We start from the raw sequence: 56399 nt of genomic DNA on the forward strand, positions 1-56399 counted from the left end.
CCAACCGCATCCGCTCCGACGCGGCCACCCAGGCCGACACCCTCATCACCGAGGCCCGCAACGAGGCCGAACGGCTCCAGAACGAGACCGCCGCCGAAGCCGACCGGGTGCGCACGGAGGCGCTCACGGAGGCGGAGCGGCTCCAGGCGGAGACGGCCGCCGAGGCGGAGCGGATCCGCACGGAGGCGTCGGAGACGCTCACCGAGGCCAACGAGGCGGCGACGCGTGCCCGCGCGGAGGCCCGCGAGGACGCCAACCGCATCCGCTCCGACGCGGCCACCCAGGCCGACACCCTCATCACCGAGGCCCGCAACGAGGCCGAACGGCTCCAGAACGAGACCGCCGCCGAGGCCGAGCGCGTGCGCGCCGAGGCGCTGGCGGGTGCCGAGCAGCTGCTCGCGGAGGCCACCGACGAGGCCGAGCGGCTGCGCGCGGAGGCCGCGGAGACGGTCGGTTCCGCCCAGGCGCACGCCGAGCGGCTGCGGGCCGAGGCGGCGCGCGTGAAGGCGGACGCGGAGGCGGAGGCCGAGCGGCTCGTCGGCTCCGCGCGCGAGGAGGCCGAGCGGACCCTGGACGAGGCCCGCAAGGACGCCAACAAGCGGCGTTCGGAGGCGGCCGAGCAGGTCGACAAGCTCATCACGGAGACCACGGCGGAGGCCGACAAGCTGCTCACGGAGGCGCAGCAGCAGGCGCTGAAGACCACCGCGGACGCCGAGTCGCAGGCCGACACGATGGTCGGCGCGGCCCGCAGCGAGGCCGAGCGGATCGTCTCCGAGGCGACCATCGAGGGCAACTCGCTGGTGGAGAAGGCCCGGACGGACGCGGACGAGCTGCTGGTCGGCGCCCGCCGGGACGCCACCGCGATAAGGCAGCGCGCGGAGGAGCTGCGGGACCGCATCACCAGCGAGATCGAGGAGCTGCACGAGCGGGCCCGCCGCGAGGCCGCCGAGACGATGAAGTCCACCGGCGACCGCTGCGACGCGCTCATCAAGGCCGCCGAGGAGCAGCTGGCGAAGGCCGAGGCGAAGGCCAAGGAGCTGGTCTCGGACGCCAGCTCCGAGGCGGGCAAGGTGCGGATCGCCGCGGTGAAGAAGGCGGAGGGGCTGCTCAAGGAGGCCGAGCAGAAGAAGGCCAGCCTGATCAAGGAGGCCGAGGAGCTGAAGGCGGAGGCGATCCGCGAGGCCCGGCGCACCGTCGAGGAGGGCAAGCGGGAGCTGGAGATCCTGATGCGCCGGCGCGAGGACATCAACGCCGAGATCTCCCGGGTCCAGGACGTCCTGGAGGCGCTGGAGTCCTTCGAGGCGCCCGCGTCCGGCAAGGACGGCGGGGTCAAGGCGGGCGCCACGGTGGGCGCCCCCCGTTCGGGTGGCAAGTCGTCAGACAGCTAGCCTGAGGGGTAGGTTCCGGTGTCTTCTGGGGGCTTTGCCCGACTCCTTGGCAAGCCGTCCGACGGTCAGCCACTCAAAAGGGGTGCCATTCTCCAGATCAAAACCGTATCTGCTCGATGACACACCGCTTCGGCCCCTAGGATTCCCCTTATCACCTCACTCACCGGTCTCATTCGACAGGAACCCCATGAGCGACACTTCCCCCTACGGCTTCGAGCTTGTGCGGCGTGGATACGACCGCGCTCAGGTGGACGAACGTATCTCCAAGCTCGTCTCCGACCGTGACAGCGCTCTCGCCCGCATCACCGCCCTGGAGAAGCGCATCGAGGAGCTCCACCTCGAAACGCAGAACGCGCAGGCCCAGATCACGGACGCCGAGCCGTCGTACGCGGGTCTCGGCGCGCGGGTCGAGAAGATCCTGCGGCTGGCCGAGGAAGAGGCCAAGGAGCTGCGTGAGGAGGCCCGGCGGGCGGCCGAGCAGCACCGGGACCTCGCCGAGTCGGCGGCCCAGCAGGTCCGCAACGACGCCGAGGCGTACGCGGCCGAGCGCAAGGCCAAGGCCGAGGACGAGGGCGTCCGGATCGTCGAGAAGGCCAAGTCGGACGCGGCCCAGCTGCGCGCCGAGGCGCAGAAGGACGCGCAGTCCAAGCGCGAGGAGGCGGACGCCCTCTTCGAGGAGACCCGCGCCAAGGCCGCGCAGGCCGCCGCCGACTTCGAGACCAACCTGGCCAAGCGCCGCGAGCAGTCCGAGCGTGACCTGGCCTCGCGTCAGCAGAAGGCCGAGAAGCGGCTCGCCGAGATCGAGCACCGGGCCGAGCAGCTGCGCCTGGAGGCGGAGAAGCTGCGCACCGACGCCGAGCGCCGCGCCCGCCAGACGGTGGAGACCGCCCAGCGCCAGGCCGAGGACATCGTGGCCGACGCCAACGCCAAGGCCGACCGCATCCGCTCGGAATCCGAGCGTGAGCTGGCGGCGCTCACCAACCGCCGCGACTCCATCAACGCCCAGCTGACGAACGTCCGCGAGATGCTGGCCACGCTGACCGGCGCCGCTGTGGCCGCCGCCGGCACCACGAGCGACGACGAGCCCATCTCTCGTGGGGTGCCGGCGCAGCAGTCCCGGTAACCGCGGGTCGTGGTGAACCGCGCGCCCGTTGTGGTGGTCGCGCAGTTCCGCGCCCCTTCGGGGGCGCTATGGAGCCCCCTGCCTTCAAGTGGCGGGGGGCTTTGCCCCGTTTTAGCGTGGCCGCATGATCGAGCTGGAGGGGCTGACCAAGCGGTACGGCGACAAGGTGGCGGTCGACCATCTGACCTTCACCGTCAGACCGGGCGTCGTGACGGGGTTTCTCGGGCCCAACGGCGCCGGGAAGTCCACCACCATGCGGATGATCCTCGGGCTCGACCACCCCACCGCCGGTGATGTCCGCATCGACGGCACGCACTACAACCGGCTCAAGGACCCGCTGACGTACATCGGCGCGCTGCTGGACGCCAAGGCCGTGCACGGCGGCCGGAGCGCCTGGAACCATCTGCTCTGTCTCGCGCAGAGCAACGGCATCCCGAGCAGCCGGGTCGCCGAGGTACTGGATACCGTCGGGCTCACCGCCGTGGCGCGGAAGAAGGCCAAGGGCTTCTCGTACGGCATGGGACAGCGGCTCGGGATCGCGGCCGCGCTGCTCGGGGATCCGCGGATCGTGATGTTCGACGAGCCGGTGAACGGGCTGGACCCCGAGGGCATCCACTGGATCCGGAACCTGATGAAATCGCTGGCCGCGCAGGGCCGGACCGTGTTCGTGTCGAGCCACTTGATGAGCGAGATGGCGCTGACGGCCGATCACCTGGTGGTCATCGGGCAGGGGCGGCTGCTCGCGGACACCTCGATGGCCGACTTCATCCGGGCGAACTCGCGGTCGTACGTGCGGATCCGCTCCCCGCAGCGTGAGCGGCTGCTCGACGTGCTGCACCAGGCGGGGATCACCGTCGTGGAGGCGGGCGGCGAGGCGCTCGAGGTGGAGGGCGGCAAGGCCGGGCAGATCGGTGAGCTGGCCGCGCGGTACGGGCTCGTGCTGCACGAGCTGAGTCCCCAGCAGGCCTCGCTGGAGGAGGCGTTCATGCAGCTGACGGCCGAGGCCGTGGAGTACCACGCGCACGCCGGACCCGCCGCCGTCCCGCAGGGCTGGGGCGCCGGCTGGAAGGGGGCCTGAGAACCATGGCGGCCGTACAGGTCATCCGGTCCGAGTGGACCAAGATCCGGTCGGTGGCGTCCACGGTGTGGACGCTGTCGCTGGCCGCGGTGGTCACCATCGCCCTGGGGATGCTGATCTCCGCGCTCTCCAACAGTCAGTACGAGAACATGCCCGTGCGGGAACGGCTCTCCTTCGATCCCACGGTGATCAGTTTCGCGGGCATGACCCTCGGCCAGCTCGCGATGATCGTGTTCGGGGTGCTGGTCGTCTCCAACGAGTACAGCACCGGCATGATCCGGGTCTCCCTGGCCGCCGTACCGCAGCGCGGCACCTTCCTGTTCGGCAAGGTCGCGGTGGCCACGGCGCTCGCGCTCGCCGTCGGCATGGTGACGAGCTTCGCCGCGTTCTTCCTCGGCCAGGCGATGCTCGGCTCCCACCGCGCCGCCATCGGCGACCCCGGGGTGCTGCGGGCGGTCGTCGGCGGCGGGCTGTACATGGCCCTCATCGCGGTGTTCTCCATGGGCGTCGCGGTGATGCTGCGCTCGCCGATGCTCTCGCTCGGCATCCTGATGCCGTTCTTCTTCCTCGTCTCGAACATTCTCGGCAACGTCGACGCCACGAAGAAGATCGGCCGGTATCTTCCGGACCAGGCCGGCCGGCGGATCATGCAGGTGCTGCCGAGAGCCGGCGACGACACGCCCTACGGCCCCTGGGGCGGACTCGGGATCATGGCGCTGTGGGTGACCGCGGTGCTCGTCGGGGGTTACGCGCTGCTCAAGAAGCGCGACGCATAGCTTTACTTTCTCTTGGGCGGAACCGTCAGCGCCTCGATATCCTCCTAACCCTTACGGGGGCGTGTGCCCCGCTGTCCTGAACCTTTCGATGGGTGCGGAGCATGATCGAGGCTGTCGGCCTGACCAAGCGCTACGGCGACAAGACCGCCGTGTACAACCTTTCCTTCCAGGTGCGGCCAGGGGCCGTGACCGGCTTCCTCGGGCCGAACGGCTCGGGCAAGTCCACGACGATGCGGATGATCCTCGGGCTGGACAACCCCACGTCCGGGTCGGTCACCATCGGCGGCTACCCGTACCGCAAGCTGCCCAACGCCCCCCGGCAGGTCGGCGCGCTGCTGGACGCCAAGGCCGTGCACGGCGGCCGGACCGCCCGCAACCACCTGCTGAGCCTCGCCCAGCTGTCGGGCATCCCGGCCCGGCGCGTGGACGAGGTGCTCGGCGTCGTCGGCCTCCAGGGTGTGGCCAGAAAGCGCTCCAAGGGCTTCTCCCTCGGCATGGGCCAGCGGCTCGGCATCGCCGCCGCGCTGCTCGGCGACCCGCAGGTGCTGCTCTTCGACGAACCGGTCAACGGCCTCGACCCCGAGGGCATCCTCTGGGTCCGCAACCTGATGAAGGCCCTCGCGGCCGAGGGCCGTACGGTCTTCGTCTCGTCCCACCTGATGAGCGAGATGGCGCTGACCGCCGACCACCTCATCGTCATCGGGCGCGGACAGCTGCTCGCCGACATGAGCGTGAAGGACTTCATCTCGGCCAACTCGGCCGACTTCGCGCGCGTGCGCACCCCCGACACCGAGCCGCAGCTGCGCGAGAAGCTGACCTCCGCGCTCACCGAGGCCGGCGGGCACGTGCTGCCCGAGCAGGACGGCGCGCTCCGGGTCACCGGGCTGCCGCTGCCCCGCATCAGCGACCTCGCGCACGAGGCGGACGTCCGGCTGTGGGAGCTGTCCCCGCACCAGGCCTCGCTGGAGGAGGCGTACATGCGGATGACGCAGGGCGCCGTGGACTACCGCTCGACGGTCGACCAGAAGGCGGGCCTCCAGCAGCCGCTGCCGCCCGGCGCCCAGCCGCCCATGCCGGTCCCCGGCCAGGGCCAGCCCGGCTGGTACGCCCCGCCGCCGCCCCAGCAGGGCGGCCAGCCCTTCACTCCGCCCGCGGGGCCGTACGGCGGCGCTCCGGGCACGGCCCCGGGTACGGCACCCGCTGGACCGGCGGGTACGGCCAACCCGTACGCACAGCCCGGCCCCGAGGGCCGGCCGACGGCACCGGCCCAGCCCGCGCAGGCCCCCTCCGCCGCCCCGGCGCCGCAGGACCAGCCGCCGGCCCTGACCAAGGAGACCCCGGCCGCCCCGCAGGCCCCGGCGGCCCCGCCCGCGCCGGCCGCCGCCCCCGCCGCCCCCGCCTCCTCCCCTGCCGACCCGACGACCCAGCCCGAGGACGCCCGATGAGCACCCACCAGCCCCCCATGCCGCAGGCCCCGGCAGCCGCGCCCGGTGGGCCGTACCCCGGCTACACCTCGCCCATCCCGGTCGTGCGCACCCATCTCGGGCACGCGCTGGCCTCCGAGTGGACGAAGATCAAGTCGGTGCGCTCCACGATGTGGACGCTCGGCGTGTTCGTGCTGCTCGTCGTCGGCATCGGCCTGCTGGCCGGTGCCCTGGTCGAGGCCAACGCCGGCTCCGAGGGCCTGTCCGGCGAGAACCCGCTGTCGTTCGGCTTCTTCGGTCTGCTCCTCGGCAGCATCTGCATCATCACGCTCGGCGTGCTGACCACGGCCTCGGAGTACGGCACCGGCATGATCCGTACGACGATGACCGCGTGCCCCAGCCGGGCCCGGGTGCTCGCCGCCAAGTCGATCGTGTTCTTCACCGTCGCCTTCGTCTTCACCCTGGTCACGTCCGGCTTCGTGGCCATGGTCCAGGCGTCGATGCTGGAGAGCACCGGCGCCCGTACGCCGACCGGTGAGGACTGGCTGAAGGCCACCGTCGGCATCAGCCTCTACATCGCGCTGCTCGGCCTGCTCTCGCTGCTCGTCGGCTCGGTCATCCGGCACTCCGCGGGCGCCATCACCATCATGATCGGCGTGCTCCTCGCGCCGCTGGTGCTCGCGCTGTTCATGGTGTCGGAGTCGCTGAACAAGCTCCGTGAGTGGCTGTTCGAATACTCGATCCCGAACCAGCTGAGCGTCTTCTACACCAACTCCCTGACCCAGTCCGGCCCCTCCGGCTGGGACCCGCTGTGGATCATGGCCGGTGTGACGGCGGCGGTGTACGCGGGCGCGTACGCGCTGCTGCAGAGCCGGGACGTGTAGCCGTACGGCCCCAAAGCTCAGAACCTCGGCGCGTTACGGGACCGCTGCACCCGCGTGGTGCGGCGGTCCTTCGCGTTCCAGCAGGCCTTGTGCCAGTGCCGGCGGTCGTCGACGCCCGCGTGCTCCGGCCACGCCACCACGTGCGGGACGCCGGACGCGATCAGCTGGTCGCAGCCCGGGCAGCGGTAGGTCTTGCCCTCCGCGCTGGCCCCGGCGACATGGCGTACGCTCCAGTCCTCGCCCTGCCAGCTCTCCGTGGACTGCCAGCCGCCGTACCGGCCGGCGCGGTCGTCCTCGGCGCTGCGGCCCGATGATCCGGCTGCCTTCGGTCGGTTGCGACGCGGGGACACGGGACACCTCTCGGGGCTGTACAGGGAGCACGGGCTCCATCCAGCCTACGCGCCGCCGTGAGGGGTACGCGTCGGGTACGCGTAAGGAACCAACCCGCCCAAGTCCCCCTCCACGGCGATCCATTCGGCAGACAATCCGCAAATCTTTCCGGCCAGGCCGTGTCCTGGGCACGTGTCAGGCGGTTATGCCGGGTGGGGGAGCTCCGGGTCGGAGCCAAGGAAGCAGGAAATGCGATGCACGTAGGAAGTTTTGTGCTGGCGGCCCAGTTCCCGGGCCAGGGCCCCGGGGAGGCCCTGCACCGGGCGGTCCGCTCGGCGGAGGTCGCCGAGCAGTCCGGGCTGGACGCCGTCTGGCTCGCCGAGCACCACTTCGTGCCGTACGGCACATGCCCGTCCGCGGTGACCCTGGCCGCGCTGCTGCTCGGCCGCACCCGCCGCATCCGGGTGGGTACGGCGGTCAGCGTACTGCCCACGGCCCATCCGGTGGCCCTCGGCGAGCAGGCCGCACTGCTCCACATCACCAGCGGCGGCCGGTTCACGCTGGGCGTCGGGCGGGGCGGCCCCTGGGTGGACCTGGAGGTGTTCGGCGCGGGACTGGAGGCGTACGAACACGGGTTCCCCGAGTCACTCGATCTGCTGCTGCGCTGGCTCGGCGAGCCGTCGGTGGCGGCCTCCGGCGAGCGGTTCTCCTTCCGCGAGGTGCCGGTCGTCCCCCGCCCCTCGGAGGCCCTGACGGAGACCCCCGGGCCCGAGGTCGTCCTCGCCTGCACCTCACCGGCGAGCGTACGGCTGGCGGCCGAGCGCGGGCTGCCGATGCTGCTCGGCATGCACGTCGGGGACGAGGAGAAGGCCGAGATGGTCGCCATGTGGCGGCAGTGCGCGCGGGCGGCGGGCCGGCCGGCCGAGGAGATCGAGGGCGCGGCCCATGTCTCGGCCGGGGTCTGCCAGCTCGCCGACCGGCGCACGGACGCGGTGGAGACACTGACGAAGGCGATGCCGGGCTGGCTGCGGCAGGGACTCGGGGCCCATGTGACGGTGGACGGACGGGCGCGCTCGATGCGCGACCCGTACGCCTACACCGAACTGCTCTGCGGACTGCACCCGGTGGGCACCCCGCGGCTGGCCGCCGACCGGCTCGCGGCCACCTCGGAGCGCACCGGCATCACCCGCTTCGCCCTCCTCACGGAGGGCTCGGGCGACCTCGCGGCCACGGAGGAGAACCTGCGGCGACTGGGCGCCGAGGTGCTGCCCCAGCTACGCTGACCGGCCTGTCACGCAAGCCACCTGGGGGGCTTGCCGCCCCGGTCCTGAATGCACCTCCCCCACGGTGGAGCGGCAAGCCGGCGGCTGTCCGTCCCGGCCGTACTCGGCCGTGCCCGGCCGTACCGGAACCGCGCGTCAGCAGTCCCGAAGCTCCGGCGACTGGTTCAGCAACTGGCTGCGCACCGAGGTGAAGCGGGCCAACGTCTCGTCCACCGAGGCGTCCAGCGGGAACACCGCCACGCGGTGGCAGTTCTGGAAGGCCAGCCGCACACCGAAGTGCCGCTGCAGCGCGCCGCGAATGGCGTCGCTCGCGAGCGCACGCAGCAGCTGACCGCGCGCCTGCTCGTCCGGCGGGGGCGTCTGGTTGTCGGCGAAGGGTCCGCCGTCCACCTTCAGCTGGGCCACCAGGGAGCTGATCATCTCCCATGCGTAGGGCAGGGAGGTCCGGACGCAGTCGACGAAGTCTGCTTCGTCGACCTCGCCTCGCTCGGCCTGTTCGAGTAGGGCCGGTGAGACGTCGAGCGACATGGGTTCTCCTCTCGCACCCCCGAGGCGCAGGGGTTGCCGGACAGGTAAGGGAGTTCGCGATTTCGAACACGCTCGGTACAGGAGCCGCAACCTCCCGTTCTCTACGGTAGGCAACGGTCGGTGACCACACCAGCAGAATGCGTATATGGAACGGTCCCGTTACGCCCACAATCGGCCAGGGATGAACAAGAGTTTCAAGGGACAAATGGGGCGATCCACAGGCAGCGGGGCGGGCGGATCGCGAGCACCGGGGGGTGTCGAGTAGCGTTGCCGACCATGCGTCTCGTCATTGCCCGCTGCTCGGTCGACTACGCCGGCCGGCTCACCGCCCACCTGCCCTCGGCGCCGCGACTGATCCTGGTCAAGGCGGACGGCAGCGTCTCCATCCACGCCGACGACAGGGCCTACAAGCCGCTCAACTGGATGTCGCCGCCCTGCACGCTGAAGGAGGGGACGGGCGAGGACGAGGGGGTCTGGACCGTCGTCAACAAGGCGGGCGAGAAACTGATCATCACGATGGAGGAGATCCTCCACGACTCCTCGCACGAACTGGGCGTGGACCCGGGTCTGATCAAGGACGGCGTGGAGGCGCACCTCCAGGAACTCCTGGCCGACCGCATCGAGACCCTGGGCGAGGGGTACACCCTCATCCGCCGCGAGTACATGACCGCGATCGGCCCCGTGGACATCCTGTGCCGGGACGCCGAGGGGCAGACGGTCGCGGTGGAGATCAAGCGCCGGGGTGAGATCGACGGCGTCGAGCAACTCACCCGCTACCTCGATCTGTTGAACCGCGACCCCCATCTGGCGCCGGTCCGCGGCATCTTCGCCGCCCAGGAGATCAAGCCCCAGGCCCGCGTCCTCGCCACCGACCGCGGCATCAACTGCCAGATCCTGGACTACGACGCCCTGCGCGGCATCGAGGACGACAAGCTCCGCCTGTTCTAGCCGACGGTCCCGGCCGGACCGGCGGTGCCGGACCGACCCGAGGCCGGCCGGGCACCGTCGCGCATCACGCCGACGCGCTGCTCGACGTTCCCCCGGCGGAGCCGTCCGTGCCGCCGGTCGTCGTGCCGTCGGTGGTACCGCCCGTGGTTCCGTCCGTCGTGCCGCCGCTCGTCGTGCCGTCCGTGGAGCCGCCGGTCGCCGTGCCGCCGCTGGTCGTACCGTCGCTGGTGCCGCCCGTCGTCGTGGTGGAGCCGCCGCTGGTGCTTCCACCCGTCGTCGTGGTGGAGCCACCGGCGCCCCCGCCGTCCGTGGAACCGCCGGTGCTGGTACCCCCGGTCGAGCCACCCGTCGTACCGCCCGTACTGCCGCCCGTGCTGCCGCCCGTCGAACCGCCCGGAGACGTCGGTGACTTCGACGGTGAGCCGGAGGGCGTGGTGGGGTCGGAGGGCTTGACGCTCTCCGAGGGGCGGGAGGGGACGGCGGGCGGCAGCGGGTCGTCCGCCGTGCCGTACGTACCGTCGGGGCCCGGTGAGGTGGGACGGCTGTCGGCCGAGCCGGTGTCGCCCGTGTCGGTCGGGTCCGAGGTCAGGCCGCCGTCGTCCAGTCCCTGGGTCGCCGACGGGTTCACCTCGACCTTGCCCGCCGGGTTGCGGTCGCCGTTCGGGTCGGACGTCATGCCGAGCGTGACGACCGTGCCGAGCACCGCGGCGAGCAGCGCGCCGGAGCCGGCCGCCACCAGGTTGCGCCGGGCCAGCCGCCGGATGCCGGCACCGCGCACCGTCGGCTGCGGAACCTGCTGGGTGACCAGGGTGCCCTCGTGCGGCACCGGCGCCGGCACCGGCTCCTCGGACCGTGTCTCCAGCGGCACCGGCAGCCCTGGCGCCTCGCCCGCCCGGTCGGTGAGCAGGGCCAGCGCGCGGCGGCCGGCGACCGTGCCGCGCTTGTCGGCGAGGGCGCCGCGCAGCGCGCCCGAGGCCTCCAGTTCGGCCCGGGCCCGGTCGAGCTGTCCGGAGCAGAGCGCGAGGATTCCCAACTCGTGGTGGAAATAGGCTTGTTCAGGCACATCGCCGGCCAGCCGCGAGGCTTCCGCACCGGACCGCAGGGCCCGTTCCCAGGCGCTCCAGTGGAGTCCGGCGGCGAAGGCGGGCGCGGCCGTGCGGGCGAGCCGTACGGCGCTGCTCTCCTCGCCGTCGGGGGCCGGGGCCGTCCGCGGCACGACGGCGGCGAGCGCGGCCAGGACCGCGTCGGCCTCCGCGCACACCCGTTCGGGGGTGACCGAGGGATGTCCGGCCCACCAGGCGTAGTGCTGAGCGACGGTACGGGCCCTGTCGTCGGCGTCATCGGCGTATCCGGCCGCCTCCAGCTGGGTCTGCACGCCGGCCGCGAGCCGGTAGCGGGGGCCGACCGGGGAGACCAGGCCGCAGCCGGCCAGCTCGCCGAGGGCGGCGTCCGCGTGGGTGTCGCCGACCAGCGCGGGCAGGTGGGCCTGGTGGGGCAGCTCGCCGCCGAGGGCGACCGCGAAGCGGAGGGCGGCCCGGGCGGAGGCGCTGAGCCGGGAGGCGAGCAGCGGCGCGGGGGCCGCGGCCTCGCCGAGCGAGGGCAGCGGGACGTCGTCCGCCGGCTCCACGGGCGGATCCGCCGGCGGGCGTACGTCCTCGAAGACGCCGTACTCGTCCACCGCGCCCGCGCCGGCCCGCAGCTCGTCGCGCTGCCGGAGCAGGGCGCCGGCCTGGACGAACCGCAGGGGCAGCCCCTCGGACTCGAACCAGAGGTCGCCGGCCCAGTTGGCCTCCTCCTCGGTGAGCACCCGGCCGACGGTCCGCTCCAGGATCTCCACGCCGGCGGCTCGGTCGAGGCCGGCCAGGAAGACCTCCTCCACCTCCGCTCCGACGGAGGGCGCGGGCACGTCGGGGGTGGCGGCGAACAGGAACGCGCACTCGGGGGTGGCGTCGCGCAGTTCGTCCAGGGCGGCGCCGCCGAACTCCAGGTCGTCCAGGACGACGACCGCGCCGATCTCCCGGACCCAGGCGAGCAGTTCGTCCCGGTCGGGGCGGTGGTGGGAGGCGTCGTAGACGGCGTGGAACAGATCGTGCAGGAGGTCGCCGGCCGTGCGGTGGTGGCCGCTGAGGCGGACCACGCCGTCGGGGGCGAGGTCCAGGCAGTCCTCGGCGACCAGGTCGAGCAGGGCGGTGCGGCCGGAGCCGGCCGGGCCGGTGAGGCGGACCGAGCGGCCCTGGGCGAGGAGGCGGACCAGGCGTTCGCGTTCGTCCTGGCGTTCCAGCAGGGAGAGCGTCGGCTGGGCGGGGCCGGGCGGGACGGGCGGCCGGGCGGCGCGTTCGGTCTCGGCGCGCTCGGCGGCGGTGCGCTTGCGGGGCCTGCCGGGGCGTTCGGCCGGCGGGCAGGGTTCTATCTCGCTGCCGTCGACGGGGTTGACGGTCAGCTGGAGGTCGCCGACGACGAGCTGGGCCATGCGGGCGGGCGCGGCCGTGCCCGGGGCGAAGTCGGAGGTGAGGGAGTCCCGGGGCGGGCGGCGGCCGTGCGGCGTGCCGTGCTCCTCGGGTCCCGTGTTGATCGGGTCGATCGGCTCGATCGGATCCATGGGTTCAAGCCCCCCAAAAGCGTCGTGTGCCCGTGTTCCGGCCCCTCCCGGCCTTGTCGCACACCGCGCTGTCGCTTCTGGTCCGGGCCCGCTCGGTCGAGGGTTGCGAGGCAGCGGGCGACCGCACCCTAAACCGTGGCTCAGTATCTCCGACAGGGCGGGGTGCCGTACGGTCCGAGACGTCACGGTCTTGTGAGGATTTCGGCCGGTTCACCTGCGTACACGAGCCTCAGGGCCGTACCCGGCGCACCGCTGTCGCACGCGTCTCACACCCGGGGCAGCGACTCCACCCCGATGCCGCCCTCGATGGCGAGGATGCGGTGCAGCCGGGTGGCGACCAGCAGGCGCTGCATCTGCGGGGGCACGCCCCGCAGCACCAGGCGGCGCCCGCAGCGGCCGGCCCGCCGGTGGGCACCCATGATCACCCCGAGTCCGGTGGCATCCCAGGAGTCCAGTTCGGACAGGTCGAGCACCAGGTCGCCGACTCCGGTGTCGACGGCCGAGTGCAGGGCCGTACGGGCGTCCGCCGCGCTGCGGACGTCGAGGCGGCCCCCGACGACCAGCTCGGCGTGGTCGCCCCTGATGTACATATGCGCTCCCCGTTGAGTGCGGTTGGCGTACTCGGTGACGGTGCTGTGCAACGTCTGACTGTGCGGGTGGCGGTCCGGTTGCTGCTTGTAAGCGAACCGATACCGAATTCACCCCCGGGAGTGATACTCCCGGGGTGTTCGTGCCTGGACAGGTGACCTAGTACTTGTAGAAGCCCTGCCCGCTCTTGCGGCCGATGTCACCGGCGTCCACCATCCGGCGCATCAGCTCCGGCGGGGCGAACTTCTCGTCCTGGGACTCGGTGTAGATGTTGCTCGTGGCGTGCAGCAGGATGTCCACGCCGGTGAGGTCGGCGGTGGCGAGCGGGCCCATGGCGTGGCCGAAGCCCAGCTTGCAGGCGAGGTCGATGTCCTCGGCGGTCGCCACGCCGGACTCGTAGAGCTTGGTCGCCTCGACCACGAGGGCGGAGATGAGCCGGGTGGTGACGAAGCCGGCGACGTCCCGGTTGACGACGATGCAGGTCTTGCCGACGGACTCGGCGAACTCCCGGGCGGTGGCGAGGGTTTCGTCGCTGGTCTTGTAGCCGCGGACCAGCTCGACGAGCTGCATCATCGGCACCGGCGAGAAGAAGTGCACGCCGACGACCCGCTCGGGGTGCTCGGTGGCCGCCGCGATCTTGGTGATCGGGATGGCGGAGGTGTTGGAGGCGAGCACGGTGTCCTCGCGCACGATCTTGTCGAGCGCGCGGAAGATCTCGTGCTTGACCTCCAGCTTCTCGAAGACGGCCTCCACCACGACGTCCGCGTCGGCGGCGGCGTCCAGGTCGGTGGTCGGGGTGATGCGCGCGAGGGCGGCCTCCGCGTCCTCGGCCGCCAGCTTGCCCTTGCCGACGAACTTGTCGTACGAGGCCTTGATGCCGTCGGTGCCGCGCTTCAGTGCCTCGTCGGTGACGTCCCGCAGGACGACGTCCCAGCCCGCCTGCGCGGCGACCTGAGCGATACCGGATCCCATGAGACCGGCCCCGATGACGGCGAGCTTCCGTGCCACTCCGACTCCCTATGAACGCGGTGAAAGGTCTGCCTCTCGGCGGACCATAGCGCTCCGGCGCCGCTGTGTGACCGGTAAGTAACGCGCGTCACGTCTCATTTGACGGACATCACACCGCCAGGGGTCAGGGCGCGCCCCGGACGGCGTAGTTGAGCACCTTTTCGCTCAACAGGTCCTCGATGTCGTCCAGGAGGACGAGTACCTCTCGTGACACTTCGGCCGGTTTGCGCCCGGCGAGCATCTCGCGGCCGATGGTGACGAAGACGGCCTGGTGGATCCAGCAGATCTGACCGGCCATCAGGTCGGGCAGCGGGTCGTCGGCGGCGGCGCCGGTCTCCTCGCGCAGGGTCGTCTCCAGGGCGTCGTGGATCTCCTGCTGGAGACTCCACAGCCGGGAGCGCAGCGGCGGCGCCTCGTGGATGACCCGCATGAAGCGGTCGTAGCCCTCCATCAGGCCGATGCGGGGCGAGACGGCCTCGACCTCTGCGCGCAGCTCGCGCAGGACGGCGCGGGCGGCGGACTCCCCGCTGTCCCGGCCCCGGACCCACCGGGCGAGCCGGTCGGCCACGCCGGCCGAGCGGTCGAAGAAGAGGTCCTCCTTGGCGGGGAAGTAGTTGTAGACGGTGTTGACCGAGACGTTCGCCGCCTCGGCGATCTCCGCGACGGTCACCGCCTCGAACCCGCGCTCCAGGAACAGCCCCGTGGCGACGTCCGAGATGTACTGCCGGGTCTGCCTCTTCTTCCGCTCCCTGAGTCCCTCAGCCATGCCCGCATCCTAGCTTCGCTGGGCCTTCTGAAAACTTGGGGTCATTGCAAAATTTCAGGGACTCTGTTTTTCTGGGGGCATGTCAGCAGTCATCAGTACGGCGGGCCTCGCCCGCACCTTCCGGACGAAGGCCGGCCCCGTGGACGCCGTCCGGGGCGTCGACCTCACCGTCCGCGAGGGGGAGATCCTCGGCTTCCTCGGCCCCAACGGCGCCGGCAAGACGACCACCCTGCGGATGCTCACCACCCTGCTGAAGCCGACCGGAGGCGCGGCCACCGTCGCGGGGTGCGATCTCGCGACCGATCCGGCCGGGGTGCGCCGGGCCAGCGGCTACGTCGCCCAGTCCGGCGGTGTCGATCCGCAGATCACCGTGCGGGAGGAGCTGGTCACCCAGGGCCGGCTGTACCGCCTGCCGAAGGCGGAGGCGGCCGACCGCGCCGCGGAACTGGCCGAGGAGCTGGACCTCACCGGGTTCCTGGACCGGAGGACCGGGGCGCTCTCGGGGGGCCAGCGCCGGCGCCTGGACATCGCGATGGCGCTCACCCACCGCCCGAAGGTGCTGTTCCTGGACGAGCCCACGACCGGCCTGGACCCCGCCAGCCGCGCCGACCTGTGGGAACTGGTCCGCCGGCTGCGGGACGAGAACGGTACGACCGTCTTCCTGACCACCCACTACCTGGACGAGGCCGACGCCCTCGCCGACCGTCTGGTGATCGTCGACCGGGGCACGGTCGCCGCCGAGGGCACCCCGAGCGCGCTCAGGCTCCGCTACGGCGGCTCGCTCGACGCCACCCTCCAGGACACCTTCCTCGCCATCACCGGCCGCGGCCCCGCCCCGGCCGACCCCGCCCCCGTCGCCGTATAAGGCCTACCGACCTTCAGGATCCGCCCGATGCTGCTTCACGACACGGCCCTCATCTACGGCCGCTACCTCCGCCAGTCCCTGCGCTCCCGCTTCGCCCTGCTCTTCGGCGTGCTGACGCCCCTGCTCTACCTGCTCTTCTTCGGCCCGCTGCTCACGGATCTGCCGCTGGGCGGGCAGGGCAGTTCCTGGCAGGTGCTGGTGCCCGGGCTGCTGCTCCAGCTCGGCCTGTTCGGGGCGCTGTTCGCCGGGTTCACGGTCATCATCGAGAAGGGGCAGGGGGTGGTGGAGCGGATGCGGGTGACCCCGGTCAGCCGGCTCGCCCTGCTGCTCGGCCGGGTGCTGCGGGACGCCACGGTGTTCGTCTTCCAGGCGGTGCTGCTGGTGCTGGCCGCGCTGGTGATGGGCCTGCGCGCGCCGCTGGCCGGCGTCCTGATCGGCTTCGCCTTCGTCGCGCTGCTCACGCTGTCGCTGGCCTCGCTGTCGTACGCCCTCGGCATGAAGGTCCGCACCCCGCAGGAGTTCGGTCCGCTGATCAACATGGTGTCGATGCCGTCGATGCTGCTGTCCGGCCTGATGCTCCCGATGACCCTCGCCCCCGCCTGGCTGGACGTACTGTCCCACTTCGTGCCGTTCCGCTACCTGGTGGACGCCGTCCGGGACGCGTACGTCGGCCACTACACGACCACCCACATGCTCTACGGCGCCCTGGTCGCCCTCGCCTTCACCGCGCTGTCCGTGACGGTGGGCACACGGGTGTTCCGGACGGCCGGGGCGTGACGCCTGGCCGGCGGATCAGGACGACGGAAGGCACACGGCAGCCGGCGGCCGACACCGGTCGGCCACCCCGGACGGCGCCGAGCGTGCGAGACAGGGACGGCGACGCCGCGGACACACGTGCTCGCCGTCACCGCGCTGTCCGTGACGGTGGGCACACGGGTGTTCCGGACGGCCGGGGCGTAACTACGCTGGCCGTATGGTCAATCTGACGCGTATCTACACCAGGACCGGCGACCAGGGCACCACGAGTCTCGGCGACATGAGCCGGGTGCCCAAGACGGATCTCAGGATCTCCGCCTACGCGGATGCCAACGAGGCCAACGCGGTGATCGGCACCGCCATCGCGCTGGGCGGTCTGGAGGAGGAGATCGTCGCGGTCCTCACCCGCGTCCAGAACGACCTGTTCGACGTGGGTGCGGACCTGTCGACGCCCGTGGTGGAGAACCCTGAGTTCCCGCCGCTCAGGGTGGAGCAGTTCTACATCGACCGGCTGGAGGCGGACTGCGACCGCTTCAACGAGCGGCTGGAGAAACTGCGCTCCTTCATCCTGCCCGGCGGCACCCCGGGCGCCGCCCTGCTGCACCAGGCGTGCACGGTCGTACGCCGGGCCGAGCGCTCCACCTGGGCGGCGCTGGAGGTGCACGGCGAGACGATGAACCCGCTCACCGCGACCTACCTCAACCGCCTCTCCGACCTGTTGTTCATCCTGGCCCGCAGCGCCAACCGGGAGACCGGCGACGTGCTGTGGGTGCCGGGCGGGGAACGCTAGGCCCGCGGCGGACCGGTCAGGCGCCGGTCCGGCCGTCGGTCAGCTCGCGCAGGATGTCGAGGTGTCCGTTGTGCCGGGCCGTCTCCTCGATGAGGTGGAGCAGGATCCAGCGCAGGTCGACCGGGCTGCCGTCCTTCCGCTTCCGCTGCGCCCTGGTGTCCAGGTCGTGCGCGGCGATCAGCTCGTCGTACCGGGCGCAGTCCGCGGCGTACTCCTCCAGCAGCCGGGACAGCGGGATGTCGAGCGCGATCCGCATCTCGCGGTCGGGGTCCTCCTCCGTCCACGGGCCCTCGTCCTCCTCCCCCAGGAAGACGACCCGGAACCACCAGTACTCGACCCAGCGCAGATGGTTGATCAGCCCGCTCGGGGTCATCAGCGGCGAACCGGGCAGGTGCGCCTTACGGGCGTCCTCGTCGGACAGGCCCTCGCACTTGGCGCGCGCGGTGGCGCGGACGTAGCCGAGGAAGGTGGTCAGCTGAGTGCGCTCGTCCCAGGCGGGAGGCGTGTCGGTACGTGTCATCGCCGTGATGATGTCCCCGTGCCCGCCCCGCTGTCGACAGACTTTTCGACAGACTCTTCGACGGACTTTCCGGCCGACGTCTCGTCCGGCTTCTCGCCGGACCGCTGCTCCTGCTTGGGGAACAGCGTGTAACTCGCCGCGATCACCACGTTGATGCCGATCACCCAGAGCATGCGCACCTGCCACGCCCGCAGCGAGCCGGTGTCCCCCGCGTCGCCGACGTACCAGACCGCGCCCTGGAGCAGCGCGAGGGAGACGACCGAGGCCAGGATCCAGCGGCCGGCGACCCTCCACTCGTGCACGGCGCGGGCGGTGCCGTACGTGGGCGGTTTCACGGGAGGCGGGCCGCCGGCGAAGCGGTGGGCCACCCGGGCGTCCGCCCACCTGATGGTGGAGTGGCCGAGGCCGACCGTGAAGCCGATGTAGACCGCGGCGAGTCCGTGCCGCCAGTCGGGTTCGGCGCCGTTCCTCAGGTCGACCGCGGTGACGGCGAACAGCACGATCTCCAGGAGCGGCTCGCACAGCAGCAGGGCCAGGCCGGTACGCGGCATCCGGAACGCGTACCGGAAGGCCAGCCCGGCCGCCAGCAGCACCCAGAACGCCACCTCACAGGCGATGATCAGTCCGACGATCACGCTTCGCTCCCCTCGTTCACCCTTCAAGGCTCCCGGCCCGGGCCGGACGTGTCGTCGTCGGCGCAGAGGAAACCGGCGTAAACGAAAGTCGCAGTACGGCACCCTTCCCGGGGTGCAGGAAAGCCGCCCCGGCGCCGTGTTGGATAGGGGCATGGCCCGCACGACAGGGAGCACGGCCCGCCCGCTCCTCCGCCCGCACCGCGACGACTGGTACATCGCCGTGGGCGGACTGCTCGGCGGGGTGCTGCTGTGGGTGCCCGGCATCCACGCGCGCGTGTCGTCGGACGAACTGGTGCTGTGGCACGCGGTCTGGGCGCCGCTGGTGCCCCTCGTGGTGATCGCGGCCTGTGAGCCGCTGCGCCGCATCCGGCCCCGCCTCGGCCTGCTGATCGGCACGGCCGCGCTGACCCTGGACACGGTGACCCTCGGCAGCCTGGCCACCGTCGTGCTGTACACCGACCTGGTGTACGCGGCGGTGCTGTACGGCACCCCCGCCTCGGCCCGCCGCATCCCCTGGATCGCCGGATTCCTGACCGTGCTCGGCGGGGTCGTACCGGCCGCCCTGTGGCGGGATCCGCGGGGTCTGCTGATCGGGGTCGGGGTCGGTGTGGTGGCGCTGGCCCCCGCCGCCACCGGCGCGCTGGTGCGCGACCACCGTGACGCCGCCGAGGCCGCCCGGCTGCGTGCCGAACAGACGGCGCTGCTGGCCGAGATGGACCGCACGCAGGCGGTGACGGCCGAACGGGCGCGGGTGGCACGGGAGTTGCACGACATGGTCGCCAACCACCTGTCCGCGATCGCCATCCACTCCACGGCCGCGCTCTCCCTGGACGATCCGAAGACGTCCCGGGACGCACTGGCCGTCATCCGGGAGAACAGCGTCGAGGGACTGGCCGAGATGCGCCGGCTGATCGGGATCCTGCGCAGCAGCGGCGGTGACCGGGAGCCCTCCGCCACCCCCACCCTGGACGGGCTCACCGCCCTGGTCGAGGGCGCCCGCGTCAACGGTCTGGACGTCACCCTGGACGCCGACCACGGCCGCGTGCCCGCGCCGGTCGAGCTGGCCGCGTACCGGATCGTGCAGGAGTCGCTGACCAACGCGCTCAAACACGGGGCGGACGGGCCCGTCCGGGTCAGTCTGCGGCAGGCCGACGGCTCGCTGCGGGTGCGGGTGACCAGCCCGTACCGGCCCGGTGACCGGCCGCGTGCCCCGGGTTCGGGTGCCGGGCTCGCCGGGATGCGGGAGCGGGCCGCGCTGCTCGGCGGACGGTTCGAGGCCGGTCCCGAGGCCGGCCTGTGGTCCGTACGTGCCGAACTTCCGCTCACCGAAGGAGACTGAAGAGCATGATCCGGGTCCTGGTCGCCGAGGACCAGTCCGCCGTCCGCGCCGGTCTGGTGCTGATCCTGGGCAGCGCGCCCGACATCGAGGTGGCCGGGGAGGCCGCGGACGGGCAGCGGGCGGTGGAGCTGGCCCGGGAGCTGCGGCCCGACGTGGTGCTGATGGACGTGCAGATGCCGCTGCTGGACGGGGTGTCGGCGACCCGGCGGATCGTCACCGAGCGGCTCGCGGACGTGCTGGTGCTGACCACCTTCGACCTGGACGAGTACGTGTTCGGGGCGCTCCGGGCGGGCGCGGCCGGGTTCCTGCTGAAGAACACCGAGGCACGGGATCTGCTGGACGCGGTGCGGACGGTGGCGCGCGGGGAGGGGATCGTCGCGCCGGCCGTGACCCGGCGGCTGATCGCCGAGTTCGCCGCGGCCCCGGCGCGGGGCGCGGAGGCCGATCCGGCCGTACTGGAGGGCCTGACCCGGCGGGAGCGGGAGGTGCTGGGCTGTATCGGCGAGGGCCTGTCGAACGCGCAGATCGCGGCCCGGCTGGACATGGCGGAGGGCACGGTGAAGACGCACGTCAGCCGGTTGCTGGCCAAGCTGGAGCTGCGCAGCCGAGTGCAAGCGGCGGTCCTCGCCCGGGAGTTGGGGCTCTAGCGCCGGACACCCCACCGCTCGCCCCAGAGTGGTCCAGACCTATTGACCTGTGGTCCAGACCTTTCTACCCTCGCAGCACCGTGGGCATGAAGGCTCAGTCATGCCCCTGACACCCCCGATGACGAGGGAGGCGCAGCATGCGCTTCAGACACAGAGCCGCGGCAGGGTTCGCGACCCTGTTGCTCCCCCTGGCCGGCCTGGTCGGTCTCGCGAGCCCCGCCCAGGCGGCGGCGAACACGACGGCGAGCTTCACCAAGACGAGCGACTGGGGCACCGGCTTCGGCGGCCAGTGGACCATCAAGAACACCGGCACCAGCAGCATCAGCTCCTGGACCGTCGAGTGGGACTTCCCCTCCGGTACGTCCGTCACCTCCGCCTGGGACGCGGACGTCACCAGCTCCGGCACCCACTGGACGGCGAAGAACAAGTCCTACAACGGCACCATCGCCCCCGGCGCCTCCGTCTCCTTCGGCTTCAACGGCTCGGGCTCCGGCTCCCCGTCCAACTGCAAGCTCAACGGCGACAGCTGCGACGGTACGACGGTCCCCGGTGACGCGGCCCCCTCCGCCCCCGGCACCCCCACCGCCTCCTCGATCACCGACACCTCGGTGAAGCTCGGCTGGAGCGCGGCCACCGACGACAAGGGCATCAAGAACTACGACGTGCTGCGCGACGGCACCAAGGTCGCCACGGTCACCACCACGTCGTACACCGACACCGGCCTCACCGCCGGCACCGACTACTCCTACACCGTGCAGGCCCGCGACACCGCCGACCAGACCGGACCGGTCAGCGGCGCGGTCAAGGTGCACACCACCGGCGGCGGCACCACTCCCCCGCCCACCGGCGACAAGGTCAAGCTCGGCTACTTCACCGAGTGGGGCATCTACGGCCGGAACTACAACGTCAAGAACCTGGTGACGTCCGGCTCCGCCGCCAAGATCACGCACATCAACTACGCCTTCGGCAACGTCACCGGCGGCAAGTGCGCGATCGGCGACTCCTACGCCGACTACGACAAGGCCTTCACCGCCGACCAGTCCGTCAGCGGCGTCGCCGACACCTGGGACCAGCCGCTGCGCGGCAACTTCAACCAGCTGCGCCAGCTGAAGGCCAAGTACCCGCACATCAAGGTGCTGTGGTCCTTCGGCGGCTGGACCTGGTCCGGCGGCTTCGCGGACGCGGCGAAGAACCCGGCCGCCTTCGCCCAGTCCTGCTACGACCTGGTCGAGGACCCGCGCTGGGCCGACGTCTTCGACGGCATCGACATCGACTGGGAGTACCCGAACGCCTGCGGTCTGACCTGTGACACCTCCGGCGCCGCGGCCTACAAGAACCTGATGTCCGCGCTGCGCGCCAAGTTCGGCTCGAACAACCTGGTCACCGCCGCCGTCACCGCCGACGGCTCGGCCGGGGGCAAGATCGAGGCCGCGGACTACGCGGGCGCCGCCGCCTCCGTCGACTGGTACAACGTGATGACGTACGACTTCTTCGGCGCCTGGGACGCCAAGGGCCCGACCGCCCCGCACTCCCCGCTCACCTCGTACACCGGCATCCCGAAGGCGGGCTTCACCACCGCCGACGCGATGGCCAAGTTCAAGGCGATCGGCGTGCCCGCGAAGAAGCTCCTCATCGGCATCGGCTTCTACGGCCGCGGCTGGACCGGCGTCACCCAGGACGCCCCGGGCGGCACGGCCACGGGCCCGGCGGCCGGCACCTACGAGCAGGGCATCGAGGACTACAAGGTCCTGAAGTCGTCCTGTCCGGCCACCGGCACCGTCGCGGGCACGGCGTACGCGCACTGCGGCAGCAACTGGTGGTCGTACGACACTCCCGCCACCATCAAGTCGAAGATGGCCTGGGCCAACACCCAGGGCCTCGGCGGCGCCTTCTTCTGGGAGTTCAGCGGCGACACCAGCAACGGCGAGCTGGTGAGCGCGATCAGCGACAACCTGTAAGAACCTGCGGGAGAACGCCTAAGCGACGTTGACGCGCTGACCGGGCGGGGCTGCTTCCAGCCACGCGAGGAATCCGGTCAGCGCGTCTTCGCTCATGGCGAGTTCGAGGCGGATGCCCCGATGGGTACAGGCGAGGACCACCGCGTCGGACAGCAGCGCCAGCTCCTCCTCGCCCTCGGGCAACCGGCGGCCGGCCACCTCGATCTGCGCCCGTTCCAGGGTGCGGCGGGGGCGGGGGGCGTAGGAGAAGACCCGGTACCACTCGATGCGGTCGCCGTTGTAGCGGGCGACGCCGTAGGACCAGCCCTTGCCGCCCGTGTCCGGTTTCTCGGGCAGGTCCCAGCGCAGCGAGCAGTCGAAGGTACCGCCGGAACGCTGGATCAGCCTGCGGCGCAGACCGAACAGGAAAAGCCCCACCACTACGAGCGCCACCACGATCCCGCACACAGTCAGAGCGAGGACCATCGGCACCGACCTCCTCGTCTCCTAGGTAACGGAACGTAAAAAACACCCACATTTGCCTCAGCCGCGGCTGGGTCCGGATGGCTCCGGTCCCAGCCGCGGCTGAGGATTGTCAACGCACGGCGCGCAGTGTCTAGCGCGCCGCCGCGGCACGCAGTCGAACGTCCGCGCGACGCTCGGCGGCGGCGTCGCCCTCCGCCTTCGCGCGCTCCAGCTCCCGCTCCGTGCGCTGGACATCGATCTCGTCCGACAGCTCGGCGATCTCGGCCAGCAGCGAGAGCTTGTTGTCCGCGAACGAGATGAAACCGCCGTGCACCGCGGCGACGACCGTTCCACCTTCACTCGTACGGATGGTCACCGGGCCCGACTCCAGCACACCGAGCAGCGGCTGGTGACCGGGCATGACGCCGATGTCGCCGGACGTGGTGCGCGCGACGACCAGGGTGGCCTCGCCGGACCAGACCTGGCGGTCGGCGGCGACCAGCTCGACGTGCAGCTCAGCAGCCAAGGGTGGCTCCTCGGGTCACCACCCGGCGGGGGTGCCGGGTGTTGGGGTCAATTCTAGTGGGCGTGAGTGAGGGGGCGGGACGCACCCGCCCCCTCACACGAGCACGGGGCTCAGGAGACGCCCAGCTCCTTCGCGTTCTTCTTGAGGTCCTCGAGACCACCGCACATGAAGAACGCCTGCTCCGGGAAGTGGTCGTACTCACCGTCGCAGATCGCGTTGAACGCGGCGATCGACTCGTCCAGCGGCACGTCCGAACCGTCCACGCCGGTGAACTGCTTGGCGACGTGGGTGTTCTGGGACAGGAAGCGCTCCACACGACGGGCACGGTGGACGACGAGCTTGTCCTCCTCGCCCAGCTCGTCGATACCGAGGATCGCGATGATGTCCTGGAGGTCCTTGTACTTCTGCAGGATCGTCTTCACGCGCATGGCCGCGTTGTAGTGGTCCTGCGAGATGTAGCGCGGGTCCAGGATCCGGGACGTGGAGTCCAGCGGGTCCACGGCCGGGTAGATGCCCTTCTCGGAGATCGGACGGGACAGAACCGTCGTCGCGTCGAGGTGGGCGAAGGTGGTGGCCGGGGCCGGGTCGGTCAGGTCGTCGGCGGGGACGTAGATCGCCTGCATCGAGGTGATCGAGTGACCGCGGGTCGACGTGATGCGCTCCTGGAGGAGGCCCATCTCGTCGGCCAGGTTCGGCTGGTAACCCACCGCGGACGGCATACGGCCGAGCAGGGTGGAGACCTCGGAACCGGCCTGGGTGAAGCGGAAGATGTTGTCGATGAAGAACAGCACGTCCTGCTTCTGGACGTCACGGAAGTACTCGGCCATGGTCAGGCCGGCCAGCGCGACGCGCAGACGGGTGCCCGGGGGCTCGTCCATCTGACCGAAGACCAGCGCGGTCTTGTCGATGACGCCCGAGTCGGACATCTCCTCGATCAGGTCGTTGCCCTCACGGGTGCGCTCACCGACACCGGCGAACACGGAGACACCGTCGTGGTTGTTGGCGACACGGTAGATCATCTCCTGGATGAGCACCGTCTTGCCGACGCCGGCGCCGCCGAACAGACCGATCTTGCCGCCCTTGACGTACGGGGTCAGCAGGTCGATGACCTTGACACCGGTCTCGAACATCTCGGTCTTCGACTCGAGCTCGTCGAAGTTCGGGGCCTTGCGGTGGATGGACCAGCGCTCGCCCTCGTAACGCTCGTCGACGTTGAGCACCTCACCGAGGGTGTTGAACACCTTGCCCTTGGTGAAGTCGCCGACCGGGACGGTGATGCCGTCGCCGGTGTCGACGACCGGGGCCTGGCGGACCAGACCGTCGGTCGGCTGCATGGAGATGGTGCGGACCAGGCCGTCACCCAGGTGCTGGGCGACCTCCAGGGTCAGCGTCTTCTTCTCGCCCGCGTTGGCCGGGTCGGCGACCTCGACGTGGAGGGCGTTGTAGATGTCCGGCATCGCGTCGACGGGGAACTCCACGTCGACGACCGGGCCGATGACCCGGGCGACGCGGCCCGTAGCCGTCGCGGTCTCAACAGTGGTGGTCATTATCGGTCACTCCCCGCGGTCGCGTCGGCCAGGGCGCTCGCGCCACCGACGATCTCGCTGATTTCCTGGGTGATTTCGGCCTGGCGGGCCGCGTTGGCAAGACGGGAGAGCGTGTTGATCAGCTCGCCCGCGTTGTCGGTGGCCGACTTCATCGCGCGCCGCGTGGCGGCGTGCTTCGAAGCGGCCGACTGGAGCAGCGCGTTGTAGATACGGCTCTCCACGTAGCGCGGCAGCAGGGCGTCGAGGACGTCCTCCGCCGAGGGCTCGAAGTCGTACAGCGGGAGGATCTCGCCCTTCGGGTGAGCCTCCTCGGCGACCTCTTCGAGGCGCAGCGGCAGCAGCCGGGCGTCGAGCGCCGTCTGCGTCATCATCGAGACGAACTCGGTGAAGACGATGTGCAGCTCGTCCACGCCGCCGTCGGCGGTGTCCTTCTCGATCGCCTCGATCAGCGGCGCCGCCACCTTCTTGGCGTCCGCGTACGTCGGCTCGTCGGTGAAGCCGGTCCACGACTCCGCGATCTTGCGCTCACGGAAGTTGTAGTGGGCGACACCGCGCCGGCCGACGATGTACGTGTCGACCTGCTTGCCCTCGCGCTCCAGGCGCTCGGTCAGCTGCTCCGCCGCCTTGATGGCGTTGGAGTTGAAGGCGCCGGCCAGACCGCGGTCGCTCGTGAGGAGCAGGACCGCGGCACGGGTCGGGTTCTCCGCCTCGGTGGTGAGCGGGTGCTTGGTGTTCGAACCCGTGCCCACCGCCGTGACCGCGCGCGTCAGCTCGGTCGCGTACGGCGTGGAGGCCGCCACCTTGCGCTGCGCCTTGACGACGCGCGAGGCGGCGATCATCTCCATCGCCTTGGTGATCTTCTTGGTCGCGCTGACGGATCGGATGCGACGCTTGTAGACCCGGAGCTGGGCTCCCATGAGTCAGGTCCCTTCCTTACGTCACTTGGAAGCAGCGGCAGGAGTGTCCTCGCCGAGCAGCTTGCCGTCCGAGGTCTCGAACTGCTTCTTGAACTCCGCCACCGCGTCGTCGATCGCCTGGATCGTGTCGTCCGACATCTTGGCGCCCTCGCGGATGGAGGTCATGAGGCCCTGCTCCTTGCGGTGCAGGTAGTCCAGCAGCTCCTTCTCGAAGCGGCGGATGTCGGCGACCGGGACGTCGTCCATGCGGCCGTTGGTGCCGGCCCACACGGAGACGACCTGGTCCTCGGTGGCCATCGGCTGGTACTGGTCCTGCTTCAGCAGCTCGACCATGCGCTGACCGCGCTCCAGCTGGGCCTTGGAGGCCGCGTCCAGGTCGGAACCGAAGGCGGCGAACGCCTCCAGCTCACGGAACTGGGCGAGGTCCACACGGAGGCGGCCGGAGACCTGGCGCATCGCCTTGTGCTGGGCGGAACCACCGACTCGGGAGACGGAGATACCGACGTTCAGCGCGGGACGCTGACCGGCGTTGAACAGGTCCGACTCCAGGAAGCACTGGCCGTCGGTGATGGAGATGACGTTGGTCGGGATGAACGCCGAGACGTCGTTGGCCTTGGTCTCCACGATCGGCAGACCGGTCATCGAGCCGGCACCCATGTCGTCGGAGAGCTTGGCGCAGCGCTCCAGCAGCCGGGAGTGCAGGTAGAAGACGTCACCCGGGTAGGCCTCACGGCCCGGCGGGCGGCGCAGCAGCAGCGACACGGCGCGGTAGGCGTCGGCCTGCTTCGACAGGTCGTCGAAGATGATCAGGACGTGCTTGCCCTGGTACATCCAGTGCTGGCCGATGGCAGAACCGGTGTACGGCGCCAGGTACTTGAAGCCGGCCGGGTCGGACGCCGGGGCGGCGACGATGGTCGTGTACTCCAGCGCGCCGTTCTCCTCCAGCGCGCGGCGCACGCCGGCGATGGTGGAGCCCTTCTGGCCGATGGCGACGTAGATGCAGCGGACCTGCTTCTTCGGGTCGCCCGAGCGCCAGTTGTCGCGCTGGTTGATGATCGTGTCGACGGCCAGGGCGGTCTTGCCGGTCTGGCGGTCACCGATGATCAGCTGACGCTGACCACGGCCGATCGGGGTCATCGCGTCGACGGCCTTGTAGCCCGTCTCCATCGGCTCGTGCACCGACTTGCGCTGCATGACCGTGGGGGCCTGCAGCTCGAGGGCGCGGCGGCCGTCGGTCTCGATCTCGCCGAGGCCGTCGATCGGGTTGCCGAGCGGGTCGACGACACGGCCGAGGTAGCCCTCGCCGACCGCGACGGAGAGGACCTCACCGGTGCGGGTGACCGGCTGACCCTCCTCGATGCCGCTGAACTCACCGAGGACGATGGCACCGATCTCGCGCTCTTCCAGGTTCAGCGCGAGGCCGAGGGTGCCGTCCTCGAACTTCAGCAGTTCGTTGGCCATGGCCGAGGGCAGGCCCTCGACCTTCGCGATGCCGTCGCCGGCAAGGGTGACCGTACCGACCTCCTCGCGCGAGGCCGCGTCCGGCTTGTACGACTGGACGAAGTTCTCCAGCGCGTCCCGGATCTCCTCCGGCCGGATCGTGAGCTCCGCCATCTGGGTTCCCTGCTCTCCTTGTTGGGCCCGAAGTTTCACTTTGGGGGTCTGGGGGCGACCCCCAGGAATCCTCTGCACGGCCCAACCAGGGCCGTAAGTACGTACTGCGTCTCCCGGGGTTTCCCGGAAGACCGATCTATCGAGTTGCTGCTAGCTCGCCATGCGGCGGGCGGCCTCGTCCAGCCGGTCCGCGAGGGAGCCGTTGATGACCTCGTCACCGACCTGCACCCGGATGCCGCCGACGACCTCGGGGTCGACGTCGAGGTTGAGGTGCATCCGACGCCCGTAGAGCTTGGTCAGGGCGGCGCCGAGGCGCTGCTTCTGGCCGTCGCTCAGCGGCACCGCCGAGGTGACGACGGCGACCATGCGGTCCCGGCGCTCGGCGGCGAGCTTGGACAGGGACTCCAGTCCCGTCTCCAGGCTACGTCCACGCGGCGCGGTGGCGAGGCGCGTCACCAGACGCTCGGTGGTCGGCTTGGCCCGCCCGCCGAGGAGCCGGTTCAGCAGCTCGGTCTTGGCCGAGGTGCCGGCGGCACGGTCGGTGAGCGCGGCGCGCAGCTCGGTGCTGGAGGAGACGATCCGGCCGAACCGGAACAGCTCGTCCTCGACGTCGTCCAGGGTGCCGGTCTTCTCCGCCGCCGTCAGGTCGGCGATGTCCGCCAGCACCTCCAGCGCGTCCACCAGGTCGCGGGGCTGCGACCAGCGGGACCGGGCCAGCCCGGACACCAGGTCGGCGGTGGTCCCGCTGACCTGGCCGCCGATCAGGCGCTGCACCAGCTGGGCCTTCGCCTCTCCGGGCTGCGCCGGGTCGGTGAGGACCCGGCGCAGGCCGACCTCGCGGTCGAGCAGCGCGGTGACGGCCGCCAGCTCGTCGGCGAGCTGCGCGGCGTCCACGGACGTGGAGTCCGTCAGCGCGTCGAGACGCTCACGTGCGGCTGCCAGGGCCTCGCGGCTCGCTCCGTTCATCGCGTGGCCTCGGCCTTCTCCTCAAGCTCGTCGAGGAAGCGGTCGATCACACGGCTCTGCCGGGCGTGGTCCTCGAGGGACTCGCCGACGAGCTTGCCGGCCAGTTCCGTGGCGAGCCTGCCGACGTCCTGGCGCAGCGCCGCCGCGGCGACCTTGCGGTCGGCCTCGATCTGGGCGTGACCGGCGGCCACGATCTCCTCGCGCTGACGCTGGCCCTCGGCCCGCATCTCCGCGATGAGCGCGGCGCCCTGCTCCTGAGCCTCCTGGCGCAGGCGCGCGGCCTCGTGCCGGGCCTCGGCGAGCTGGGCCTTGTACTGCTCAAGGACGCTCTGGGCCTCGGTCCGCGCGGCCTCGGCCTCCTCGATGCCTCCCTCGATGGCCTCGCGACGCTGCTCCAGAACCTTGTTGATGTTCGGAAGGAGCTTCTTGCCCAGGACGAAGAAGACGATCGCGAAGGCGATCAGGCCGATGACAAGCTCGGGGATCTCGGGGATGAGAGGGTTCTGCGCCTCTTCCTCGGCCGCCAGCTGTACCAGGGGCGAGATCACATCAGTTCCTTCCGTCGAAGTTTCTCGTCGGCCAGGACCGGATCAGGAAGGAACCGGGTAGACGAAGCCCATGACCAGACCGATCAGGGCGAGCGCCTCACAGAGCACGAAGCCGAGGATCTGGTTCTGGCGGATGAGGCCGGCGGCCTCGGGCTGCCGGGCCAGGGCCTGCGTACCGTTACCGAAGATGACGCCCACGCCGATGCCCGGGCCGATGGCGGCCAGGCCGTAGCCGATCGCGGCGAAGTTGCCCTGGATGTTGGTCGCAGCGAGGGTCTGGAGAGCGGACATGCCGTTTCTTCCTTCTTATATTCACGGGCCGGTGGGGGTTGGCCACCGGGCGTACGGGGGATGGTTCGTGTGGCTCAGTGGTGCTCGGCGAGCGCGCCCTGGATGTAAGCACAGGACAGGAGGATGAAGACGTAGGCCTGGAGCGCCTGGATGAAGAGCTCGAAGACCGTCATCACGAGGACCATGATGAACGAGACCGCCGAGTACGCGATGCCGATGCCGTTGAGCAGGTACCAGGTACCGACCGTGAAGATCAGCAGCAGCACGTGGCCCGCGAACATGTTGGCGAACAGTCGCACCGCGTGCGTGAACGGGCGGATGAAAACGTTCGACAGGAACTCGAAGAACATGACCATCGGGAACACCGGGCCGAGCGACTTGTCGTAGCCCGTGATGTTCTTGAAGCCGCCGACGAAGCCGTGACGCTTGAAGGTCAGGCTCACCCAGAGGATGTACACCATGGCGGCGAGGCCGGCCGGGAAGGCGATGACCGCGGTGGCCGGGAACTGGGCGACCGGGATGATCGACCAGAGGTTCATGATCCAGATGAAGAAGAACATCGAGACCATGAGCGGGACGTACTTCTCGCCCTCCCGCTTGCCGATCATCTCGTAGACGACGCCGCGCCGTACGAAGTCGTAGCCGGCCTCACCGATCATCTGGAGCTTGCCGGGCACGATCTTCGGGTTACGGAAGGCCGCCCAGAAGAAGCCGATGACGACCACCGTGCTCAGCAGCGACAGCAGGATCGGCTTGTTGAACTCGATGCCGCCGACGGTGAACATCGGCTCGAAGAGGAAGGAGTGCAGTCCGGGGGTCGGGAAACCGCACCCTGAGAAAATATGACAATCTGTCTCGAAGGCGAGCGTCTTGGCGTTACTCACCGCGAGCTCCTTCTGCGTGGCGCATGGGTACGGCAACCTCGATGTGTCGGCGCGGCGGGCAGCCGCGGGACGGCACTGGACTGGACTTGCGGATATGGGGGCGGCGACTGGGCTCCGAGCCGTGAGGCTTCACAGGCACGACTGCCGCCCGCGCCAGCTCTGCCGCAGTAGTGGCGAGACCATAGCAAATGAGCGGAAGCCTCTTTACACCGGCCCTACAGGTCACGACGGTGTCCGGCTCGGATCCGGCTCCACGTACAGGACCTTGGCCTTCATATGGGAACGCACCTGGGCCGCGATCCAGACGAGCGTGGCGGCGAGCAGCGTGAAGGCGAAGCACTTCGGGTTGAACGCGGACGTGTTCCGCAGCACGGTCAGAACGACCATCAGCAGCAGGATCTGCGTCGTATAGACCAGCAGGCCCATCATCTGGAACAGATGGGGCAGTGAGCGGGCGGTCCGCTGGAGCACCACCAGCCCGCTGGTCATGAACAGCACGACGAGCAGAGAGCCGAAGGCGGCGCCCAGCGCACCCTTGCCGCCGGCCACGGCGGCACTGACTGCGACGCCCACGACGCCCGCGGCGACGGTGGGCACTGAGCAGTGCAGGAGCGTTCGAACGTCGTGGGACTGCATGGTGGCAGCTCCTCCGGCGAAGTCTGAGGGGGATGGTGCGGTCATCGAAGGACGACCCTAGCCCGAGAATCACAGGGTGCTTCCCACCCGGGCGACCTGTCGATCCCGGCCGCCCAACTGTGTCCCCGGGGTTCTCGTGAACCGTATCACAAACTATTTGATGCGGTCTTTACCAAGTGGGTGTGCCTGCTGTCACACATGAGAGTGACAGTGCGCGTCTGCGCAAAAACCGAGCCCACTTGTCTGCTATAGGGCGCTTTGCTCCCCCACGACTTGGCAATGCTCTAGTCAGATTCTTACCCTGACGTCGAAGCGATCTTCGCCCGGTTCGTCGTATGTGCGCCGTATGTACGAAAGGTCCCTGAGGAGGTCGGCCGAGGTGAACCGCCGGCCGCGGGGCCGCCGCGGTGCGTCGATGGGCAGCGCGCCCGTCGCCTCCCAGCACAGGCGTCCCTCGGCGTCGATGTAGCTGCGGGTCTGTCCCCTGTTGTCCGGGTGCAGGCAGTAGGGGATGTCGAGGTACCCCTTGCGGAACGCCAGCAGCAGGGCGCGCCCGACGTCCGGGTCGAGCTCCAGCACGGCGCCGACCAGGGCCGCGGCCTCGGCGTAGACCGCGGAACCGGTGACGGTGCCGGTGTCGGTGTCGGTGCGAGGGACGGCGGCGGGGACCCGCGGTGTCCGCCGGGCCGCCCAGGCCGCGTACTCCAGGGCACGGACGTTGACGTCGATGCTGGGGATGCGCTGTGACTCCGCGGCCGTCTTGACGATCAGCCGCTGCGCGCCGCCGTCGACGGCGAGTTCGGCCGCCTGTCCGAGCAGGCGGTAGGCGCCGTCGTGCGTCTGCGGGTACAGACCCATGTACGCGTAGACGACGACGTGCCAGTCGGACACCGGCAGCAGCTCCCGGCACAGCCGCCGCAGCGCCGCGAGCGCCTCGCGGTCCTGCCCCGGATGGGTCTGCTGGGCGTAGCTGACGGAGATGCTGCGGATGCCGTGCTGGGCGAAGAAGAGGGCCTCCAGCACGCTGATGGCCACGAGCTGGCCGGGCGGGCACAACTGCCCCAGCATGCAGCCGCCGAAGGTCTCCAGGTGCGGCTCCAGCCCCTGGTCGCGGAGCCGGGTGAGCAGTTCGCAGCCGCGTGCCCAGTTGTCGACGGACTCCGCGAGCGGCGTACGGCCGTAGGGCAGGCAGTAGGAGACCGGCCCGCCCTCGGTGGCGCCCAGGCCCACGGCGAGCATGGCGCGGAAGATGCCGAGGGGGTCCGCCGAACCGTGGCGCACCTGGACGGGGAAGTCCGGGCCGTGGAGGCCGGCCAGCACCTCGGCGGTCGTCGCCGCGGGGTGGGTGACCAGGGGATAGCCGTTGAGGGCGACGCCGTCGCGCAGCGCGCTCTCGACGGCGGCCAGGTGCCCCACCCGGGTGTGGGCGTCGACCGTGATCGTGCCGACCGTACGGGCGGCCGCGGCCCGGGTGGCCGCGAGCCCGGCGCGCATGGTCCCCGGATCCCCGAACCCCATCCGCGGCTGGACGACGAGCCGGCCGGCCTCGGCCTCCGCCCTGACGTACGCGCCGAAGTCGGCGGTCTGCCCCTCGCTCATCGGGCGGCGGGGAGCGTGACCGGGAGCCGGCCCGGCGCCTCGGCCCGGGGAAGCGAGGCGGCGAAGGCCGCCAGGGCGGTGGCCGGGTCCGTCTCCTCCTCGAAGACCTCGTCGAAGCCGGCCGCCCTCAGCTCCCGCGCGCGGGCGGAGTCCTGGCCGGCGACGCCGAGCTTGCCGCCGATGACCACGGGGGTGGCGGCCAGGTCCGGGTGGGCGCGGAACGTGCCGATGACGCGCAGCCCGTCCTGGTGGCCGTGGCCGTTGACGCTGCTGACCACGACGAACGCCGGGCGCAGCTCGGCACAGCGGGAGACCAGCAGATCGTCGGGGACACAGGGGCCGAGGTTGACGACGTCGTAGCCGAGTTCCTCCAGGAGCAGCTGGAGGAACACCAGGTTCCAGGTGTGGGAGTCGGAGGCCATCGAGGTGACGACGACGGTCTGCCGCACCGTGCCGTGCGCGTCAGTCATGTTCCCGTTCCACCTTCCGGTAGGTCCGTACGTGTTCGATACGGGAGACGGAAACCACGTCGCCGGCGCGGACCACGGCCTCGGCCGGGGCGGGCCTGCCCAGGAACATCAGGAGGCTGGCGGTGGGGCCGTAGGCTCCGGTGTTCGGGATGGCGACGAGGTCGCCGGGGCCGAGGCCGGCGGGCACCTCGACGTCCCGGCCGAGGGTGTCGCCGGGGGTGCACAGCGGACCGGCGAGGGTCACCCGCTGCGTCTGCCCGGCGTCGGGGTCCGCGTCGGGTGCCGGGGCCGCGTCGAGGCGGACGGACACCGGGAGGATGCGGCCGAGGCCGGACAGTCCGCCGAAGGTGTTGATGCCCGCGTCGAGGACGACGAAGGTCCGGCCGCGGCCGGTCTTGACGTTGCTGACGGACGCCAGCAGGGTTCCGCAGTCGCCCACGAGGTAGCGACCCGACTCGACGGCGAGCCGGGGGGCGCCCTGCCGCCAGCGCGGGAAGTGCGCGTCGAGGGCGGTTTCGAGCGCGGCGCGCAGGGCGGGGTAGGCCGTGCGCTCGCCGTGCTGTCCGTACGGCGACGCGAAGCCGCCGCCGATGTCGAGCAGGCGCAGCGGCACGCCGAGTTCCCGCTCGATGCGGGCGGCGGTGTCGATGGTGTGCCGGAACTCGGCGATCAGGGCGTCCTCGTCGGCGGCGTTGCTCTGCGTGAAGAGGTGCAGACCGGCCAGGGAGGTGCCCGGCACCGCGCGCAGCCGGGGCGCGAGTCCGGCGATGGTCTCGCTGTCGAAGCCGAACTGGGTGGGCCGGCCGGTCATCCGGACACCGGTGGCCGCCCGGGCGGTCTCGTCGTTGATGCGCAGCAGGCAGTCGGCGACCGTGTCATGGGCCAGCGCGGCCTCGCCGATGTGTTCGAGGTCGGTGAGCGACTCGGCGGAGAAGAGCCGGACGCCCTGCCCGATCGCCTCGTGCAGTTCGCCGGGGGTCTTGCCGGGCCCGGTGTAGAGGATGTCCGCGGGGTCGTGGCCGGCCTGGAGGGCCGCGGCGAGTTCGCCGGTGGAGCTGATCTCGGCGCGGCAGCCGGGGCCGTCGCCCTCGCGCAGGGCCTGGACGAGATCGACGTGCGGGTTGGCCTTCAGGGCGTAGAAGACGTCGAACTCCTCGGGCAGCCAGGCGAACAGGTCGCGCCGGGCGGCGTCGAGGCGGTCGAGGTCGTAGACGTACAGCGGGGTGCCGTACGCGTCGGCCAGTGCGCGCAGTCGGGTGCGGTCGGTCATGCGTCGTTCCCCTCCAGCAGGGCCGCGAGCTCGCGGCGGGCGTTCTTGCCGTGCAGGGTGAGCGGGAACTCCTTCAGGACCCGGCAGACGGTGGGCACCTTCGGCAGTTCGAGGCGCTTGGTGAGTTCGGTGATGACCTGGTGGGCGTCGAGGTCGCTCTCCACGAACAGGGCGAGCCCGTGTCCGTCACCGGGCGGCAGCGCGGCGGCGGCCCGCACGCCGGGGATGTCCATGGCCGCGCTCTCGATCTCGAGGGTGCTCATGCGGAAGCCCTTGTGCTTGAACATGTCGTCGCGGCGGCCCTGGAAGTAGAGGTATCCGTCCTCGTCCAGCCAGCCGTAGTCGCCGGTGTGCAGCAGGGGCTCCCCGGTGTGCGGGTCGCGGCGGAAGGCGCGGGCGGTGTCCTCGGGGTTGCGCCAGTAGCCGGCCATCACATGGGGGCCGGCGGCGACGATCTCGCCCACCTCGCCGGCGGGCAGCGGGCTGCCGTCGTCGTCCAGGATCAGCACGCGGGTGCCGGGCAGCGGCAGGCCGACGGAGTCGGGGCGTTCCCGGTCGGCCTCGGGCGGCATGACCGTGATGCGCTTGGCCTCGGTCTGGCCGTACTGCCGGACCACGCGGGCGCCGGGGAAACGGGCGCGCAGGGCGTCGATGGTGCTCTGGGGCAGCGCGGCGCCGGTGTTGGTGAACATGCGCACGGGCGGCACGGGCCCGGTGTCCCGGCCGGCCAGGCGGACGATCATCGTGGCGAGGGACGGCACGATCGGTACGACCGTCACGCCGGTCTCCCGCATGCGCCGCAGCAGCAGCAGGTCGGACTCGCCGTCGGCGAGGACGATCTCGCAGCGGGCGACGCAGGTCATCAGGACCTTGCACAGGCCGTAGTCCCAGGACATGGGGAAGCGGCAGAAGACGACGTCGTCCGGGCGGTAGCCCAGCACCTCGGTCAGGGCGCGGCAGGCGAAGGTCACCTGGGCGTGGGGGCACATGACCGCCTTGGGGGCGGCGGTGCTGCCCGAGGTGTAGATCAGCACGGCCAGGTCGTCGGGGGCGACCGCCTCCGGCTCACCGGGGTCCTCGCCGGCCGGGGCGAGGTCCGGCCGTACGTCGGCGATGTCGTGCACCGGCGCGATGCTGACGCGGCGCAGCACCGGGGCGCCCGCGGCGTCGGTGAGGACCAGTTTCGGTTCCGCGTTGCCGACGACGGACCGCAGGTGGAACTCCTTCATCGCCGGGTTGAGCGGCACGAAGACGGCACCGACGCGGGAGGTGCCGTAGAACATCGCGGCCAGTTCCCGGCTGGTCGGCAGCTGGACGACGACGCGGTCACCGCGGCCGATGCCCTGGCCGCGCAGCCAGCGGGCGAACGCCCCGGCGGCGGCGGCCAGTTCGCGGTAGGTCCAGCGGCCGGTGGCGTCCCGGATCGCCGGGGCGTCGGGCGCCTCCTGGACTGCGGCGTCGAGCAGGGAGTGGATGGTCTGGCCGTTCAAGCGTGTTTCCCCCGGTTTCAGCGTGCGCGGGCGGTCGTGAGCATGTCCCGCAGGGCGCGGCGGTCGGTCTTTCCGTTGGCGTTCAGCGGCAGGTCCGCCAGCACGGTGAGGGTGCTGGGGATCATGTATTCGGGCAGGCGGGCGCGGAGGGAGGCGAGGACGTCGGCGGGATCGACGCCCTCTCCCGTGCACACGGCCGCGAGGCGCGTCTCGCCGCCCGGACCGGGCAGGGTGAGCGCGACGGCGTCACGGACGTGCGGGTGGGCGCGCAGTTCGCTCGCCACCTCCCCGAGTTCCAGGCGGTAGCCGCGCACCTTGACCTGGTCGTCCAGGCGGCCGAGGTGGGTGAGGCCGTCCTCGCCGAGGCGCACCCGGTCGCCGGTGCGGTACCAGAGCCGGTCGTCCGGGTCCGCCACGGCGTCCACGGCCGTGGCGCGGTCGTCGCCGGGTTCGTACCGCAGGAAGCGGCCGGCGTTGTCGGCGGGGTCGAGGTAGCCGGGGAAGCGCTGGACGCCCCGGACGCACAGCTCGCCCTCGGCGGCGGGGCGGCCGTCGTCGTCCACGACGAGCTGGTCCAGGCCGGGGTAGAGCCGCCCGATCGGGACCGTGTCGTGTGCGGGCGGTTCGGCCGGGGTGTCCGCCAGCCGGTGCTGGGTGCAGCTCAGGGTCAGTTCGGTCGGGCCGTAGAGGTTCTCCAGCACGCTGCCGGGGGCGGCCGCCCGCCAGGCCTCGGCCTGGGCGGTGGTCAGCGGTTCGCCGCAGAACAGGCTCCAGCGCAGCGTGGGCATGGAGCCGGGGGTCAGGCCGCGCAGCCGCCGGGCGAGGGAGATCACCGAGGGCACGGAGAACCAGTGGGTGATGCGTTCCCTGGCGACGAACCGGGCGGGCGCGAGCAGGTCGCCGCGGCCGGGCACGACGACCGTGGCACCGCTGCTCCAGGCCGCGAACAGGTCGAAGACGGAGAGGTCGAAGGTGAGGTCGAAGGTCTGGGAGAGCCGGTCGCCGACACCGATGCCGTAGCGGTCGGTCACGTGGTCCAGGAAGGCCGTGACGTTGCGGTGCCGGATCGGCACGCCCTTCGGGGTGCCGGTGGAGCCTGAGGTGAAGAGGATGTAGCAGATGTCGTCCGGTCCGGCGGGCCGCGTCTCGCTCAGGGGGGCCGGGTCGGCGGCCGTGACGTCGGGTGCGAGCACCGGTACCGGCAGTTCGGCGCCCGCGCGGTCGGGGTCGGTCAGCACGCAGTCCAGCGCGGCCGCCTTCGTCGTCGCCGCCGTGCGCGGGAGCGGGAAGTCGGGGTGCAGCGGGACCACGGTGGCACCGAGGCGCTGTACGGCGAGATAGCCGGCGTAGGCGGTCAGCGTGCGCAGGGCGAGCAGGCCCACCCGGCGGGGGCCGGGGCCGTCCGTGCCGGCGACCAGGGCGGCGGCCAGGCGTGCGGCGAGGGCGTCCAGTTCGGCGTAGGTGTACGCGGTGCCGTCGAGTTCGAGGGCCACGGCGTCCGGGTGCTTGCGGGCCGACGCGGCGAACCGCCCGTAGAGGGTGTCCTGGTGGGTCATCGGCCGGTGTCCTCCCCCTGCTCGCTCTCCAGGCGCTCCACGGTGCCGGTCAGTTGCTCGAAGGCCTGCCGTACGACGCCCTCCCGGTACCGGCCGCGCTCGGCCGAGGCGATGCCGAAGCGGACGGCCTGCGGGAGGGCTCCCCACGCGGCCGCCGCCTCCGCGGCGCCCGCCGCCCCGGGGCGGGAGGCCAGCCGGAAACGCTGGTGGCGGGAGGCGGTCCAGATGTCGTCGGCGTAGCGGGCGAGGGCGTCGGGGTCGGCGCACACCGTGTCGGCCACGAGCCGCAGCGCGGGCAGCAGCCCGTCCACCCAGGTACCTTCAGGGGCGGGCGTGTCCGGCGTGTCGCCGAGTTCCAGCCAGCGGTAGCCGGTGTACGGCGCCAGTTCGGTGGCCTCGCCGAGGGCGTGGCGGTCGCGGCTGACGGCCTGGGCGGTCGTGCCGGTCAGCGGTGTGAGGAGGGTCTGGAGTCCGGCGTCGTCCAGGAGGCCCTCGTACGCGGTCTGGGGGCCGTGCGGGGTGAGGGCGTCGAAGTCGTCCCGTACCTGCCACTTGTCGTCGCCGTGCCGGCGGAGTACCACCCAGTGCGAGGTCTCCGCGCCGCCGTACGACGGGGACCAGGGGATGTGGCGGGTGTTGCCGACGGCGAGCACGGCGCCGTGCCGGGACAGTTCGGCGTCGAGCGCGGCGCGGGCGGCTGCCCAGTCGCCGGCGCCGCGGTACACGAGGCCGCCCCGGCCGTCGGTGTCGACGCGGGCGTGGTGCGAGAAGGCCAGTCCGCCGTCGGGCGGATCGGTGCGCACCCGCAGGCGGACGGCGGCCGCGAGCCGGTCCCGGATGTCGGGGACCCGGGGTTCCAGGTAGGCCACCAGACCCGCCGTGTAGCAGCTCAGCTCGGCCGGGGGCTCACTCACTGTCGTTCTCCAGGGGGCGTTCGGTGGTCGGGGTCGGTGCGGAAAGCGGCGTGTAGGCGCAGCTGAGCGGGACGGGCGACTGCTCGCGCAGGCTGACCCACCGGTGCCGGTCCGAGGCGCCGTGCCGGGTGTACGGGGCGATGTCGGCGGTCCACAACCCGCCCGCGAGGCCGGTGCCGTCGGCCTTGACGATGGCCTCGCGTACGGTCCACAGCCAGGCGAACTCCCGGGCCCGCGCGGCCATGGGCAGCCGGGCGAGCCGCTCGGTGTGCGTCTTGGCGCAGCGGCGCAGCATGGCGTCGGACACGGTCTCCGGCGGGTGCTGGAGGTCGACGCCGACGGCGTGGTCCAGGGCGGCACAGGCGGCGACGGACTCGCCGTCGTGGCTGACGCTGATGCCGATGCGGGGCCAGTCCGCGAGGCGGGGGGCGCCGCGGTCGGTGTAGGTGACGGGAGCGTGCCGGGCCTGGGGGAAGTGGGCGGCCAGCAGCGCGCGCAGGGCCCGGCGCGCGCCGAGGAGTTCGCGGGCGCGCCACTTCGGCAGGTGCTCGGCGTCGGCCAGGTCGTGCGGGGTGAGCCCGGCCGGGTCGTCGGCGGGGCTGCCGACCGGTTCCACGGTGACCCAGACGCCGGGGGCCGCCTCGGTGTGCAGGCGGGTCCCGGTGGCGCCGGAGGCGGTGACGACGGTGGCGGCGGTCATGGCGTCAGCCCGTCCAGGACCTGGTCGAGGCGTTCGGCGACGGTGTCGAGGACGACCTCGGTGGCGCCGCCGCCGATGCCGAACACGGCGGCCTCGGAACGCAGCCGCTGCACTCCTCCCCGGTCGAAGCCGTCGGCTCCCTGGAGCTGGCCGCACACGGTGAGGACGTGTTCGACGGTCATGCCGGACACCGCCTTGAGCGTGGCGGCGGCGGTGGCGTCGTAGTGGTGCGCGATGCGCTCGGCGGACCCGGTCCACAGCGCGTCGAGGGCGCTGAGGCGTACCGCGCAGTCCGCGAGCCGCTGGCGTACGGACGACGACCGGCGCAGGGGGGTGCCGTCGACGGACCGGGCCTGGAGCCGGTGGGCCGTGTCGGCGACGGTCCTGCGGCACAGCGCCACCGCCCAGGCCGCGGAGGCCAGGCGTTCCACGCCCACGTGCCGGGCGAACAGGGCGAGGCCCCGGCCGGGGCGGCCGAGGACGTGCTCGCGGGGCAGGCGAACGGAGTGGAAGCGGAGGTGGCCGAGGCCCGCGCCGTCGAAGAGGTCGGTGTCGGCCGCTTCCACGGTCACTCCGGGGGCGGTCAGCGGGACCAGGACCCAGGTGAAGCTGGTGAAGTGGCGGCCGGGGCGGTGCCGGGCCAGGACCAGCGCGTGGCCGGCGGTCAGGGCGGAGGTGACCCAGCGCTTGCCGCCGTCGAGGACGATGTCCCCGTCGGTGCCGGAGAGGTCGACGGTGGTGCCGAGCGCGGCGAGGTCGGAGCCCGGGGCTGCCGTGTCGGTGGCGGCGAGGGCGAGCAGTTCGTCGCCTTCGAGGGCCGCGCGCAGGGTGTGCGACGCCACGGGCCCGCCGGCCATCTCGGCGAGCAGCGGTGTGGCGCTGGCGAGCTGGACGAGCAGTGCGAGGACGGTGCCCGTCGGGCTCTGTGCGTCGGCCTCGGCGAGGATGCGGCGCAGCAGCAGCGGGTCGAGACGACCGGTGGGCTCCTTGCCGTAGAGCTCGGTGAGCGTGCCGGAGGCGGCGAGGGCCGAAAGGATCCCGGCCGTGTCGCCGGCGGGCAGCCCGAGGGGCCGGTCAGGCAAAGGACACCTCCGCATCCAGCAGGGCGAGCCTGCCGTCGGCGAGGTGGAGCCGGTCGTTGCTGTAGTTGAGCGCGGCGGACCTGAGGTCGCGCAGGGCGCGTTCGAGTCCGGTGGGCGAGCTCTTGAGGTAGCCGTGGCGCAGGCCGACGGCGTCGACCAGGTCCTCGACGGTGCGGTGGCACTCCTCGGACGCGGTGATCTTGAGGGCGTTGACCAGCAGTTGGTACTTGGGCCGGGAGAGGTCGTCGCCGGCGTCGGCGGCCTGGGAGAGGGTGGCGGCCGTGTGCCTCAGCAGGGCGTGCACGGTGTCCAGGCGCTGCCGGGCGCGGGAGAGCCGGGTGAGCAGCAGCTCGGAGTCGAGGTTGGCGCTCTTGCGGCCGGCCGGGCTGCGCAGGGTGCGCAGCACCCGGGACAGGGCGCCGGCGGCGGTGCCCAGCCAGGTCGCGGCCCAGCCGAGGTGGGCCAGCGGGCCGAAGGTGTCCAGGACGACCTTGCGGAACTGGCCGTGCTCGCCGACGACCTGGTGGCCGGGGACCTGGCCGGTGAGTTTCAGGGCCACGCTGTGGCTGGCCCGCATGCCGAGCGGGTCCCAGTCGCCGGAGACGCCGATGTCGAGCTGGTCGCGGTGGGCGTAGACGAGGGAGACCTCGTGCGGGGAGCGGGCCGTGGGGCTGAGCATGGTGATCAGGAAGCCGTCGGCGTGGGCGCCGCCGGTGACGATCGGTGCGACCCGGTCGATGACCAGCCGGTCGTCCTCCGTGGCGAGTTCGGCGGCGGAGGTGAGCAGGTGACCGCCCTTGCCGGCCTCGGTGGTGACGGAGGCCAGGTAGAGGCGTCCCGCGGCGATCTCCGGGAGGAGTTCGGCGGCGAGCCGGGGTGCCGCGTGCCGGACGATGCCGGCGACCTGCTGGCAGTGCATGGTGAAGATCATGGCGACGGACATGTCGACGCGGCCGAGGGCGATGCCGGCGTCCAGGACGTCGTCCACGCCGCCGCCCATCCCGCCGTGGGCGGTGGGCACCATCAGGCCGAGCAGTCCGGTCCGGCGCATCTCCTCCAGGGCCGCGAGCGGGAACTCGGCGGCCTCGTCGCAGGACGCGGCGTGCTCCCGGGCCGTCTCGCACACCCGGCGGACGGCGTCCGCGGTGGCCTGTGCGTCGAAGCCGGTGCGGTCGAAGCCCCTCATATCGCGTCCGCCGTGCCGGCGGGCATCGCGGCGACAGCCGCGTTCCACAGGCTGCCCGCGGTGGCGAAGGTGCTCTCGGTGAGGGCGTCGTCGGGCAGTTGCACGCCGAAGGTGTCCTCCAGCGTGAACATCAACTCGATGGCCTGCATGGAGTCCAGTCCGAGTTCCCGCAGCGGGGTGTCGGCGGTGATGGGCTCCTCGCCGAGGAAGGGCAGAAACGGCTTGAGCATCTCGGTAAAGCGGGCGTCCACGGAAGAGCTTTCCCTTCGATGTAACTGGCTTCTATTCATGGTCGAGTGCGCGGTGCAGCAGTGCGCACAGGCCCGCGACGCTCTGCAGGTTCTCGGGGACCAGGTCGGCCGGGTCGAACTCCACGGCGAACCGGTCTTCGAGGATCTCCACGACTTCCACCATCCGGATCGAATTGAATTCCGGATGGACCGTCAAATCACCGTCTCCGAGGACCGCTTCGTCGATCTGGAGGACGGAGGCGACGACCTCGCGCACGGCCGCGCCGGCCCCGAAGGCCACGGCGTCCTGTGCGAGCGCCTCGGCGGCCCGTTCGAACAGGCCCGGCGGTTCGGCCCGGCCGCGGTCCACGCGCCGGAAGGCGAGGTAGGCGTGCTCGACCAGGGCGTCCCAGCGCTGGAGGTGCTCCCGCACCGGCTCCGGCAGCCCGGCCCCCCGCCGCTCCTCCAGGTAGGCGGCGTGCAGCCGGCGGGCGCGGGCGAGCAGCCACGTCTCCAGGGTGAAGGCCTCCAGCGCCGCCCGCCGGTCGGGGTGCTCGGCGTAGCCGCGCAGGTACTCCGGCGGCGGGCCGGGGACGTGGCCGGGCTCGGGGGGCGCGCCGAGCGGGCGAGGGGTGAACCGTACGGTCTCGGCACCGTCCGGCAGTGCCTTGAGCAGGGCGGCGAAGTCCTCGCGCCCGTAGGGCAGCCGGGTCGGGCGGGCGCGGCCCCACTGGGTGTCGTTGTGGTAGGCGTCGCTGATCAGGAGGCTGTCGCCGCCGTCGTCGTCCACGAGGAAGCTGTGCTCCACGTGCTTGGTCCCGTGGTAGGGCACCCAGGGCAGGTGGTAGGCGTCGGCGACGACGTACAGCGGGCCGCCGGCGGTGTCCGGCACCTCGCCCGGCCCGGACCGGCGGCGGTCGGCGACGTCCAGGCCGAGCAGGGCCGCGGCGTCGGCGAGTTGCCGGTCGAGGGTCGGCTCCACGGTGAGCAGGCCGGCCAGGGGCCCGTCGGCCAGCGGGCGCGGCGGGTGGTGCGGTACGGCGCCCAGACGCGTGTGCGTGCCCGTGCCGTGGTGCCGGTCGGCGAGCAGGGCGAGGTTGGCCTGGAGGCAGTCCAGGTGCTGGGCGTGGGCGGGGAAGGCGGTCACCGGGCCGGGCCCCCTTCGGCGCCCTCGACGGCCAGGTCCACGAGGTCGCGGACGGTGTCGTAGGAGCGGCCGGCGAACAGGTCGTCGGGCAGGGGGGTGTCCAGTTCGTCCTCCAGCCGGGTGAGGATGCCCAGCAGGCGCATGGAGGAGATCCGCAAGCGCTCGCCGCCGAGCGGCTCGTCCTCGGTCAGCGCGGACGGCTGCAGGCCGGGCCCGCTCTCGGCGATGATCACGCGCTTGACGGCCTCGGCGATGCTGTCCCGGTCGGGATTCACTTCTGGGTTGACCTTCCGTCGTGTGTTCGCGGTACGGCGGCGGGGCCGCTCAGCGCGCCGTCGTGGAGTCCGCGGCCGCCATGTGCTCGGTGATGGCCCGGATCACCGCGTCCCCTTGGGAGTTGAGGTAGAAGTGGCCGCCGGGGAACACGGTCATGTCGAACGGTCCGGTGGTGTGCTCCGCCCAGGACCGCGCCTCTTCCGGGGTGACCTGGGGGTCGCTGTCGCCGATGAGGGCGAGGACCGGACAGCTCAGGAGCGGGCCGGGGCGGTAGCGGTAGCTCTCCACGGCCCGGTAGTCGCTGCGGATGACGGGCAGGATCATGCGCAGCAGTTCCTCGTCGGCCAGGATCCGTTCGTCGGTGCCGTTCAGCCGCCGGATCTCGGTCATCAGCCCCTCGTCGTCCTGCAGGTGCACCAGGTCGGGAGCGGACCGGACACAGGTCGGGGCCCGGCGGCCGGAGACGACGAGTCCCCGGGGTGCCCTGCCCTCGGCTTCGAGCAGGCGGGCCGCCTCGAAGGCGACCATGGCGCCCATGCTGTGCCCGAAGAGGGTGACGGGCCGGTCGAGCCAGGGGGCGAGCGCGTCCACGGCGGCGCGGGCGAGCGCGTCGATGGAGTCGAGGAAGGGTTCGCTCCGGCGTTCCTGGCGTCCGGGGTACTGCACGGCGAGGACGTCGGTGTCGCCCGCCATGGCCCGGGCCACCGGTACGAAGTACGGGGCCGCGCCGCCGGCGTGCGGGAAGCACACCAGCCGCCGGGAGGCGTCGGGCGCCGACTCGTACCGGTGGATCCACTTGGCGGTGTCTACTTCGCCCACGCCGGCTGCTCCCGGATAGTGAGGACGGCGGAGGAGCAGACCCAGCCGGGGCCCTGCGAGGTCACCAGGACGTGATCGCCGACCGCGACCTCGCCGGTGCGCACCGCGTGCTCCAGGGAGATGAGGATGTCGGCGCCGCCGGCGTGTCCGACGGAGGCTCCGTACTCCCAGATCAGCCGGTCCTCGGGAATGCCGAGCGGGCGCAGCAGGGCGTGCTCGATCATCCGCTTGTCCACGTTGATCGTGATGACCTTGGAAATGTCGGCGGCGGTCATTCCGGCGTCGATGATGGAATCGTTGATGACACCGAGGTCGAATTTCGTGAACGTCTCGAAGAGCTCGGCGAAGCCCATGACATTGTCCACGAAATACTGCGACCGCTCCCCCACGTTGAAATACTTCCGGGGATTTCCGTCGGGCGGCAGCAGGGATTCCTGACCGCGGTGCCACTGCTCCAGGCTGTGCAGCGTCCCGGAATTCATCGACCGGACCTCGGCGAATCCGCCACGGCCGTTCACCACGGCCGCCAGGGCACCGTCCGAGTAAAGGGACGAGGTGCCGAAATCACGCCAGCGGTTGATGAGCGGGGAGCTGAAGTTCGTGGCCGTGGTCAGCAGGACGTTCTGCCGGCGGGCGACGCCGGTGATCTGTCCGGCGGCCGTCTCCAGCGCGCCCAGCACACCGTCGCAGCCCTGCTGGACGTCGAGCGAAGGGATGTGGCCGGCGCCCAGCTCACGCAGGATGTAGCCGGGTGCGTACGCGCCTTCGGGCACCTGGTAGTAGACGCTGCCGTGGATGTGGGAGTCGATCGCCGACAGGTCCACGCTGGAGCGCTCGACGGCGCTGCGGGCGGCCAGGACCGCCATGTCGACGGCCGGCGTGTCCCCGGCCACGTGCGTGCCGGTCAGGCCGGCCGCGGTGAACTCGCCGCGCTCGTAATCCCCCGGGCCCTCCGCGTCGGCAACGGACACCCATTCCGAGAGGTGCACGCCGAGCGAGTCAATGTATACCCCGTTTACCTGCATCGCGGAAATCCCTTCACGCCCCCGTCTTTACCGACCACTACCCAATTACAGCGACAATCTCCATGTCAAGCCGGGTCGACGGAACATCGCCCCTCCCACACGTGATGTGCATCACACCTGAATTTTGGCAGTACGGTACTCATATACCTGCACGGTTTTTTCACCGACGGAGGAATGATGAACGCTCGCATTGCGCCCGGTGCCGAGGTCGACGAAAAGGCGACCGTGGGCGACGGCACGTCCGTCTGGGGCACGGCCCATATACGGGAGGACGCGGTGGTGGGCCGCGACTGCTCCATCGGGCGGGGCGTGTACATCGGGCCCGGCGTCACGGTCGGGGACAACTGCAAGGTGCAGAACCACGCCCTGGTCTACGAGCCCGCCGTGGTGGAGGACGGCGTGTTCATCGGGCCCTCCGCCGTGCTCACCAACGACCCGCACCCCCGTGCCGTGACCCCCGCCGGTGCCCCGAAGGGGCCACAGGACTGGACCCCGGTCGGGGTGACCCTCCGGCACGGCGCCTCGGTCGGCGCCCGCGCGGTGTGCGTGGCGCCGGTGACGGTCGGCCGCTGGTCGCTGGTCGCCGCCGGCTCCGTCGTCACCCGGGACGTGCCCGACTTCGCCCTGGTGGCGGGGGCGCCGGCCCGCCGCGTGAAGTGGGTCGGGCGGGCCGGCGTACCCCTGGAGGACGAGGGGAACGGCCGCTTCCGCTGCCCGAGCACAGGCGAGCGGTACACCGAGCGCGACAGCGACACCCTGGTCCCCGACGGGGAGGCGGCACCCCACGACGGCCCCTCCGGCGACTGACGGCGCACCGCGCCGTGTGACGGCCACGCCCGCTACGACGCCCACCGCGGCCGCAGCGGCTGCGACGGACGCGGTAGCGGGGGTGACGGGCGGGGCGGCGCCTGGGTCCGGGGCAGCGTGTTCAGACAGGCCAGCAGGGTGCGGGCCTGCACGCTGACATAGTGCTCGTGCCGCAGCAGACCGCTCAGCTGCGGCACGCTGAACCAGGCGAAGTCGGCCGGGAGTTCGGCGGGCAGCGTCGCGTCGGCCGCCACGATGGTGTAGCGGGCCACCGCGTCCAGGAACCGTCCGCCCTCCTCGGAGTGCACGGTGTCGTAGCGCACCAGCGCCGGGTCGGCCGACAGTACCCAGTCCAGCAGCGGCGGCCGGTCGGCCGGGTCGTAGTTGTCCGGCACGCACTGCACGGTGGGGCCCAGCTCCACCACGCCGTGGAAGCCGGGCTCGGCACGGGCCCGCAGCAACACGTGCGGTACGCCGCCGAACTCCCGTGTCACCAGGGCGACCACACCCGGCCCGCGCGGCGCGAACAGCGGCTGGTGCCAGCTGTTCACCTCACGGCTGCCGGCCCGCACGGACACCGCGACCACGCTGAAGTACCGGCCGTCCGGACGGGCGATCTCCTCCGGCCCGCGCAGCCACCCCTCGGCCTCCGTCTCCCGCAGCGGAATCCGGCTCACCTCGATGTCGCGGGTGGCGCGCTGCCCGGTCAGCCAGCCCAGCAGCTCGGCGGTCGGGGTGAGCGCCTCGTCCCCCGGCGCCGACGGCCACAGGAACGGGGCCAGGCAGGACAGCACCGTCCGCGAGTCCATGTTGATCACGTTGTCCCGGCCGAGCAGCTCGTGGATCTGGCCCAGGGTCAGCCAGCGGAAGTCGTCCGCCAGGGGCACCTCGGCGTCGGCGTCCACCTCGACCACCATGTTGCGGTTGCGCTTGCGGTAGAACCAGCTGCCGTGCTCGGACTGCAGGACGTCCGCCACCACCCGGCCGCGCAGCGGACCGGCGAAGTACTCCAGGTAGCGCACGGGCGCCCCCTTGTGCACGCCCGTGAAGTTGCTGCGGGTGGCCTGGACGGTCGGCGACAGCTGGAGCAGGTTCGGGTTGCCGGGCTCCATCTTGGCCTGCATCAGGAAGTGCGGCACCCCGCCGAAGTCCCGCATGAGGATGCCGAGGATGCCGATCTCCGGCTGCCTGATGACGGGCTGGCGCCACCGGCCGGTCTCCGTGCTCACCCGCAGTCCCTCGACGGTGAAGAACCGCCCGCTGCGGTGGGCGAGGTTGCCGGTGGCCTCGTCGAAGCTCCAGCCGTCCGCCTCGGCGAAGGGCACCCGCTCCACCTGGAAGGGATGAGCCTGCCGGCGCTCCTCCAGCCAGGCCTCGGCCTGCGCCGTCGGCAGCATCGTCCCCTCCCGTTCCCGCGCCGACCGCGTGAGCCGGGCGGACAGGTCGGGGTCCTCGCAGCGGTGCAGCGCCGCGGGAGGCGCCGGGGCGGTCACGCGGCCACCCCGTGGTCGGCGACGGACGTCTGCCACCAGTCCGGGTTCGTGCGGTACCAGTCGACCACGCCGGCCAGGCCCTCCTCGAAGGGCACGCGCGGGGCGTAGCCCAGCTCCTGACGGATCTTGGTGTCGTCCAGCGCGTAGCGCAGGTCGTGGCCCTTGCGGTCGGTGACCTGCCGCACCTGGTCGGGCGAGGCCCCGCACAGCCGCAGCAGCAGGTCGGTGATCTGCCGGTTCGTCCGCTCGGTGCCGCCGCCGACGTTGTAGACCTCGCCGGCCCGGCCGCGGGTGAGGACCAGCTGGACGGCCGCGCAGTGGTCACTCACGTGCAGCCACTCACGGACGTTCGAGCCGTCGCCGTACAGCGGGACGGTCTCACCGCGCAGCAGGCGGGTGACGAACAGCGGAATGAGCTTCTCGGGGTGCTGGTGGGTGCCGTAGTTGTTGGAGCAGCGGGTGACGGACACGTCCAGGCCGTGGGTGCGGGCGTAGGCCCGGGCCAGCAGGTCGCTGCCCGCCTTGGACGCCGCGTAGGGCGAGTTGGGGGCCAGCGGCCACTCCTCCGTCCACGCGCCGGACTCGATGGAGCCGTACACCTCGTCGGTGGAGATGTGCACGACCCGTTCCACGCCGGTGTGCAGGCAGGCCTCCAGCAGGGCCTGGGTGCCGACGACGTTGGTGCGCACGAACACGGAGGGGTCGGCTATGGAGCGGTCCACGTGGGACTCGGCGGCGAAGTGCACCACCGCGTCGTGTCCGGGCAGCAGGTGCCGCAGCAGGTCGGTGTCGCAGACATCACCCTGGACGAAGTCCAGCCGGTCGTGCCGCTCGGGCAGGTTGGCCCGGTTGCCGGCGTAGGTCAGCTTGTCCAGCACGGTCACCGACGCGTCCTCGTAGCCGGCGTAGCCGCCCGCCAGGAGCGTACGGACGTAGGCGGACCCGATGAACCCGGCACCGCCGGTCACCAGCAGCCTCATGCGGCCACCTCCACGCGCGCGTGGTCGCCGACGATCAGCCGGTGGGATCCGTCGGTCTCGGCGGCGCTGACGCTGGCCTCGCGGCCGATGATGGAGCCGCGGACCGACGTGACACCGCTCATGCTGGCCCGTTCCAGCACGATGGTGTCGCTCACCTGCACACCGAGCAGCCGGCAGCCCTCGCCGATGGAGGTGTGCGGGCCGATCGAACTGCCCTCCACGACCGCGCCGGCGCCGACGACCGCCGGCCCGGTGATCCGGGAGCGGACGACCCGGGCGCCCTCCTCCACCACGACGGCCCCGATCAGCTCGCTGTGCGCGTCGACCTCGCCGTCGACGGACGGCTTGAGCCGGTCCAGGAGTTCGCGGTTGCAGGCCAGGACGTCGTCGATCTGCCCGGCGTCCTTCCAGTAGCCGTGGTAGGTGCTGGCCCGCACCTCCGCGCCCTGGGTGACCAGCCACTGGATGGCGTCGGTGATCTCCAGTTCGCCGCGGGCGCTGCTCTCCACGGCGGCCACGGCCTGGTGGATGGCCGCCGTGAAGAAGTACACGCCGACCACCGCCAGGTCGCTGACCGGCTGATCGGGCTTCTCCACCAGCCGCAGCACCCGCCCCGTGCCGTCGACCTCGGCGACGCCGAAGGCGCGGGGGTCGGCCACCTTGTGCACCACGAGCTGGGCCGCGGGACGCCGGGCGCGGAACTCGGCGGCGATGTCGTCCACGCCCTCGGGGAGCAGATTGTCCCCGAGGTACATGACGAAGTCGTCGTCGCCGAGGAACTCGCGGGAGATGGCGACACAGTGCGCGAGCCCGCGCGGGGCGTCCTGCGGGATGTACGTCAGCCGTACGCCGAACTCGGTGCCGTCGCCGAGGTACTGGCTGATCTTCTCCGACCGCTCGCCGACCACGACACCGATCTCGGTCACGCCCAGGCCGCGCAACTGCTCGATGACGTGCAGCAGGACGGGCTTGTTGGCGAGCGGCATCAGCTGCTTGGGCATCGAGTGGCTGAACGGCCGCAGCCGCAGCCCCATGCCACCGGACAACACCAGTGCTTTCACCGGGGACTCCTTATCGAAGCGTGGGGTCACAGCGTCTTGAGGACGTCGCGCAGGGCACCGATCACGGTGTTCTGGAGGTCCACGGGCAGGGAGGGGTACATCGGCAGCGAGAAGATCTCGTCGGCCAGCGCCTCGGTGACCGGCAGGGCGCCCTTGCCGTAGCCGAGGTGCTCGAAGCCGGTCATGGTGTGCACCGGCCACGGGTAGCTGATGTTGAGGGAGATGTCGTACTCGCTCTTCAGGCGCTCGATGATGAGGTCGCGCTGCGGGTGGCGGACGACGTACACGTAGTACACGTGCTCGTTGCCGGGGTTGGTTCCGGGCAGCTGCAGGCCACCGGGGCCGGTGAGGTCGGCCAGGCCCTCCTCGTAGCGGCGGGCCACGGCACGGCGGCCGGCGATGTAGGTGTCGAGGCGGGTCAGCTTGCGGCGCAGGATCTCGGCCTGCACCTCGTCCAGGCGGCTGTTGTGGCCGGGCGTCTGGACGACGTAGTAGACCTTCTCCATGCCGTAGTAGCGCAGGCGGCGCAGGGCGGCGTCGGTGCCGGCGTCGTCGGTGAGGACCGCGCCGCCGTCCCCGTAGGCGCCCAGGACCTTGGTCGGGTAGAAGCTGAACGCGGCGACGTCGCCCATCGTGCCGGCGAGCCGGCCGTGGTGGCGGGCGCCGTGGGCCTGCGCGCAGTCCTCGACCAGGGCGAGGCCGTGCTCGGCGGCGAGGGACTCCAGGGGCGCCATGTCCACGCACTGCCCGTACAGGTGCACCGGCAGCAGGGCCTTGGTGCGCGGGGTGATCGCGGCGGCGACCTGGTCGGTGTCCATCAGGTAGTCCTCGGCGCGGATGTCCACGAAGACGGGCGTGGCACCGGCGCCGGCGATGGCCACGACGGTGGGGGCGGCCGTGTTGGACACGGTGATCACCTCGTCGCCGGGCCCGACACCGACCGCTTCGAGAGCGAGCTTGACGGCGTTGGTGCCGTTGTCGACGCCGGTGCAGTGACGCATGCCGTGATAGGCGGCGAACTCGGCCTCGAAGCCGCTGACGCTCTCGCCGAGCACCAGGCGTCCCGAGGAGAAGACCTTCTCGACGGCGTCGAGGATGTCGGCGCGCTCGTCCTGGTATTCCGGAAGGTAGTCCCAAACGTACGTGGTCATGCGGGTGTGACTCTCCAAGCCTTGAGGGGTGGGGGGTGGGTCAGGCGGCCGCGGCCACCGTGGTCTCGATGAGGTCGCAGGCCGTGTCCACGCCCCGCTCGGCGCGCACGCGCTCGCCGATGAGGGCGGCCCGTTCGGCGGGCCGGGGGTCGTCCAGAACGGCCGCCACGGCCTGCCGCAGCCGCTCGCCGGTCATCCGCTGGAACGGCACCGGGGCCGGCGCGACGCCGATCTCGGCCAGCCGGGCCGCCCAGTACGGGCCGTCGGCCCAGCACGGCACGGTCACGTGCGGCACACCGGCGCGCAGCGTGTCGGCGGTGGTGCCGAAGGCCGCGCCGTGGATCACCGCGGCCGCCCTCGGGAAGAGCCAGCCGTAGTCCACTTCCTGGACCCGGAACACGTCGTCGGAGGCGGTGCCCTCGGGCCCGCCCACCACGACCAGGCGCCGCCCGGCGTGCCGTACCGCGTCCCGCACGGCGTGGAAGGTCTGCTCGCCGTACACCGGCCAGGCGCTGCCCAGGGCGAGCACCAGCGGCCGGGAGCCGCTGTCGAGGAAGTCCGCCAGCCCCGCCGGCGGCTCCTGCTCGGGGCGTTCCCAGACCCAGTAGCCCGTGACGTGGGCGCGGGCCGGCCAGTCGGCCGGGGGCGGCATGAAGGCGGGGCTGTACGGATAGAGGACGGGGTGCTCGACGGCGAGCGTGCCCATCGGCGACTTCTTCAGCGGCGCCAGCCCCTGACGGGTGCGGACCTTGTTGACGGCCGGGCGGTGCACGGCCCACTCCAACTGGGCGGACATGGCGTGCGTGAACCGGGTGTAGGCGGGCCCGAGCGGCAGGTCGGGGGTCTTGTACGCGCGGAACTCCCGGGTCGGGGTCATCGGCCACCAGTTGACGGTGCCCCAGGGCGCGGTGGCACCCGCGAACCCGTAGCCACGGCAGATCATCGAGGTGAGCACGAAGTCGGCGCCCTCGGCGGCCTCCTGCATCCGCTCCACGGAGTGGGCGAACTCCTCCGTGGTGGGCCGCTTCATGACCAGCGCGGTGCGCAGCGACGAGGCGCTCTTGCGGATGGCCCGGATGACGTCGGGGTCGGCGAAGTGGTCGGCCGCCTTTCCGGGTATCTCGCGGAACTCCAGGCCGGCCAGCTCGACCATCGCCTTGAAGTCGGTCGACGTCGCGACGCTGACGTCGTGTCCGCGCCGGCGCAGGCCGATGCCCAGCGCCAGGAACGGATGCACGTCACCGCGGGTTCCGAACGTCTGCAACGAAACCTTCACTGGACCTCCAGCACGTTTTTCCGGTACCACCGCGCGGTGTCCCGCAGGCCGTCCGTCAGCGGGCGCGGCGTGAAATCGACGACCTTGTGGAACCGCTCCAGATCGAGCGCCCGCCGGCTCGCCCCGACGGGCTTGTCGGGGGCGAACCGGATCCGGTCCGGGTCCTGACCGGCCGCCTGGGCGACCAGGAACGCCAGATCCCGGATGGAGACCGGCTCCGGCGTCCCGATGTTGAGCGCCGGATACTCCCCGGAGCGCACCATGCACAGCACCGCGCGCACGAGATCGTGCACGTGGATGAAGGTCCGCAGCTGACTTCCGTCGCCCCAGACCTCGACGTCCTGCCCGGCGGCGAGCCGCATCAGCATGTTGGGGATGACGTGGTTCGTCGTCGTGGCGAAGTCGTCGCGCGGCCCGTACACGTTGGTGGGGCGCGGCGTGTAGATGTTCATGCCGAACTGCGTGCGGTACAGGTCCGCGAGCACCTCGGTGAACATCTTCGACATCCGGTAGCCGTTCGGCGAGAACTCCATGTGCCGCCGGTGGTCGTCCTCCTCGCGCGCGGGCCGCGTCTCGTCGTACGCGTAGATCTCGGCCGAACTGATCAGCACCACGTCGGGCACCGCCCGGTCACGGGCGAGGTTGAGCACGTTGGAGACGATGCGCATGTTCTCGTCCAGCATGCGGCCCGCCTCCTGGAGCAGGAACTGCATGTTGCCGTCGAGGGTCGCGCAGTTGACGACCATGTCGAGCGCCGGGACCGTGTCCGCGGCCGCCCGCAGCGCCCGCTCGTCCAGGACGTCGACCCGCAGGGTCGTCAGCGCCTCGGTGACGGGCAGCTCGGCCCGTACCTCCGGGTGGTCCCGGCGGTACAGGCACAGCACCCGTGCGCCCAGGCCCAGCAGCTCCTCCACGAAGTGGGACCCGATGAAGCCCAGTCCCCCGGTGACCAGGACCGTGCGGCCGGCCCAGTGTCCCGCCGCCATCTCAGACCCGCTCCGCGTACGCCTCGATCGCGTCCGCCGCCGCGGCCGCGCCGCCGCCCGCGCGGGCGTGCCCGGCCATGGCGGTCACTCGCTGCCGGATCCCGGCGTCCTCGGCCGCCGTCAGCACCGCCTCGCGCAGCGCCTCGGGGGAGGCCTCCTGACGGGCGACGCGCACACCGAGGCCCAGCTCCGCGATGCGCCGCGCGGTGAAGTCCAGCTCCACCGACTGCGGCACGGCCACCAGCGGGACGCCGGCCGCGAGCGACTCCATCGTGGAGCGGATGCCCGCGTGCGTGACGAAGACCGTGGCGTGCTCCAGCACGGCACGCTGCGGCACCTGCCGGTGCACCTCCCAGCTCTCCGGTACGGCGCCCAGCTCGGCGGCGTCGACATGCTCGCCGGTCGCCATCACCACGTGGAAGGGCAGGTCGGCGAAGGCCTTCAGGCAGGCCCGGTAGAAGTCGGGCCGCTCGTTGAACAGCGTGCCGAGAGCGATCAGCAGCACCGGCCCGGCATCCTGCGGCGGCTGCCACGAGGCCGCCTCGCCGCCCACGGTCGCCGCGGGGCCCACGAAGACGTACCGCTCGTCGAAGGTGTCCGCGGCGGGCTGGAACTCCCTGGCCACGAACACCACGTTGAGGTCCTCCGGCACACCGAGGATGTCGCCGGGGCCCGGCACGGACAGACCGTGCCCGATGCGGAACTCGGCCAGTTTCATGCCGAATTCGAGCAGCGCCGGGTGCTGCGGGTCCATCGCGGGGAATTCCTGCGCCAGCGCCGCGAGCACCGAGAAGTGCTCGTTGGAGGCGAGCATCGGGACCAGCTGCGCGGCCGGCCTCTCCCACTTCTCGGCCAGCACCCGGCCGGAGAAGTTCATGAGGGTGTCGTAGACCACCACGTCCGGCCGGTCCCCGGCCAGTTCCCGCTCGGCGGCGGCCGTGACCGCCACGTTCTCCCGGAGCATCGTGAGCGGTCCCGCCGCCATCTCGTCCGCCGACATCTCCGGCGGCACGCTGCGCTCGGCCGGCCAGACCGACTCGTACGTCACCACGCGGGCACCGGTCGCCGACACGGACGGCGCGAAATGCTCGGTGGTGACATAGGTGACCCGGTGTCCGCGGCCGACGAGGTCGGCGACGACGGGCAGGGTGTGGTTCACATGCCCGTGGTACGGGGCTCCGAGAACGGCGATGTGCTTGGTCACAAGTCCTGACTTTCGTTGGGCGTTTGCTTCGCTTGCTACGGACACTCGACGGGCGCTCAGCCCGCCGCGCCGTTCGCGGTGATGTCGGTGAGCCATTCCTCGACCACGCCGGCGGTGTCCCCGGCATGGTCCTCGACGATGCTGAAGTGGTTTCCGGGCACGTCCCGCGCGGTGTGGCCGAGCTTCCAGTCGACGCGGAGCATCACCGGGTCGTCCTCCTCGGCTCCGGACGCCGACGGCATCGGTTCGGTGGCGCGCACCAGCAGCGTCGGCGTCTTGACGGGCTCGGGACGCCAGTCGGCCAGGAGCCGGTGGTAGCCGCCCATGGCGGTCAGCCGGACGTCGTTCATGATGCCGCCGCCCAGTTTCCGCTCCCGGTCGAAGGCCACGCCCAGCATCGCCGCGCCGACCTCCGCGTTCTCCGCGTCGTCCTCGGGCCACGGCACGTCCAGCAGCACCAGGGCCGCGGGCTGGATGCCGAGGGTCTCCAGACGCGCGGTCACGGCGTGCGCGATCTGCCCGCCCGCGGAGTGCCCCACCAGCACGAACGGCTCCTCACCGGCGACGCGGCGCAGGGTCTGCGCGTGCAGTTCGGTCAGCGCCGCCATGTCGGCGGGGATCCGCTCGCCGGGCAGGTAGCCCGGCTGGGGCAGCACCGTGACGTCCCGGCGGCCACGGAAGCGCTCGGCGAAACGGGCGTACTGCTGGGGTCCGGCGGTCGCCACCACGGCCGGCAGACAGAACAGCCGGGGCCGTTGCGCGCCCGTGGCCAGCGGCACCGGTTCCGGCGCGTGGCCCGCGGCCGACGCGACGTCGAAGGCGTCCCGCAACCGGGAGGCCGCCATGATCAGCTCGTTGCCCGCGACATGCCGGCCCTCGGCGAACGACTGCCGGAACATCGCCTCGATACCGCCCGGCGCCTGCCCGCCCTCGGCCGACGCACGCGTCAGCTCCCCGCGCAGATGGGCGGCCACGGCGGCCGGCCGGGTGTGCTCGAACAGCAGCGACGCCGGCAGCCGCAGCCCGGTGGCCGCGTTGAGCCGGTTGCGCAGCTCCATCGCCATCAGCGAGTTGAAGCCCAGCTCGAAGAAGCCGCGCCGCGCCTCCACCGCGTCCGGACCGGGAAGCCCGAGGACCACGGCCGCCTCGGCCTGCACCAGTTCGGTGAGCACCCGCACCTGCTCGGCCTCCGCCAGCCCGGCCAGCCGGACCGCGAGCCCCGGCTCGCCCGCGTCACCGGCGGACACCGCGGTGCGGCGCGCCGGAACGGGACGCCGGACCACGGTACGCACCGGAGCGGAGCCGTCCGGACCCATCCGCCCGTCGAACTCCTCGGACCCCTCGAACTCCGCGAACTCCGCGAACTCCGCCGGGTCCAGGGCGGTCAGCGTCATCAGCCGTACCGTCGCGACGGCCGCGCCGCTCGGGTCGGCCAGCTCGACGGACACGCCCTCCGGCCGCCCGCCGCCGATCCGCACCCGCAGCCGCTCCGCCCCCACCGCGTGCAGGACGACGTCCCGCCAGGCCGTGGGCACCAGCAGCCGGTCCATGTCCTCGCCGCCGTCCGCCACGCACCGCGCGGCCTCGACGGCCGCGTCGAGCAGTGCCGGGTGCAGGCCGTAGCGGGCCGCCTCCGCCCGCTGCCCCTCGGCCAGGCTCACCTCGGCGAACACCTCGCCGTCGGCGCCCCGCCACAGGGCGTCCACCCGGTCCGTCTCCACCCGGGTCGCCCCCGCCGGGGGCCAGGCGGCCGGCTCCCACTGCGGCACCGGCGCACCGGCCTCCACCAGCAGCCCGGTGGCGTGGCACGCCCACGGAGTGCCCGGGAGAGCGTCCTCGGCCCGCGAGTGGACGCCGAAGACCCGCCGCCCCTCCGGGTCGGGCTCGGTCACCCGCACCCGCAGCTGCACGGCGCGCCGTGCGGGCAGCACCAGCGGCTCCCGGAGCGTCAGCTCCGCCACCGTGTCGCAGCCGACCTGGTCGCCCGCGTGCACGGCCAGCTCCACGAACGCCGTCGCGGGCAGCAGCACGCTCCCGCCCTCGCCCGCGAGCCAGGAATGGGCCTGCGCCGACAGGCGTCCGGTCAGTACGACCCCTTCCGCCTCCGGCAGGTCGACCGCCGCCCCGAGCAGCGGATGCCCGGCCGGCAGCACCCCGACGGCTCCGACGTCACCCGCGGTCGAGGGGTCGACGGTCAGCCAGTAGCGGCGGTGCTGGAAGGCGTAGGTGGGCAGGTCGGTGTGGTGGGCGCCGGTGCCGGTGAAGGCCTGTGCCCAGTCGACGTCGACGCCGTTGACCCACAGCTCACCCAGAGAGGTCAGGAAGCGGTCCAGGCCGCCGTCGTCGCGGCGCAGGGTGCCGGTCACGGCCGCGTCGTCGGCGGTGTCCTGGATGCTCATCGCGAGCACCGGGTGCGCCGACACCTCCACGAACACCGTGTGGTCCTGGTCGGCGAGAGCGCGTACGGCGTCCTCGAAACGGACCGTGCGACGCAGGTTGCGGTACCAGTACCCGGCATCCAGAGCCTCGGTGTCCAGCCAGTCAGCCTCGACCGTGGAGAAGAAGGGGACGGTGGAGGTCTGCGGGCCGACCTCGGCCAGGACCTTGGCGAGGTCGTCCTCGATCCGCTCCACGTGAGAGGTATGAGAGGCGTAGTCCACCGGGATACGGCGGGCACGGACCTCGTCGGCCTCGCAGGCGGCGATCAGCTCGTCCAGGGCGGCAGGCTCACCAGCGACCACGACCGAGGCCGGGCCGTTCAGGGCGGCGATCTCCATACGACCGTCCCAGGCGGCGATCCGATCGGCGGCCTGTTCCGCGCTGAGTGCCAGGGAGACCATGCCACCGTCACCGGCCAGGCTCGCCGCGATCGCCTGCGACCGCAGGGCCACCACACGGGCGCCATCGCGCAGGGTCAGCCCACCCGCGACACAGGCCGCAGCGATCTCACCCTGCGAGTGACCCACCACAGCGGCCGGCTCCACACCGTACGAGCGCCACAGCGCGGCCAGCGACACCATCACCGCCCACGACAGCGGCTGCACCACATCCACCCGCTCCAGCGACGGAGC

General features: G+C 71.7%; 54 protein-coding genes and 1 pseudogene. 15 read left to right on the forward strand and 40 right to left on the reverse strand.

Annotation, left to right across the window (positions count from 1 at the left end; translation table 11 throughout):
• The 6 genes and pseudogenes from ACZ4U1_RS37230 to ACZ4U1_RS37255 all read left to right on the forward strand — a co-directional run.
• A pseudogene (locus ACZ4U1_RS37230) lies at positions 1-1388 on the forward strand (hypothetical protein); the annotation flags it as partial.
• A 187-nt stretch (positions 1389-1575) separates the two neighbouring features.
• Positions 1576-2511: a cellulose-binding protein gene (locus ACZ4U1_RS37235; protein ID WP_467908597.1), complete on the forward strand. Its 936-nt coding sequence runs from the start codon at positions 1576-1578 to the stop codon at positions 2509-2511.
• Between the two features lie 124 nt (positions 2512-2635).
• Positions 2636-3589, forward strand: a complete 954-nt coding sequence (locus ACZ4U1_RS37240; protein WP_467908598.1) for an ATP-binding cassette domain-containing protein — start codon at positions 2636-2638, stop codon at positions 3587-3589.
• A gap of 5 nt (positions 3590-3594) precedes the next feature.
• A complete protein-coding gene (locus tag ACZ4U1_RS37245) occupies positions 3595-4365 on the forward strand; it encodes an ABC transporter permease (protein WP_467908599.1) in 771 nt (256 codons plus the stop codon).
• A 101-nt stretch (positions 4366-4466) separates the two neighbouring features.
• Positions 4467-5810 carry an ABC transporter ATP-binding protein gene (locus ACZ4U1_RS37250; protein WP_467908600.1) on the forward strand — a complete coding sequence of 448 codons (1344 nt, stop codon included), beginning with the start codon at positions 4467-4469 and terminating at the stop codon, positions 5808-5810.
• Complete coding sequence (locus ACZ4U1_RS37255; RefSeq protein WP_467908601.1) at positions 5807-6673, forward strand: ABC transporter permease; 867 nt, start codon at positions 5807-5809, stop codon at positions 6671-6673. The genes ACZ4U1_RS37250 and ACZ4U1_RS37255 overlap by 4 nt, the downstream gene beginning before the upstream one ends.
• A gap of 17 nt (positions 6674-6690) precedes the next feature.
• Here ACZ4U1_RS37255 and ACZ4U1_RS37260 read toward each other — a convergent pair whose 3' ends face one another.
• Positions 6691-7023, reverse strand: coding sequence for an ATP/GTP-binding protein (locus ACZ4U1_RS37260; RefSeq protein WP_467908602.1), 333 nt, complete (start codon positions 7021-7023; stop codon positions 6691-6693).
• Between the two features lie 234 nt (positions 7024-7257).
• Between ACZ4U1_RS37260 and ACZ4U1_RS37265 the strand changes: the two genes are divergently transcribed.
• The gene (locus ACZ4U1_RS37265; protein ID WP_467908604.1) at positions 7258-8286 is read left to right on the forward strand and encodes an LLM class flavin-dependent oxidoreductase; all 1029 of its coding nucleotides are present in this window, start codon (positions 7258-7260) and stop codon (positions 8284-8286) included.
• 135 nt (positions 8287-8421) lie between these two features.
• Here ACZ4U1_RS37265 and ACZ4U1_RS37270 read toward each other — a convergent pair whose 3' ends face one another.
• Positions 8422-8814 (reverse strand): SCO5389 family protein, encoded by a 393-nt coding sequence (locus ACZ4U1_RS37270; protein WP_467908605.1) that lies wholly within the window; start codon positions 8812-8814, stop codon positions 8422-8424.
• Between the two features lie 276 nt (positions 8815-9090).
• Between ACZ4U1_RS37270 and nucS the strand changes: the two genes are divergently transcribed.
• Complete coding sequence (gene nucS, locus ACZ4U1_RS37275) at positions 9091-9762, forward strand: endonuclease NucS (protein ID WP_356154757.1); 672 nt, start codon at positions 9091-9093, stop codon at positions 9760-9762.
• A 64-nt stretch (positions 9763-9826) separates the two neighbouring features.
• Here nucS and ACZ4U1_RS37280 read toward each other — a convergent pair whose 3' ends face one another.
• The 4 genes from ACZ4U1_RS37280 to ACZ4U1_RS37295 form a co-directional block, all read right to left on the reverse strand.
• A complete protein-coding gene (locus ACZ4U1_RS37280; RefSeq protein ID WP_467908606.1) occupies positions 9827-12361 on the reverse strand; it encodes an ATP-binding protein in 2535 nt (844 codons plus the stop codon).
• Between the two features lie 266 nt (positions 12362-12627).
• The gene (locus tag ACZ4U1_RS37285; RefSeq protein ID WP_030656141.1) at positions 12628-12951 is read right to left on the reverse strand and encodes an STAS domain-containing protein; all 324 of its coding nucleotides are present in this window, start codon (positions 12949-12951) and stop codon (positions 12628-12630) included.
• Positions 12952-13108: 157 nt separating this feature from the next.
• Positions 13109-13957, reverse strand: coding sequence for a 3-hydroxyacyl-CoA dehydrogenase family protein (locus tag ACZ4U1_RS37290; RefSeq protein ID WP_467908607.1), 849 nt, complete (start codon positions 13955-13957; stop codon positions 13109-13111).
• A 124-nt stretch (positions 13958-14081) separates the two neighbouring features.
• Positions 14082-14723: a TetR/AcrR family transcriptional regulator gene (locus ACZ4U1_RS37295; RefSeq protein WP_467908608.1), complete on the reverse strand. Its 642-nt coding sequence runs from the start codon at positions 14721-14723 to the stop codon at positions 14082-14084.
• Between the two features lie 79 nt (positions 14724-14802).
• Here ACZ4U1_RS37295 and ACZ4U1_RS37300 point away from each other — a divergent pair, with 79 nt between their 5' ends.
• The 3 genes from ACZ4U1_RS37300 to ACZ4U1_RS37310 all read left to right on the forward strand — a co-directional run bounded on the left by ACZ4U1_RS37300 (position 14803) and on the right by ACZ4U1_RS37310 (position 17134).
• Positions 14803-15588, forward strand: coding sequence for an ABC transporter ATP-binding protein (locus ACZ4U1_RS37300; RefSeq protein WP_467908609.1), 786 nt, complete (start codon positions 14803-14805; stop codon positions 15586-15588).
• Between the two features lie 27 nt (positions 15589-15615).
• Positions 15616-16365 (forward strand): ABC transporter permease, encoded by a 750-nt coding sequence (locus tag ACZ4U1_RS37305; RefSeq protein WP_467908610.1) that lies wholly within the window; start codon positions 15616-15618, stop codon positions 16363-16365.
• A gap of 196 nt (positions 16366-16561) precedes the next feature.
• On the forward strand, positions 16562-17134 hold the full coding sequence (locus ACZ4U1_RS37310; protein WP_467908611.1) for a cob(I)yrinic acid a,c-diamide adenosyltransferase: 573 nt from the start codon (positions 16562-16564) through the stop codon (positions 17132-17134).
• Positions 17135-17150: 16 nt separating this feature from the next.
• On the opposite strand, the gene ACZ4U1_RS37315 is transcribed toward ACZ4U1_RS37310, so the two are convergent.
• Together ACZ4U1_RS37315 and ACZ4U1_RS37320 are read right to left on the reverse strand one after the other, a co-directional pair.
• Positions 17151-17654, reverse strand: a complete 504-nt coding sequence (locus ACZ4U1_RS37315; RefSeq protein ID WP_467908612.1) for a DinB family protein — start codon at positions 17652-17654, stop codon at positions 17151-17153.
• Positions 17651-18289, reverse strand: a complete 639-nt coding sequence (locus tag ACZ4U1_RS37320; RefSeq protein WP_467908613.1) for a hypothetical protein — start codon at positions 18287-18289, stop codon at positions 17651-17653. Before ACZ4U1_RS37320 ends, ACZ4U1_RS37315 begins: the two co-directional genes overlap by 4 nt.
• Before the next feature lie 151 nt (positions 18290-18440).
• Between ACZ4U1_RS37320 and ACZ4U1_RS37325 the strand changes: the two genes are divergently transcribed.
• The 3 genes from ACZ4U1_RS37325 to ACZ4U1_RS37335 all read left to right on the forward strand — a co-directional run bounded on the left by ACZ4U1_RS37325 (position 18441) and on the right by ACZ4U1_RS37335 (position 22233).
• On the forward strand, positions 18441-19628 hold the full coding sequence (locus tag ACZ4U1_RS37325) for a sensor histidine kinase (protein WP_467908614.1): 1188 nt from the start codon (positions 18441-18443) through the stop codon (positions 19626-19628).
• A gap of 5 nt (positions 19629-19633) precedes the next feature.
• On the forward strand, positions 19634-20275 hold the full coding sequence (locus ACZ4U1_RS37330; protein WP_467908615.1) for a response regulator: 642 nt from the start codon (positions 19634-19636) through the stop codon (positions 20273-20275).
• Positions 20276-20412: 137 nt separating this feature from the next.
• Positions 20413-22233 (forward strand): glycosyl hydrolase family 18 protein, encoded by a 1821-nt coding sequence (locus tag ACZ4U1_RS37335; RefSeq protein ID WP_467908616.1) that lies wholly within the window; start codon positions 20413-20415, stop codon positions 22231-22233.
• An 18-nt stretch (positions 22234-22251) separates the two neighbouring features.
• Here the strand turns inward: ACZ4U1_RS37335 and ACZ4U1_RS37340 are convergent, their stop codons facing one another.
• The 24 genes from ACZ4U1_RS37340 to ACZ4U1_RS37455 all read right to left on the reverse strand — a co-directional run bounded on the left by ACZ4U1_RS37340 (position 22252) and on the right by ACZ4U1_RS37455 (position 44334).
• Complete coding sequence (locus tag ACZ4U1_RS37340) at positions 22252-22698, reverse strand: DUF2550 domain-containing protein (protein WP_467908617.1); 447 nt, start codon at positions 22696-22698, stop codon at positions 22252-22254.
• Positions 22699-22828: 130 nt separating this feature from the next.
• On the reverse strand, positions 22829-23203 hold the full coding sequence (locus ACZ4U1_RS37345) for a F0F1 ATP synthase subunit epsilon (protein ID WP_023546729.1): 375 nt from the start codon (positions 23201-23203) through the stop codon (positions 22829-22831).
• A 110-nt stretch (positions 23204-23313) separates the two neighbouring features.
• Complete coding sequence (gene atpD / locus ACZ4U1_RS37350) at positions 23314-24750, reverse strand: F0F1 ATP synthase subunit beta (protein ID WP_171152789.1); 1437 nt, start codon at positions 24748-24750, stop codon at positions 23314-23316.
• Positions 24750-25667, reverse strand: coding sequence for a F0F1 ATP synthase subunit gamma (locus ACZ4U1_RS37355; RefSeq protein WP_356154725.1), 918 nt, complete (start codon positions 25665-25667; stop codon positions 24750-24752). The genes atpD and ACZ4U1_RS37355 overlap by 1 nt, the downstream gene beginning before the upstream one ends.
• 21 nt (positions 25668-25688) lie before the next feature.
• Complete coding sequence (atpA, locus tag ACZ4U1_RS37360) at positions 25689-27281, reverse strand: F0F1 ATP synthase subunit alpha (RefSeq protein ID WP_189306192.1); 1593 nt, start codon at positions 27279-27281, stop codon at positions 25689-25691.
• Positions 27282-27431: 150 nt separating this feature from the next.
• Entirely contained in the window at positions 27432-28247 is an 816-nt protein-coding gene (locus ACZ4U1_RS37365) for a F0F1 ATP synthase subunit delta (protein WP_467908618.1), read from the reverse strand.
• The gene (locus ACZ4U1_RS37370; RefSeq protein WP_467908619.1) at positions 28244-28795 is read right to left on the reverse strand and encodes a F0F1 ATP synthase subunit B; all 552 of its coding nucleotides are present in this window, start codon (positions 28793-28795) and stop codon (positions 28244-28246) included. The genes ACZ4U1_RS37365 and ACZ4U1_RS37370 overlap by 4 nt, the downstream gene beginning before the upstream one ends.
• Positions 28796-28837: 42 nt before the next feature.
• Entirely contained in the window at positions 28838-29086 is a 249-nt protein-coding gene (locus ACZ4U1_RS37375) for an ATP synthase subunit c family protein (protein ID WP_029382919.1), read from the reverse strand.
• 74 nt (positions 29087-29160) lie between these two features.
• A complete protein-coding gene (atpB, locus tag ACZ4U1_RS37380; protein ID WP_467908620.1) occupies positions 29161-29970 on the reverse strand; it encodes a F0F1 ATP synthase subunit A in 810 nt (269 codons plus the stop codon).
• Between the two features lie 222 nt (positions 29971-30192).
• Positions 30193-30606: a hypothetical protein gene (locus ACZ4U1_RS37385; RefSeq protein ID WP_467908621.1), complete on the reverse strand. Its 414-nt coding sequence runs from the start codon at positions 30604-30606 to the stop codon at positions 30193-30195.
• A gap of 288 nt (positions 30607-30894) precedes the next feature.
• Positions 30895-32205: a methylaspartate mutase gene (locus ACZ4U1_RS37390; RefSeq protein ID WP_467908622.1), complete on the reverse strand. Its 1311-nt coding sequence runs from the start codon at positions 32203-32205 to the stop codon at positions 30895-30897.
• Positions 32202-32675 (reverse strand): cobalamin B12-binding domain-containing protein, encoded by a 474-nt coding sequence (locus ACZ4U1_RS37395; protein ID WP_467908623.1) that lies wholly within the window; start codon positions 32673-32675, stop codon positions 32202-32204. The genes ACZ4U1_RS37390 and ACZ4U1_RS37395 overlap by 4 nt, the downstream gene beginning before the upstream one ends.
• A complete protein-coding gene (locus ACZ4U1_RS37400) occupies positions 32668-33945 on the reverse strand; it encodes a type III PLP-dependent enzyme domain-containing protein (protein WP_467908624.1) in 1278 nt (425 codons plus the stop codon). The genes ACZ4U1_RS37395 and ACZ4U1_RS37400 overlap by 8 nt, the downstream gene beginning before the upstream one ends.
• Positions 33942-35435, reverse strand: a complete 1494-nt coding sequence (locus tag ACZ4U1_RS37405; RefSeq protein WP_467908625.1) for an AMP-binding protein — start codon at positions 35433-35435, stop codon at positions 33942-33944. The genes ACZ4U1_RS37400 and ACZ4U1_RS37405 overlap by 4 nt, the downstream gene beginning before the upstream one ends.
• 17 nt (positions 35436-35452) lie before the next feature.
• Positions 35453-36991 carry an amino acid adenylation domain-containing protein gene (locus ACZ4U1_RS37410; protein WP_467908626.1) on the reverse strand — a complete coding sequence of 513 codons (1539 nt, stop codon included), beginning with the start codon at positions 36989-36991 and terminating at the stop codon, positions 35453-35455.
• Positions 36988-37905 (reverse strand): hypothetical protein, encoded by a 918-nt coding sequence (locus ACZ4U1_RS37415; RefSeq protein WP_467908627.1) that lies wholly within the window; start codon positions 37903-37905, stop codon positions 36988-36990. The genes ACZ4U1_RS37410 and ACZ4U1_RS37415 overlap by 4 nt, the downstream gene beginning before the upstream one ends.
• Positions 37898-38605, reverse strand: coding sequence for a 4'-phosphopantetheinyl transferase family protein (locus ACZ4U1_RS37420; protein ID WP_467908628.1), 708 nt, complete (start codon positions 38603-38605; stop codon positions 37898-37900). The genes ACZ4U1_RS37415 and ACZ4U1_RS37420 overlap by 8 nt, the downstream gene beginning before the upstream one ends.
• On the reverse strand, positions 38602-39687 hold the full coding sequence (locus ACZ4U1_RS37425; RefSeq protein WP_467908629.1) for an acyl-CoA dehydrogenase family protein: 1086 nt from the start codon (positions 39685-39687) through the stop codon (positions 38602-38604). Before ACZ4U1_RS37425 ends, ACZ4U1_RS37420 begins: the two co-directional genes overlap by 4 nt.
• Positions 39680-40873, reverse strand: coding sequence for an acyl-CoA dehydrogenase family protein (locus ACZ4U1_RS37430; RefSeq protein ID WP_467908630.1), 1194 nt, complete (start codon positions 40871-40873; stop codon positions 39680-39682). Before ACZ4U1_RS37430 ends, ACZ4U1_RS37425 begins: the two co-directional genes overlap by 8 nt.
• A complete protein-coding gene (locus ACZ4U1_RS37435; protein WP_467908631.1) occupies positions 40870-41124 on the reverse strand; it encodes an acyl carrier protein in 255 nt (84 codons plus the stop codon). Before ACZ4U1_RS37435 ends, ACZ4U1_RS37430 begins: the two co-directional genes overlap by 4 nt.
• 31 nt (positions 41125-41155) lie before the next feature.
• Complete coding sequence (locus tag ACZ4U1_RS37440; protein WP_467908632.1) at positions 41156-42250, reverse strand: acyl carrier protein; 1095 nt, start codon at positions 42248-42250, stop codon at positions 41156-41158.
• Positions 42247-42525 (reverse strand): acyl carrier protein, encoded by a 279-nt coding sequence (locus tag ACZ4U1_RS37445; protein ID WP_467908633.1) that lies wholly within the window; start codon positions 42523-42525, stop codon positions 42247-42249. The genes ACZ4U1_RS37440 and ACZ4U1_RS37445 overlap by 4 nt, the downstream gene beginning before the upstream one ends.
• Before the next feature lie 49 nt (positions 42526-42574).
• The gene (locus ACZ4U1_RS37450; protein WP_467908635.1) at positions 42575-43345 is read right to left on the reverse strand and encodes a thioesterase II family protein; all 771 of its coding nucleotides are present in this window, start codon (positions 43343-43345) and stop codon (positions 42575-42577) included.
• Positions 43333-44334, reverse strand: coding sequence for a 3-oxoacyl-ACP synthase III family protein (locus ACZ4U1_RS37455; protein ID WP_467908636.1), 1002 nt, complete (start codon positions 44332-44334; stop codon positions 43333-43335). The genes ACZ4U1_RS37450 and ACZ4U1_RS37455 overlap by 13 nt, the downstream gene beginning before the upstream one ends.
• A gap of 213 nt (positions 44335-44547) precedes the next feature.
• Here ACZ4U1_RS37455 and ACZ4U1_RS37460 point away from each other — a divergent pair, with 213 nt between their 5' ends.
• Positions 44548-45177 carry an acyltransferase gene (locus ACZ4U1_RS37460; protein WP_467908637.1) on the forward strand — a complete coding sequence of 210 codons (630 nt, stop codon included), beginning with the start codon at positions 44548-44550 and terminating at the stop codon, positions 45175-45177.
• Positions 45178-45209: 32 nt separating this feature from the next.
• On the opposite strand, the gene ACZ4U1_RS37465 is transcribed toward ACZ4U1_RS37460, so the two are convergent.
• The 8 genes from ACZ4U1_RS37465 to ACZ4U1_RS37500 all read right to left on the reverse strand — a co-directional run.
• Positions 45210-46670, reverse strand: a complete 1461-nt coding sequence (locus ACZ4U1_RS37465) for an NDP-hexose 2,3-dehydratase family protein (RefSeq protein WP_467908638.1) — start codon at positions 46668-46670, stop codon at positions 45210-45212.
• Positions 46667-47650, reverse strand: a complete 984-nt coding sequence (rfbB, locus tag ACZ4U1_RS37470; protein ID WP_467908639.1) for a dTDP-glucose 4,6-dehydratase — start codon at positions 47648-47650, stop codon at positions 46667-46669. Before rfbB ends, ACZ4U1_RS37465 begins: the two co-directional genes overlap by 4 nt.
• On the reverse strand, positions 47647-48711 hold the full coding sequence (locus ACZ4U1_RS37475; RefSeq protein WP_467908640.1) for a glucose-1-phosphate thymidylyltransferase: 1065 nt from the start codon (positions 48709-48711) through the stop codon (positions 47647-47649). The genes rfbB and ACZ4U1_RS37475 overlap by 4 nt, the downstream gene beginning before the upstream one ends.
• A gap of 26 nt (positions 48712-48737) precedes the next feature.
• Entirely contained in the window at positions 48738-49862 is a 1125-nt protein-coding gene (locus ACZ4U1_RS37480) for a DegT/DnrJ/EryC1/StrS family aminotransferase (protein ID WP_467908641.1), read from the reverse strand.
• A gap of 40 nt (positions 49863-49902) precedes the next feature.
• A complete protein-coding gene (locus tag ACZ4U1_RS37485; RefSeq protein ID WP_467908642.1) occupies positions 49903-51126 on the reverse strand; it encodes a glycosyltransferase in 1224 nt (407 codons plus the stop codon).
• A gap of 8 nt (positions 51127-51134) precedes the next feature.
• Complete coding sequence (locus tag ACZ4U1_RS37490; protein ID WP_467908643.1) at positions 51135-52124, reverse strand: NAD-dependent epimerase/dehydratase family protein; 990 nt, start codon at positions 52122-52124, stop codon at positions 51135-51137.
• A 1-nt stretch (position 52125) separates the two neighbouring features.
• Entirely contained in the window at positions 52126-53328 is a 1203-nt protein-coding gene (locus tag ACZ4U1_RS37495) for a macrolide family glycosyltransferase (RefSeq protein WP_467908644.1), read from the reverse strand.
• A 56-nt stretch (positions 53329-53384) separates the two neighbouring features.
• Positions 53385-56399 (reverse strand): acyltransferase domain-containing protein (locus tag ACZ4U1_RS37500; RefSeq protein WP_467908645.1); only part of this gene is annotated, 3015 nt, incomplete at its 5' end.

The sequence above is a fragment of the Streptomyces sp. NPDC028928 genome (assembly GCF_055564915.1).

Excerpts from the sequence above, each read along its gene's own strand:
- ACZ4U1_RS37250 (WP_467908600.1), top strand. The coding sequence starts at position 4,467 with ATGATCGAGGCTGTCGGCCTGACCAAGCGCTACGGCGACAAGACCGCC.
- ACZ4U1_RS37255 (WP_467908601.1), top strand. The coding sequence starts at position 5,807 with ATGAGCACCCACCAGCCCCCCATGCCGCAGGCCCCGGCAGCCGCGCCC.
- ACZ4U1_RS37315 (WP_467908612.1), bottom strand. The coding sequence starts at position 17,654 with ATGACACGTACCGACACGCCTCCCGCCTGGGACGAGCGCACTCAGCTG.
- ACZ4U1_RS37460 (WP_467908637.1), top strand. The coding sequence starts at position 44,548 with ATGAACGCTCGCATTGCGCCCGGTGCCGAGGTCGACGAAAAGGCGACC.
- ACZ4U1_RS37280 (WP_467908606.1), bottom strand. The coding sequence starts at position 12,361 with ATGGATCCGATCGAGCCGATCGACCCGATCAACACGGGACCCGAGGAG.
- ACZ4U1_RS37265 (WP_467908604.1), top strand. The coding sequence starts at position 7,258 with ATGCACGTAGGAAGTTTTGTGCTGGCGGCCCAGTTCCCGGGCCAGGGC.
- ACZ4U1_RS37300 (WP_467908609.1), top strand. The coding sequence starts at position 14,803 with ATGTCAGCAGTCATCAGTACGGCGGGCCTCGCCCGCACCTTCCGGACG.
- ACZ4U1_RS37285 (WP_030656141.1), bottom strand. The coding sequence starts at position 12,951 with ATGTACATCAGGGGCGACCACGCCGAGCTGGTCGTCGGGGGCCGCCTC.
- ACZ4U1_RS37410 (WP_467908626.1), bottom strand. The coding sequence starts at position 36,991 with ATGACCCACCAGGACACCCTCTACGGGCGGTTCGCCGCGTCGGCCCGC.
- ACZ4U1_RS37490 (WP_467908643.1), bottom strand. The coding sequence starts at position 52,124 with ATGGCGGCGGGACACTGGGCCGGCCGCACGGTCCTGGTCACCGGGGGA.
- ACZ4U1_RS37330 (WP_467908615.1), top strand. The coding sequence starts at position 19,634 with ATGATCCGGGTCCTGGTCGCCGAGGACCAGTCCGCCGTCCGCGCCGGT.
- ACZ4U1_RS37335 (WP_467908616.1), top strand. The coding sequence starts at position 20,413 with ATGCGCTTCAGACACAGAGCCGCGGCAGGGTTCGCGACCCTGTTGCTC.
- ACZ4U1_RS37420 (WP_467908628.1), bottom strand. The coding sequence starts at position 38,605 with ATGACCGCCGCCACCGTCGTCACCGCCTCCGGCGCCACCGGGACCCGC.
- atpA (WP_189306192.1), bottom strand. The coding sequence starts at position 27,281 with ATGGCGGAGCTCACGATCCGGCCGGAGGAGATCCGGGACGCGCTGGAG.
- ACZ4U1_RS37480 (WP_467908641.1), bottom strand. The coding sequence starts at position 49,862 with ATGACCACGTACGTTTGGGACTACCTTCCGGAATACCAGGACGAGCGC.
- ACZ4U1_RS37385 (WP_467908621.1), bottom strand. The coding sequence starts at position 30,606 with ATGCAGTCCCACGACGTTCGAACGCTCCTGCACTGCTCAGTGCCCACC.
- nucS (WP_356154757.1), top strand. The coding sequence starts at position 9,091 with ATGCGTCTCGTCATTGCCCGCTGCTCGGTCGACTACGCCGGCCGGCTC.
- ACZ4U1_RS37390 (WP_467908622.1), bottom strand. The coding sequence starts at position 32,205 with ATGAGCGAGGGGCAGACCGCCGACTTCGGCGCGTACGTCAGGGCGGAG.
- ACZ4U1_RS37245 (WP_467908599.1), top strand. The coding sequence starts at position 3,595 with ATGGCGGCCGTACAGGTCATCCGGTCCGAGTGGACCAAGATCCGGTCG.
- ACZ4U1_RS37305 (WP_467908610.1), top strand. The coding sequence starts at position 15,616 with ATGCTGCTTCACGACACGGCCCTCATCTACGGCCGCTACCTCCGCCAG.
- ACZ4U1_RS37400 (WP_467908624.1), bottom strand. The coding sequence starts at position 33,945 with ATGACCGACCGCACCCGACTGCGCGCACTGGCCGACGCGTACGGCACC.
- ACZ4U1_RS37295 (WP_467908608.1), bottom strand. The coding sequence starts at position 14,723 with ATGGCTGAGGGACTCAGGGAGCGGAAGAAGAGGCAGACCCGGCAGTAC.
- ACZ4U1_RS37240 (WP_467908598.1), top strand. The coding sequence starts at position 2,636 with ATGATCGAGCTGGAGGGGCTGACCAAGCGGTACGGCGACAAGGTGGCG.
- ACZ4U1_RS37235 (WP_467908597.1), top strand. The coding sequence starts at position 1,576 with ATGAGCGACACTTCCCCCTACGGCTTCGAGCTTGTGCGGCGTGGATAC.
- ACZ4U1_RS37325 (WP_467908614.1), top strand. The coding sequence starts at position 18,441 with ATGGCCCGCACGACAGGGAGCACGGCCCGCCCGCTCCTCCGCCCGCAC.
- ACZ4U1_RS37395 (WP_467908623.1), bottom strand. The coding sequence starts at position 32,675 with ATGACTGACGCGCACGGCACGGTGCGGCAGACCGTCGTCGTCACCTCG.
- ACZ4U1_RS37340 (WP_467908617.1), bottom strand. The coding sequence starts at position 22,698 with ATGGTCCTCGCTCTGACTGTGTGCGGGATCGTGGTGGCGCTCGTAGTG.
- ACZ4U1_RS37365 (WP_467908618.1), bottom strand. The coding sequence starts at position 28,247 with ATGAACGGAGCGAGCCGCGAGGCCCTGGCAGCCGCACGTGAGCGTCTC.
- rfbB (WP_467908639.1), bottom strand. The coding sequence starts at position 47,650 with ATGAGGCTGCTGGTGACCGGCGGTGCCGGGTTCATCGGGTCCGCCTAC.
- ACZ4U1_RS37375 (WP_029382919.1), bottom strand. The coding sequence starts at position 29,086 with ATGTCCGCTCTCCAGACCCTCGCTGCGACCAACATCCAGGGCAACTTC.
- ACZ4U1_RS37270 (WP_467908605.1), bottom strand. The coding sequence starts at position 8,814 with ATGTCGCTCGACGTCTCACCGGCCCTACTCGAACAGGCCGAGCGAGGC.
- ACZ4U1_RS37310 (WP_467908611.1), top strand. The coding sequence starts at position 16,562 with ATGGTCAATCTGACGCGTATCTACACCAGGACCGGCGACCAGGGCACC.
- atpD (WP_171152789.1), bottom strand. The coding sequence starts at position 24,750 with ATGACCACCACTGTTGAGACCGCGACGGCTACGGGCCGCGTCGCCCGG.
- ACZ4U1_RS37430 (WP_467908630.1), bottom strand. The coding sequence starts at position 40,873 with ATGAGGGGCTTCGACCGCACCGGCTTCGACGCACAGGCCACCGCGGAC.
- ACZ4U1_RS37355 (WP_356154725.1), bottom strand. The coding sequence starts at position 25,667 with ATGGGAGCCCAGCTCCGGGTCTACAAGCGTCGCATCCGATCCGTCAGC.